Annotated in this window: 47 protein-coding genes (2 of these 47 only partly in view); 25 read left to right on the top strand and 22 right to left on the bottom strand. The window is 70.6% G+C overall.

The window, feature by feature from the left end:
* Window positions 1–845: the 5' portion of a carbohydrate ABC transporter permease gene (locus ACIBVN_RS34620; protein ID WP_397143707.1), read on the bottom strand. The gene continues 82 nt to the left of window position 1, outside the view; the window shows 845 of its 927 coding nt (coding positions 1–845); it begins with the start codon at window positions 843–845; the stop codon falls past the left edge of the window.
* Entirely contained in the window at window positions 842–2200 is a 1359-nt protein-coding gene (locus ACIBVN_RS34615; RefSeq protein WP_397143705.1) for an extracellular solute-binding protein, read from the bottom strand. Before ACIBVN_RS34615 ends, ACIBVN_RS34620 begins: the two co-directional genes overlap by 4 nt.
* Before the next feature lie 359 nt (window positions 2201–2559).
* Here ACIBVN_RS34615 and ACIBVN_RS34610 point away from each other — a divergent pair, with 359 nt between their 5' ends.
* Both ACIBVN_RS34610 and ACIBVN_RS34605 read left to right on the top strand, forming a co-directional pair.
* On the top strand, window positions 2560–4965 hold the full coding sequence (locus ACIBVN_RS34610) for a glycoside hydrolase family 3 N-terminal domain-containing protein (protein ID WP_397143703.1): 2406 nt from the start codon (window positions 2560–2562) through the stop codon (window positions 4963–4965).
* Window positions 4949–5983, top strand: coding sequence for a LacI family DNA-binding transcriptional regulator (locus tag ACIBVN_RS34605; RefSeq protein WP_397143701.1), 1035 nt, complete (start codon window positions 4949–4951; stop codon window positions 5981–5983). Before ACIBVN_RS34610 ends, ACIBVN_RS34605 begins: the two co-directional genes overlap by 17 nt.
* 104 nt (window positions 5984–6087) lie before the next feature.
* On the opposite strand, the gene ACIBVN_RS34600 is transcribed toward ACIBVN_RS34605, so the two are convergent.
* Complete coding sequence (locus ACIBVN_RS34600; RefSeq protein ID WP_397143699.1) at window positions 6088–6690, bottom strand: carboxymuconolactone decarboxylase family protein; 603 nt, start codon at window positions 6688–6690, stop codon at window positions 6088–6090.
* A gap of 205 nt (window positions 6691–6895) precedes the next feature.
* Here ACIBVN_RS34600 and ACIBVN_RS34595 point away from each other — a divergent pair, with 205 nt between their 5' ends.
* The 3 genes from ACIBVN_RS34595 to ACIBVN_RS34585 are packed head-to-tail and all read left to right on the top strand — an operon-like array spanning window position 6896 to window position 8733.
* Window positions 6896–7273, top strand: coding sequence for a YbaB/EbfC family nucleoid-associated protein (locus ACIBVN_RS34595; RefSeq protein ID WP_397143697.1), 378 nt, complete (start codon window positions 6896–6898; stop codon window positions 7271–7273).
* A gap of 36 nt (window positions 7274–7309) precedes the next feature.
* Window positions 7310–7651, top strand: a complete 342-nt coding sequence (locus ACIBVN_RS34590) for a hypothetical protein (RefSeq protein WP_397143695.1) — start codon at window positions 7310–7312, stop codon at window positions 7649–7651.
* The gene (locus ACIBVN_RS34585; protein WP_397143693.1) at window positions 7648–8733 is read left to right on the top strand and encodes a hypothetical protein; all 1086 of its coding nucleotides are present in this window, start codon (window positions 7648–7650) and stop codon (window positions 8731–8733) included. The genes ACIBVN_RS34590 and ACIBVN_RS34585 overlap by 4 nt, the downstream gene beginning before the upstream one ends.
* Window positions 8734–8766: 33 nt before the next feature.
* Here ACIBVN_RS34585 and ACIBVN_RS34580 read toward each other — a convergent pair whose 3' ends face one another.
* The 5 genes from ACIBVN_RS34580 to ACIBVN_RS34560 all read right to left on the bottom strand — a co-directional run bounded on the left by ACIBVN_RS34580 (window position 8767) and on the right by ACIBVN_RS34560 (window position 12205).
* On the bottom strand, window positions 8767–8919 hold the full coding sequence (locus ACIBVN_RS34580) for a hypothetical protein (RefSeq protein ID WP_397143691.1): 153 nt from the start codon (window positions 8917–8919) through the stop codon (window positions 8767–8769).
* A gap of 77 nt (window positions 8920–8996) precedes the next feature.
* Window positions 8997–9653, bottom strand: coding sequence for a response regulator (locus tag ACIBVN_RS34575; RefSeq protein ID WP_397143689.1), 657 nt, complete (start codon window positions 9651–9653; stop codon window positions 8997–8999).
* On the bottom strand, window positions 9650–10786 hold the full coding sequence (locus ACIBVN_RS34570; RefSeq protein ID WP_397143687.1) for a sensor histidine kinase: 1137 nt from the start codon (window positions 10784–10786) through the stop codon (window positions 9650–9652). The genes ACIBVN_RS34575 and ACIBVN_RS34570 overlap by 4 nt, the downstream gene beginning before the upstream one ends.
* Before the next feature lie 164 nt (window positions 10787–10950).
* Window positions 10951–11367 carry a hypothetical protein gene (locus ACIBVN_RS34565; protein WP_397143685.1) on the bottom strand — a complete coding sequence of 139 codons (417 nt, stop codon included), beginning with the start codon at window positions 11365–11367 and terminating at the stop codon, window positions 10951–10953.
* Window positions 11368–11491: 124 nt separating this feature from the next.
* Window positions 11492–12205, bottom strand: coding sequence for a helix-turn-helix domain-containing protein (locus ACIBVN_RS34560; RefSeq protein WP_397143683.1), 714 nt, complete (start codon window positions 12203–12205; stop codon window positions 11492–11494).
* Between the two features lie 202 nt (window positions 12206–12407).
* On the opposite strand from ACIBVN_RS34560, the gene ACIBVN_RS34555 reads away from it, so the two are divergent.
* The 9 genes from ACIBVN_RS34555 (at window position 12408) to ACIBVN_RS34515 (ending at window position 23809) form a co-directional block, all read left to right on the top strand.
* Window positions 12408–12674 (top strand): hypothetical protein, encoded by a 267-nt coding sequence (locus tag ACIBVN_RS34555; RefSeq protein WP_397143681.1) that lies wholly within the window; start codon window positions 12408–12410, stop codon window positions 12672–12674.
* Between the two features lie 13 nt (window positions 12675–12687).
* Complete coding sequence (locus ACIBVN_RS34550; RefSeq protein ID WP_397143679.1) at window positions 12688–14952, top strand: TOMM precursor leader peptide-binding protein; 2265 nt, start codon at window positions 12688–12690, stop codon at window positions 14950–14952.
* A 27-nt stretch (window positions 14953–14979) separates the two neighbouring features.
* Window positions 14980–16449: a SagB family peptide dehydrogenase gene (locus tag ACIBVN_RS34545; RefSeq protein WP_397143677.1), complete on the top strand. Its 1470-nt coding sequence runs from the start codon at window positions 14980–14982 to the stop codon at window positions 16447–16449.
* Between the two features lie 307 nt (window positions 16450–16756).
* A complete protein-coding gene (locus ACIBVN_RS34540; RefSeq protein ID WP_397143675.1) occupies window positions 16757–18985 on the top strand; it encodes a sensor histidine kinase in 2229 nt (742 codons plus the stop codon).
* A gap of 90 nt (window positions 18986–19075) precedes the next feature.
* Entirely contained in the window at window positions 19076–19681 is a 606-nt protein-coding gene (locus ACIBVN_RS34535; protein ID WP_349453661.1) for a response regulator transcription factor, read from the top strand.
* Window positions 19682–19732: 51 nt separating this feature from the next.
* Window positions 19733–20293: a DUF5987 family protein gene (locus ACIBVN_RS34530; RefSeq protein WP_397143673.1), complete on the top strand. Its 561-nt coding sequence runs from the start codon at window positions 19733–19735 to the stop codon at window positions 20291–20293.
* Window positions 20290–21948 (top strand): GMC family oxidoreductase N-terminal domain-containing protein, encoded by a 1659-nt coding sequence (locus tag ACIBVN_RS34525; protein WP_397143671.1) that lies wholly within the window; start codon window positions 20290–20292, stop codon window positions 21946–21948. Before ACIBVN_RS34530 ends, ACIBVN_RS34525 begins: the two co-directional genes overlap by 4 nt.
* Window positions 21945–22979 carry a carboxymuconolactone decarboxylase family protein gene (locus tag ACIBVN_RS34520; protein ID WP_397143669.1) on the top strand — a complete coding sequence of 345 codons (1035 nt, stop codon included), beginning with the start codon at window positions 21945–21947 and terminating at the stop codon, window positions 22977–22979. The genes ACIBVN_RS34525 and ACIBVN_RS34520 overlap by 4 nt, the downstream gene beginning before the upstream one ends.
* 26 nt (window positions 22980–23005) lie before the next feature.
* A complete protein-coding gene (locus tag ACIBVN_RS34515) occupies window positions 23006–23809 on the top strand; it encodes a TIGR03084 family metal-binding protein (RefSeq protein WP_397143667.1) in 804 nt (267 codons plus the stop codon).
* A 66-nt stretch (window positions 23810–23875) separates the two neighbouring features.
* Here the strand turns inward: ACIBVN_RS34515 and ACIBVN_RS34510 are convergent, their stop codons facing one another.
* Window positions 23876–25510 carry a (2,3-dihydroxybenzoyl)adenylate synthase gene (locus ACIBVN_RS34510; RefSeq protein ID WP_397143665.1) on the bottom strand — a complete coding sequence of 545 codons (1635 nt, stop codon included), beginning with the start codon at window positions 25508–25510 and terminating at the stop codon, window positions 23876–23878.
* 245 nt (window positions 25511–25755) lie between these two features.
* Between ACIBVN_RS34510 and ACIBVN_RS34505 the strand changes: the two genes are divergently transcribed.
* Genes ACIBVN_RS34505 through ACIBVN_RS34485 form a run of 5 tightly spaced genes read left to right on the top strand, consistent with a single transcriptional unit; the run spans window position 25756 to window position 34833 of the window.
* A complete protein-coding gene (locus ACIBVN_RS34505) occupies window positions 25756–31263 on the top strand; it encodes a beta-ketoacyl synthase N-terminal-like domain-containing protein (RefSeq protein ID WP_397143783.1) in 5508 nt (1835 codons plus the stop codon).
* Window positions 31264–31288: 25 nt separating this feature from the next.
* Window positions 31289–32545: a glycosyltransferase gene (locus ACIBVN_RS34500; protein ID WP_397143663.1), complete on the top strand. Its 1257-nt coding sequence runs from the start codon at window positions 31289–31291 to the stop codon at window positions 32543–32545.
* Window positions 32523–33230 (top strand): class I SAM-dependent methyltransferase, encoded by a 708-nt coding sequence (locus tag ACIBVN_RS34495; protein ID WP_397143661.1) that lies wholly within the window; start codon window positions 32523–32525, stop codon window positions 33228–33230. Before ACIBVN_RS34500 ends, ACIBVN_RS34495 begins: the two co-directional genes overlap by 23 nt.
* A 4-nt stretch (window positions 33231–33234) precedes the next feature.
* On the top strand, window positions 33235–34098 hold the full coding sequence (locus ACIBVN_RS34490) for a carbohydrate deacetylase (protein ID WP_397143659.1): 864 nt from the start codon (window positions 33235–33237) through the stop codon (window positions 34096–34098).
* A gap of 21 nt (window positions 34099–34119) precedes the next feature.
* The gene (locus ACIBVN_RS34485) at window positions 34120–34833 is read left to right on the top strand and encodes a class I SAM-dependent methyltransferase (protein WP_397143657.1); all 714 of its coding nucleotides are present in this window, start codon (window positions 34120–34122) and stop codon (window positions 34831–34833) included.
* Window positions 34834–34879: 46 nt separating this feature from the next.
* Here the strand turns inward: ACIBVN_RS34485 and ACIBVN_RS34480 are convergent, their stop codons facing one another.
* From ACIBVN_RS34480 to ACIBVN_RS34470, 3 genes are all read right to left on the bottom strand, one after another.
* The gene (locus ACIBVN_RS34480) at window positions 34880–35578 is read right to left on the bottom strand and encodes a class I SAM-dependent methyltransferase (protein ID WP_397143655.1); all 699 of its coding nucleotides are present in this window, start codon (window positions 35576–35578) and stop codon (window positions 34880–34882) included.
* Window positions 35579–35705: 127 nt separating this feature from the next.
* Window positions 35706–37127 carry an MFS transporter gene (locus ACIBVN_RS34475; protein ID WP_397143653.1) on the bottom strand — a complete coding sequence of 474 codons (1422 nt, stop codon included), beginning with the start codon at window positions 37125–37127 and terminating at the stop codon, window positions 35706–35708.
* A gap of 18 nt (window positions 37128–37145) precedes the next feature.
* A complete protein-coding gene (locus tag ACIBVN_RS34470; RefSeq protein ID WP_397143651.1) occupies window positions 37146–38393 on the bottom strand; it encodes a cytochrome P450 in 1248 nt (415 codons plus the stop codon).
* A gap of 244 nt (window positions 38394–38637) precedes the next feature.
* Here ACIBVN_RS34470 and ACIBVN_RS34465 point away from each other — a divergent pair, with 244 nt between their 5' ends.
* On the top strand, window positions 38638–39510 hold the full coding sequence (locus ACIBVN_RS34465; protein WP_397143649.1) for an alpha/beta fold hydrolase: 873 nt from the start codon (window positions 38638–38640) through the stop codon (window positions 39508–39510).
* A gap of 72 nt (window positions 39511–39582) precedes the next feature.
* On the opposite strand, the gene ACIBVN_RS34460 is transcribed toward ACIBVN_RS34465, so the two are convergent.
* The 5 genes from ACIBVN_RS34460 to ACIBVN_RS34440 all read right to left on the bottom strand — a co-directional run bounded on the left by ACIBVN_RS34460 (window position 39583) and on the right by ACIBVN_RS34440 (window position 44769).
* Window positions 39583–39846, bottom strand: coding sequence for a DUF1905 domain-containing protein (locus tag ACIBVN_RS34460; RefSeq protein ID WP_397143647.1), 264 nt, complete (start codon window positions 39844–39846; stop codon window positions 39583–39585).
* 48 nt (window positions 39847–39894) lie between these two features.
* The gene (locus ACIBVN_RS34455) at window positions 39895–41385 is read right to left on the bottom strand and encodes an MFS transporter (protein ID WP_397143645.1); all 1491 of its coding nucleotides are present in this window, start codon (window positions 41383–41385) and stop codon (window positions 39895–39897) included.
* A 174-nt stretch (window positions 41386–41559) separates the two neighbouring features.
* Window positions 41560–41979 carry an SgcJ/EcaC family oxidoreductase gene (locus ACIBVN_RS34450; RefSeq protein WP_397143643.1) on the bottom strand — a complete coding sequence of 140 codons (420 nt, stop codon included), beginning with the start codon at window positions 41977–41979 and terminating at the stop codon, window positions 41560–41562.
* A gap of 70 nt (window positions 41980–42049) precedes the next feature.
* Window positions 42050–43324 (bottom strand): FAD-binding protein, encoded by a 1275-nt coding sequence (locus ACIBVN_RS34445; protein WP_397143641.1) that lies wholly within the window; start codon window positions 43322–43324, stop codon window positions 42050–42052.
* A 65-nt stretch (window positions 43325–43389) separates the two neighbouring features.
* Window positions 43390–44769 (bottom strand): FAD-dependent oxidoreductase, encoded by a 1380-nt coding sequence (locus tag ACIBVN_RS34440; RefSeq protein ID WP_397143639.1) that lies wholly within the window; start codon window positions 44767–44769, stop codon window positions 43390–43392.
* A 233-nt stretch (window positions 44770–45002) separates the two neighbouring features.
* Between ACIBVN_RS34440 and ACIBVN_RS34435 the strand changes: the two genes are divergently transcribed.
* Both ACIBVN_RS34435 and ACIBVN_RS34430 read left to right on the top strand, forming a co-directional pair.
* Window positions 45003–46166, top strand: coding sequence for an epoxide hydrolase family protein (locus ACIBVN_RS34435; RefSeq protein ID WP_397143637.1), 1164 nt, complete (start codon window positions 45003–45005; stop codon window positions 46164–46166).
* 14 nt (window positions 46167–46180) lie between these two features.
* Complete coding sequence (locus ACIBVN_RS34430; RefSeq protein WP_397143635.1) at window positions 46181–47194, top strand: methyltransferase; 1014 nt, start codon at window positions 46181–46183, stop codon at window positions 47192–47194.
* Between the two features lie 228 nt (window positions 47195–47422).
* Here the strand turns inward: ACIBVN_RS34430 and ACIBVN_RS34425 are convergent, their stop codons facing one another.
* From ACIBVN_RS34425 to ACIBVN_RS34415, 3 genes are all read right to left on the bottom strand, one after another.
* Window positions 47423–48691: an MFS transporter gene (locus ACIBVN_RS34425; RefSeq protein ID WP_397143633.1), complete on the bottom strand. Its 1269-nt coding sequence runs from the start codon at window positions 48689–48691 to the stop codon at window positions 47423–47425.
* Window positions 48679–49884, bottom strand: coding sequence for a SagB/ThcOx family dehydrogenase (locus ACIBVN_RS34420; protein WP_397143631.1), 1206 nt, complete (start codon window positions 49882–49884; stop codon window positions 48679–48681). Before ACIBVN_RS34420 ends, ACIBVN_RS34425 begins: the two co-directional genes overlap by 13 nt.
* A 332-nt stretch (window positions 49885–50216) precedes the next feature.
* Window positions 50217–50585: a YciI family protein gene (locus tag ACIBVN_RS34415; protein WP_397143629.1), complete on the bottom strand. Its 369-nt coding sequence runs from the start codon at window positions 50583–50585 to the stop codon at window positions 50217–50219.
* 220 nt (window positions 50586–50805) lie between these two features.
* Between ACIBVN_RS34415 and ACIBVN_RS34410 the strand changes: the two genes are divergently transcribed.
* The 3 genes from ACIBVN_RS34410 to ACIBVN_RS34400 all read left to right on the top strand — a co-directional run bounded on the left by ACIBVN_RS34410 (window position 50806) and on the right by ACIBVN_RS34400 (window position 55301).
* Complete coding sequence (locus ACIBVN_RS34410) at window positions 50806–52113, top strand: cytochrome P450 (protein ID WP_397143627.1); 1308 nt, start codon at window positions 50806–50808, stop codon at window positions 52111–52113.
* A gap of 39 nt (window positions 52114–52152) precedes the next feature.
* On the top strand, window positions 52153–54192 hold the full coding sequence (locus ACIBVN_RS34405) for an ArnT family glycosyltransferase (RefSeq protein ID WP_397143625.1): 2040 nt from the start codon (window positions 52153–52155) through the stop codon (window positions 54190–54192).
* A 122-nt stretch (window positions 54193–54314) separates the two neighbouring features.
* A complete protein-coding gene (locus tag ACIBVN_RS34400; protein WP_397143623.1) occupies window positions 54315–55301 on the top strand; it encodes a LuxR C-terminal-related transcriptional regulator in 987 nt (328 codons plus the stop codon).
* Between the two features lie 10 nt (window positions 55302–55311).
* Here ACIBVN_RS34400 and ACIBVN_RS34395 read toward each other — a convergent pair whose 3' ends face one another.
* Complete coding sequence (locus tag ACIBVN_RS34395) at window positions 55312–56064, bottom strand: alpha/beta fold hydrolase (RefSeq protein ID WP_397143621.1); 753 nt, start codon at window positions 56062–56064, stop codon at window positions 55312–55314.
* A 51-nt stretch (window positions 56065–56115) separates the two neighbouring features.
* A protein-coding gene (locus ACIBVN_RS34390) for a 4'-phosphopantetheinyl transferase family protein (RefSeq protein WP_397143619.1) crosses the window boundary here: on the bottom strand, window positions 56116–56431 show its end. Its footprint extends 434 nt past the window's final position; the window shows 316 of its 750 coding nt (coding positions 435–750); the start codon falls outside the window, past its right edge — the gene reads right to left on this strand; the stop codon is at window positions 56116–56118.

Below are 56431 nucleotides of genomic sequence, written 5' to 3'. Positions count from 1 at the left end.
ACGAGGATGACGGCGATCGCGCTGGCCGGGCCCATCAGGTTGGCCTGGAATCCCCTCTTGTACATCTCCAGCGCCAGCACCCGGGTGGCGTCCCCGGGACCGCCCGCGGTGAGCACGAAGATCAGGTCGAAGAAGACCAGCGAGCCCACGACCATCAGGGTCGAGGAGGTGATGATCGTGTACTTGAGCTGGGGCAGCGTGATGCTGAAGAACATGCGGACCCGGCCGGCGCCGTCGATCTCGGCGGCCTCGTACATCGAGCGCGGGATCTGGCGCACGCCGCCCTGGTAGATCAGCGAGTGGAACGGGATGAACTGCCACGACACCACGAAGATCACGACGCCGAAGGCGAGGACCGGTTCGCCGAGCCAGTCCTGCACGAGGATCGGGATCCCCAGCCCGGCGCCGAGCCCGAAGTTCGGGTCGAGCAGCGCCTTGAACGTGATCGCGATCGCGGCCGAGCTGAGCAGCAGCGGGATGAAGTACAGCACCGCGAGGAAAGCGCGGTAGCGCTGGAAACCGGCCAGGAACGTGCCGAGCAGGATGCTCGCCGGCGTCTGCACCGCCCACGACAGCGCGATGATCAGGAACGTCACCCACAGCGCGTGCGGGAGGCCGGGGTCGGTGAGCACGGCGCGCCAGCTGTCGAAGCCGCTCATGCGGATCTCGCCGAGCCCGTCCCAGGAGGTGAAGCTGAGCACGAAGACCCCGATGAGCGGGATCACGGCGAACGCGACGAAGAACAGCAGGGCCGGCACGGCCAGCCAGGCCAGGCCACGTCCCTGGCCGCCCGGCGCGGCGGTCAGGGACGCGCTCCCCCTGGCGGGGATGGGCGGGGCGGTCACTTGCCGATGACCTCGTTGAGGTTCGTGGCGAACTGCTGCGGCGAGATCGACAGCTGGAACAGCTTGGCGATGTTGTCCAGCAGGACCTCGGCCGCGGTCGGGCTGAGCGCCTGGTCCCAGGACTGCTGGAAGGACTTGGCGTTGCTGGCGGTGTCGTAGACGAACTTCTGCCACGGCGCGTCCGCGCCCGAGCCGAACTGAGCGTCCACGCCCTTGACGATCGGCACCTGGGTGATGCCGACCCAGTCCTTGGACTGCGCGTCGGAGTTCATCTCGGTGAGGAGGAACTTCTTGGCGATCTCCTTCTGCTCCGCCGTCGCCTTGGAGGAGATCGACATGTACTGGGCCGGGTTGCCCACGGTGTCGCTGGGGTCGCCCTTGCCGCCCTCCACCGGCGGGAAGTTCATGTAGCCCAGGCTGCCGCCGGTGACGAAGTCGCCGCCGTCGGTCTTCATCGACCCGTACGTCCAGCCGCCGTGCACCATCATCGCGGCCTTGCCGGTGTAGAGCAGCGCCTGGTCGGCGTTGGAGTCGGCGGTGATCGACGAGAAGCCCTTGACGAAGCCGTTCGCCTTGATCAGCTCCTGCATCTTGGTCAGGCCGTCGATGGCGGCGGGGTTGTTCCAGGCGTTCTTCTCGCCGTCGTACACCGCCTGGAACACCTCGGGGCCGCCGATGCGGTCGAAGAGGAACTCCAGCCACATCATGTTGGTCCAGCGTGACTGGCCGCCGAGCGAGAACGGCGCGATGCCCGCGGCGTTGAACTTCTTGACCAGGTCCATGATGTCGCCCCACTCCTGCGGGGGCTGCGCGCCGACCTTCTCGAACAGCTTCTTGTTGTAGTAGAAGACGATCGGCGTCACGGCCTCGACCGGCACCGCGTAGATCTTGCCGTCGACCGTGGCCGCGCCGAAGGAGGACGGGAAGAGCCGGTCCTTGTAGGCCGCGTTCTGGTCGAACCAGGAGGTGAGGTCGTCGACCTGGCCCGCCTGCACGTAGCTGCGCAGGCCGCCGCCGCCCCAGCCCCAGATGATGGTGGGAGCCTCGCCCGCGCCGATCGCGGTCTTGATCTTGGTCTTGAAGGCGTCGTTCTGGAAGGTCGTCGTCGCGAGCTGGGCGCTCGGGTTGGCCTTGTTGAAGCGCTCGACCGCGCGGGTGCGCACGCCTTCGTTCGGCTGTCCGGTGAGGTACCAGTACGTGGCTTTGCCCGCACCGCCGCCGCCACTGGTGCTGCCGCCGCCGCCACCGGCGCCCGCCTGGGTGGGCCCGGAGCTGCCGCAGGCGGCCAGGGCGGCTCCCAGGGGAAGGCCCATGGAGAGGGTGAGGAAGGTGCGGCGAGAGGTTGTCCTGTCCACGCTGATCTCCGTAGTTGAACGCCGAGGGGGTTGGCCGCGCGGCTCGTTGATCGTGGGTGTGGTGGCGGGCGACCGTGGAGGCGGTCGCTGCATTTCGCTTCTGTTGAGTTAACTTGTCGAAACATTTGCGACATACCGCGTGGTCCGTCAATCTAGGTTTCGGCTATGTGCCTGTCAAGACCGTCATATGTGGGAATCTGCCCATCCGAGCAGGGCGTGTGTAAGGTACTCAGGCACGGCGCTCATCTGGTCATCTGATGCCGAGGAGGTCCCGCTCGCAGGTCGCTCGCAGCTCGCTCACGACGTCGAAACATTTCGAAAATCTCACGGTGGACATTCGCCTTGAAGGAGAGCAGCAGATGACGGCTCTAGATCGCACGCCCGCGTTCGACGGCGTGCTCCGTCCGTGGCAGGACCCGGCGCTCCCCGTGTCCGACCGCGTCGACGCCCTCCTTGCGGAGCTGACCCTGGAGGAGAAGGTCGGCCAGCTCGGCAGCCGGTGGATCGGCAACGACATGCAGCACGAGCCGCTCGAGGACGCCGAGACGCTGAACGTGGCGCCGATGCAGGACGTGTTCGCGGCCTCGGGCACGGTCCCCTTCGACGAGGCGATCAGGCACGGGCTCGGGCACCTGACCCGGGTGCACGGCAGCGGTCCCGTGACCGCGGTGGAGGGCGCCGCCGAGGTCGTCAGGCTGCAGCGGGCGGTGGTCGAGCAGTCCAGGTTCGGGATCCCGGCCATCGTGCACGAGGAGTGCCTGACCGGGTTCACGACGTACGGGGCGACCGTCTATCCCGCGGCCATCGCGTGGGGGGCGACGTTCGACCCCGAACTGGTGGAGCGGATGGCGGCCGCGATCGGGCGCGACATGGCCGCCGTGGGCGTGCACCAGGGCCTGTCACCGGTCCTGGACGTGGTGCGCGACTACCGGTGGGGGCGGGTCGAGGAGACGATGGGCGAGGACCCGTACCTCGTCTCGATGCTCGGCGCCGCCTACGTCCGCGGCCTGGAGAGCGCCGGGATCATCGCCACGCTCAAGCACTTCGCCGGATACTCCGCCTCGCGGGCGGCCCGCAACCACGGCCCCGTCCCGATGGGGCGGCGCGAGCTGCTGGACATGATCCTGCCGACGTTCGAGACGGCCATCGCGCTGGGCGGGGCGCGCTCGGTGATGAACTCCTACTCCGACGTGGACGGCGTGCCCGCCGGGGCGGACCCCTGGCTGCTGACCGAGGTGCTGCGCGAGGACTGGGGCTTCACCGGCACGGTCGTGTCGGACTACTGGTCCGTCCCGTTCCTGGCGACCATGCACCGCGTCGCCGCCGGCACCGACGAGGCCGGCGTGCTGGCGCTGGGCGCGGGGATCGACGTCGAGCTGCCCGACACGCTCGGCTTCGGCCGGCACCTGGTCGAGCGGGTACGCGGCGGCGAGCTCCCCGAGTCGTTGATCGACCGCGCGGTGCGCCGCCTGCTCACCCAGAAGGTGCAGCTGGGGCTGCTCGACCCGGACTGGACGCCCGAGAAGTCCGTTTCCGGGGCCGCCGCCGTGGACCTCGACTCGCCGGGCAACCGGGCGCTGGCGCGCGAGCTGGCCGAGCGGTCGATCGTGCTGCTCGACGCCGGTGACGCGCTGCCGCTGCGGCCGGGATTGCGACGGGTCGCGGTCGTCGGGCCGTGCGCCGACGACCCCCGTACCTTCATGGGCTGCTACGCCTTCCCCAACCACGTGCTGCCCCGCCACCCCGGGCTCGGGCTCGGCGTCGAGGCGCCCAGCCTCCTCGACGCGCTGCGGGCCGAGCTGCCGGACACCGAGATCGTCCACGAGCGGGGCTGCGAGGTGCAGGGCGACGACCGCTCCGGCTTCGCGGCCGCGGCCGCCGCGGCGCGCGACGCGGACCTGTGCGTGGTCGCCGTGGGCGACCTCGCCGGGTTGTTCGGGCACGGGACCTCGGGGGAGGGCTGTGATGCCGACGACCTGCGGCTGCCCGGCGTGCAGGACGCCCTGCTGGCCGAGCTCGCCGCCACGGGCACGCCGGTCGTCGTGGTCGTGGTCTCCGGCCGCCCGTACGCGCTGGGCGCGGCCCACGCCGGGGCCGCCGCGCTCGTCCAGGCGTTCATGCCCGGCGAGGAGGGCGGCGCGGCCATCGCCGGCGTGCTGTCCGGGCGGGTCCAGCCATCGGGCAAGCTGCCGGTGCAGATCCCGCGCGGGCACGGCGGGCAGCCGGGCACCTATCTGCAGCCGCCGCTGGGCGCCGACAGCCAGGGCATCAGCAACCTCGACCCGACCCCGCTGTTCCCGTTCGGTCACGGCACCTCCTACACCACCTTCGAGGTCGGCGACCTGCGGATCAGCGACGCCGAGGTGCACACGGACGGCGAGTTCGCCGTGTCGGTCCGCGTGCGCAACACCGGCGGGCGGGCCGGCGAGGAGGTCGTCCAGCTCTACCTGCACGACGTCGTCGCGCAGGTCACCCGGCCGGTCCGGCAGCTGACCGGGTTCGCCAGGGTGCGGCTGGAGCCAGGGACCAGCGCCCGCGTCACCTTCCGGGTGCACGCCGACCGTACGGCCTTCACCGGACGCGATCTGAGGCGCATCGTGGAGCCCGGGGACATCGAGGTGCTCGTCGGCACGTCGGCGGCCGACCTGCCGTGCCAGGGCCTGGTGCGGCTGACCGGCCCGGTCCGGGTCGTCGGCCACGACCGGCGCCTCGTCACCCCCGTATCGGTCGACCAGCAGGAGGGAAGCGATGCCGGCCAGTTCTAGACGTGCCACGCTGGCCACGGTCGCGGCCTCGGCGGGCGTGTCGGTGGCGACCGTGTCCAAGGTGCTCAACGGCCGCAGCGACGTGGCGCCGGCCACGCGCTCCCTGGTGGAGTCGCTGCTGCGCGAGCACGACTACATCGCGCCGTCGCCGCGCAGGGGCGAGCCCGTCGCGACGGACACGGTCGAGGTGCAGTTCGACAACGACTTCAACGCCTACTCCACGGAGATCATCCAGGGTGTGGTCACGGCCGGGGCCGAGCTCGGCGCCGGGGTGGTCGTCAGCGTCAGGAAGAAGATCGACCACCCGGCCGCGTGGGCCCGCGACCTGGTCGCCGCCGGGCGGCGGGCCCTGATCGCCGTCACGTGCGAGCGGCTGAACGCCAGGCAGCTGAACGCTCTGTCCCGCGTCCAGCTGCCGCTGGTCGTGATCGACCCGCTCAACCTGCCGTACGCCGAGCTGACCAGCATCGGCTCGACCAACTTCGCCGGCGGGCTGGCCGCCACCCAGCACCTGCTCTCCCTCGGGCACCGGCGCATCGCCTACATCGGCGGCCCGGCCAGCGCGACCTGCAATCAGGCACGCCTGCACGGCTACCGCGCCGCAATGGAGGCTGAGGGGGCGCCGCCGCTGCCCGGTTACACGCGGTTCGGGCGCTTCCGCTACCAGGACGGCCTCGAGCACGGCGCGGCCGTGCTCGACCTGCCGGAGCCCCCGACGGCGATCTTCGCCGGCTGTGACGAGGTGGCGCTGGGTGTCATGGAGGCCGCGAGGGGACGGGGCCTGCGCATTCCGCAGGATCTGAGCATCGTGGGCTTCGACGACACCCAGATCGCCCGGATGGCCTCCCCGCCGCTGACCACCGTTCGCCAGCCGCTGCGCGAGATGGGCGGCGTGGCGCTGCGTACGGCGCTGCGCCTGGCGGCGGGCGAGAAGATCGACTCCCACCACGTCGAACTGGCCACCGAGCTGATCGTCCGCGCCTCCACGGCGGACGTGGCCTGCGCGAAGCACTCCTGAGAGCCGGGCGCCACCCGCCGCCGGGATGACGCGGAGGCCTGGCCGGGCTCAGGGGCGGCCGGGATCCGGGCCTGGCTCAGGGGCGGCCGGGATCCGGGCCTGGCTCAGGGCCGGCCGGGGTCCTGGCCGAAGACCGGTGGCTCGCCCGACGGCAGCGGTGTGCGGAACGTGGCGAGCGACAGCGCCAGCGTGTCGTAGTAGCCGGCCAGGACGACCAGTTCGTACAGGCGCGCCCTGCCGAGGGCGGCCTCGGCGCGGGCGTAGAGGTCGTCGTCGAGGCCGCGGCGCAGGACGAGGGCTCGGCAGACGGCGCGCACGGTCTGTTCGGCCTCGTCGAACGTCGCGACGTCCGACTCCGAGCGCAGCGCGGACAGCTCATCCTCGGTCAGGCCCGCGTTCCTGCCCACGCGCTCGTGCGCGTACCACTCGAAGTCGCTGCGGCGCGCGACCGCCACCTCCAGGATCGCGATCTCGCGCCACCGGGCCGGCAGGTCCGTCGCGTACCGGATCGCCGCGCCCAGCCGCTGCAGGGGGCCGCCGACGCCGGGCGCGGTGAGCATCGCGTTGAACGGACCCTCCAGGCGTCTCTCCGGATCCGTCAACCGGAACGGGCCCGCGGCCCGCGGTCCGCCGGCTATCTCGTCGTAGACGGCACGCTGTTCCGCGGTCAGGGAAGGCGGGGCATACCAGGGGATTCGTCCGTGCACGGGGCTCTCACCAGCTCTGCGTCGTACTCGCTCCGTCTGGCTGCGGCACCCGAGGCCCCCGATGTGCCCGGCCATGAGGCGGTGGGGCGGAACGCCGGTGAAGCGCAGACGAAATTTCGTGATCAAAGTATGGCGACACACGGTTTCTGCTTGGATACTCGTGACCGAAATGGCCCAAACTTGACCGAAACGGAGGGCGTCACGCATGGCAGCGCCGGATCAGCCCGACTTCCTGGACCAGTTCGCCGAGATGCGGGAGTCGGCCGAGGCGGCGAAGGGCCTCGTCAAGGTGGAGGTCGACGGCACCAGCGACCTGGTGGGGCTCATGATCGATCCGAGAGCGATGCGGCTGCCCTCGCACGAGCTGGCCGACGCGATCAGGGATGCGTTCGGACGGGCCCGCGCCGCCGCGCAGGAGCGGGCCACCCAAGCCATCCCCGAGGCGTTGCGGCAGGAGACGCCTGACCTGGGCGCCCTGCTGCAGGGCATGAAGGCCGACGCGCACAGCGGCATGAACGAGATCCTCGTCGTCGCGAACGAGCTCACCATGAGGCTGGACCGCCTGATGAAGCCCAACCAGTGAGTGCGAAGCCGTGACCTCCAGAGTGGTGGTGCGAAGATGAGCGATGTCAACCGGGAGATCCAGACCGTTTACGGCACCCGGCTCGCCTCGGCGAGCTGGTTGTCCGACGCAGCCGACGGTCTTGAACGCGCCCTTAAGGGCTCGCTCGGCCGGGCCGGCCAAGCGGCGGGGTCCGGCGACCCCGACCGGCCGGGGGGCCAGTTCGACGTCGAGTTCGCGGGATTGACGGAGCTGGCGCAGGACGCGTTCGGGGCCACGGTGCGGCGTCTGCGTGACCGCGCGGCCAAAACGACGCTGTCGGAGCGGAACTACTCGCATGCCGAACAGGCCAACGAGGAGTCGGTCGACCGCGTACGCGCCGCCCTGGAGGGGAAATGAGCTGGGAACTGCCCCCCGCGCTGCAGCAGGTGCACGGCCTCGTCGCGGCCGACGCCCCCTGGCCGCGATCGGACGAGATGCCGCGGCTCGACGGGGCGGGCTCCTGGCTGGATCTCGCGTCCGCCTCGCAGGGTGGCCGGTCGCAGGCTGATTCGGCCGTCGCGCACGTACGGGCGGCCGGCAACATCGGCGCCGACGTCAACGTCTTCGAGGACTCCTACACGGGCGACGCCCAGCGGATGGACGACGGGGCCCGGGCCGGCGCGCTGGTGGCCACCGGGACGACCGCCGTCGTGGTGTTCAAGACCGTGTGGAAGTATGTCGTCTTCATCTGCCTCGTCGCGCTGCTGATCTCCCTCATCCAAGGATTCCGTCTGGGTCCGGCGCTGGGAGCGCTGTTCGGCAGGCAGCGCGTCCTGGGGACGCGCAAGGCGCTCAGAATCGCGCTGGCCCAGGTGGAGCGGAACATCGGTGCCGGCGCGGTCAACTCACTCCGGGCCGCGAAGCATCTGCTGCAGCATGTAGCGATCTTCACGGCGGTGCCGACGGCCCCGGCGGTCGTCAACGCCGTTTCGCTCCAGCCCTCCGACGACAACGCGCATGCGCGTGCGGACGCCGAGAGCGTCCTGTGGAAGACCCCTGAGGGCCGGGCCGCGCTGGCGTACGCCAAGGAACACGGGATCACCACCCTGTACCAGAGCAAGGTCGGCCTCGGGTGGTCCGAGTACAACCCCGCCCTCAACGTCATCAGCATCGGCGGCGCCAAAGACGCGAGCCCCGAGGCCCTCGCGGGAGAGTTCGTCCGCCAGGTCCACATGGCCAAGGACCGATGGGGTCCGAACCCCGTGACCATGGACCTCGCCGATTACGACCGCGCGCGGAACGCGGAGGAGCAGGCCGCCAGCCAGGCGGCGTACCGCATGGGGAGCCAGCTCGGCCACGAGCAGGACGCTCGCTACCACTACCGCAATTACGGCTCCGGCTACATGGACCACCGCAAAGAGCACGACTGGGGACTGGCGCAGATGCTCCTCAACGGGCCTTTCAGACTCTTCAACGACGGCCCGCTCGACTTCACGTGACCGTGTTCCAGCCGTCCGCCGCTCCAGGCCGAGTCACGCGACCCAGCTGACCGTCGGCACCGACATCACGCCGGGCAACGCGCGCTCCTTCGCGCCCCCGTGCCCGCGCTGCTGCACCTCGCCGGCTACGCGCTCGGCATGGGCGCGGGCACGCAGGCGGTGACCCAGCTCCTCTCGTTGTGTCATGGGGGCCGCGCCCGGCGGCGTCACCAGGGCGCTGTTGCACGGCGTGAAGGCCCAGAGCGCGGCCTGCCGTCAGGGCGTCAGCCGCCCGGCTGGACCAGGCCGCTCTCGTAGGCCAGGATGACCAGCTGGACGCGGTCGCGCACCGCCACCTTGGCGATGGCCCTGGTGATGTGGGTCTTGGCGGTGAACGGGCTGATCGTGAGGCGTTCGGCGATCTCGTCGTTGGACAGGCCGAGCGCGACCAGCCGGACGACCTCCAGCTCCCTGGAGGTGAGGACGGTCAGCCGCTGCCGGGCGACGGGAGCGGGCCCCTGCCGGTGGGCGAACTGCTCCACCACCCGCCGGGTGACGCTGGGCGACAGCAGCGCGTCCCCCGCCGCGACGGCCGCGACCGCGCGCCGCAGCTCGCTCGGCTCGACCTCTTTGGTGAGGAAGCCGCTGGCTCCGGCGCGCAGCGCGTCGAAGACGTGCTCGTCGGTGTCGAACGTGGTGAGGATGATCACCCGGCAGCCGGGGTCGGCGACGATGTGGCGGGTGGCGGTGATGCCGTCCATTCCGGGCATCCGGATGTCCATGAGGACGACGTCGGGATGGGTGCCGGCGGCCAGCCGTACGGCCTCGTCGCCGGTGGCCGCCTCGCCGACGACGGCGACGTCCCTGGAGCGGGCCAGTAGGCTGCGGAAGCCGGCCCGTACCAGTGCCTGGTCGTCGGCGAGGAGCACTTTGATCGTCATACGGGCGAGCCTGCCACAGGGATCTCCGCCCGCACCGAGAAGCCGCCGGGCACCGGTCCCACGGTGAGCGTGCCCCCGAGAGCGCTCACCCGTTCGCGCATGCCGGCCAGCCCGTGCCTCTCGACGATCTCGCCGCCGCCCCGGCCGTCGTCCTTGACCTCGACGGTGACCGAGCTCGGCCCACAGTCGATCGTGACCTCGGCCCTGGCCGCTCCCGAATGCTTCAGCGTGTTGGTGAGGGCCTCCTGGACGATGCGATAGACGGCCACAGCCGGTGCGGCGGGAACGGCCGAGGGGTCGCCGCGCTCGTCGAGGACCACCTGCAGCCCGGCGGCGCGGGCGTCCGCGACGATCGTGCCCACGGAGGCGAGATCGGGCTGAGGGGCGGCGCCGCCGGCGTTGTCGCGCAGGACGCCGATGAGCGAGGCGAGGTCGGCCATCGCGCGGTTCCTGACGTCCTTGGCCACGCGCAGCGCGGCGGCGGCCTCGGCGGGGTCCTCCTCGAGGGCGTCGGTGGCGACGTTGAGCTGGACGCCGACGACCGCCAGGGTGTGCGCGACGATGTCGTGCACCTCGCGCGAGACCTGGAGCCGTTCCTCGGCGGCGCGGGCGCGGCCGTCGGTCTCGCGCAGCTGTCCGCGCCATCTCATGACGGCGGCGCACACCAGGCCCGCGCCGATGAGCATCGCCAGCACGAGCCCCTCACCGGCGATGTGGACGACGAACCGGACCACGTTCCGTTGCAGGACCCACCAGAAGTCGACGGCGGCGTAGACGAGCTGGGCGACACCGATGAGCGCCACCCACCGTACGCGCGGCGTGCAGGCGGCGCTGAAGTAGGCGGCCGAGGCCGGCCATATCCAGCCGCCCTGGAAGTGGCTGTTGAAGCGGTAGACGAAGATCGCGGCGATCGACAGGAGCAGCACGGTCATCGGCCAGCGGCGCCTGAACAGCAGGAGCGCGCCGAGGAACAGCGCGAGAGGGATCAGGCCCGCCCACGGCGACTCGCGGACCTCGGCGGCCATGACACCGGTGACGACGCCGACGACGGTGATGACGGCGAGGGCCAGATCGAGCAGCCTGGCGGAGTGACGGACCGGAGCGGGCGCGCGCTGCGGGGAGGGAACGGCCATACGGGACCTTTTCTTCGGTGTGCGGCCCCTGTCTGCGGGGCGATGGCGCAAGAGTAGACGCGCTGGCACACGCACCACGTCGTCCGTCGCTCGTCACCTGCTCCTGCACCGTTCGCGCTACGCGCTACTCCAATCGGTGTAGCGCGCAGCGCGAACGGGCCGGATCAGACGTGGGTGACCAGGAGGGTCACTCCCATTTCACCGCCGCAGTCGACGAAAACAGGGCCGACACCGTTGCCGATCCTGGAGTCGAGCCGCGCCTTGGCGACGAATCCCTTGGGGTTGTCGTCGATGATGCGGATGTCCTTCAGCACCGGCTTTCCGGTCACTCCGGCGAACACGGCCTTGAGCTTCTCGCCGCCGCCGCAGTTGCCGGTGATCGTCACCTCCTGGCCTCGCTCGGTGGTGGGGTTGGGGCCGACCTGGACCACGGCCCTGGCACCCTTCGGCGGCTTCGGCGCGGCCGTCGCGACGGCCGTGGTGCCGGCCTGGTCGCTGGCGGACGCGCCGCCCGCGCCCAGCCCGAGCATCCCGGCAGCCAAGCTCACGCCGGCGATCGCAGTGATCAACCTCTTCTTCATGCGGACTCCCTTTCAAGCGGTCGTGGTGCGACGCTAGGCCGGGCCACGTCGAGTCCGCGTCGTCCGTGGCTCGTCACTTGCACCTGCACCACGCGGGCTACGCCCTACATCGAAAGCAGTACGCCTAAAGGCAGAGGCCGATCGCCTCCGACGACTCCCGGTCCAGGAGGGCGGGGAGGATCGGGGGGTCCACCGCTCGCATCGGCCGCAGGCGCAGGACGATGTCCGCCGGTGATTCCGGCCGGGTGGTGATCGGGCCGTGCACCGCGATCGACTCGGCGCCGTTGCGCGGGAAAGACCGGGCCAGCACATAGCAGACCGTGGGCGCGACGCCGCTGAGTTCGAACGGCCCGGCCTGCGGGACCAACGTGGGCAGCGCGGGCAGCCCCTTGGGAACCTGGTGCGGGAAGACCCCGACGAACATGGGGTCATTCCGCGCGTCGGGCGGAACCGTGATGACGCCCCGGATGACCGCCGGTCCGCCGCGCGTCAGCGGCGCCGGCCGGAAGCCCCCGCTCTGGCGATACTCAATGGGCGCCATGCCTACCATGCTCTTGAACCTCGAGCTGAACGTCCCCACCGCGGAATAACCCACGATGTGGCAAATCTCCGTCACGCTGTACGACGTTTCCAGTAGGAGCCGCTTCGCTTCGTGCAGCCGGAGAGCTGAAAGGAAGCGCCCTGGCGAAACCCCGGTGACCCGTTGAAAGATGCGAGAGAAATGGAACTTGCTGAACATGGCGACGCGCGCCATGTCGTCGATCGTTACCTCTTCACTCAGATTTTCATGGAGCATTGCGATGACGGCCTTAATGGATTCCTCAATCGCTTTGTCCATCTCAGCCCCCGTCCTGCTGTGTTCACGGGCGGATGATCGTGGAAATGGAGTGTAGTATCTCCTTTTGTCCCGATATATAGAACTGAGCACGACCCTGGTGTGAAATATTCATATACGCATTAGTGAATCGGTAACTTTCCCCGCCGTGCCGGCTACCCCACAATCCTGGATGACATGGTCGATCGAATCCGAGGAGACGGACATGGCCGCGGTCAACACACAGGCGAAGAAGATCAAGGAAGAGGACTGGCGGTTCGCTGAGCTGGTCATGCGCACGTGGGTCGAGCCGCAGCTCGCCGACCGCTATCTCCAGGACCCGGTGGGCACGCTGGCCGGGTTCGGCATTGTCATCAGCAGCGAGGAAGAGGCGCCGGAGCTCCGGATGGGTTTACTGAACGAGGTCTGTCTCGAGGTCGAAGACCTTGACCGCCCGAGCGACCACGTCCCGGCCATGCCGTCGTTCGGGTGAACGCGGCCACTCGATGAAATCCACCCGCCTCGGAGCCCCGCGCATCAGCTTCAAACGCCACGTGCGTGTCGAGCTGGTTCCCGGGGGATCCGTCTACCTTGTCTCGCCCAACGGGACGTTCGCCCTGTCGGGCACGCATGCGCGAGCGGTCGCGACGCTGCTCGACGGCACCAGGACGCTGGCCGAGGTGCGGGAGGCGCTCGCGCCTGCCTGCTCTTCTGAAGAGCTCGGTCAGATGCTCGGCCGGCTTTCGAAGGCGAACCTCGTCGGATTCCGTAACTCCTCGGAAACGCGGGACACGGAGGCCGCGGCCTACTGGGACCTGGCCGGGTTCGACGCGGACCGCGTCGATCTCGGCCGGGCGTCCGTGGACATCGTGCCGGTCGGCACGGTCGACGCGGAGCAGGTCGAGGAAGCGTGCCGGGCCATGGGGATGAGCAGGGGAGACGGCGAGGGCGGGGTGGATCTCTCACTGGTCTTCTGCGACGACTACCTCGACCACGAGCTGGACGGGATCAACAGGCGGCACCGGGCTCTGGGGCGAGCCTGGTTGCCCGCCATCACGTCCGGCGCCGTTCACTGGATCGGCCCGGTCTTCGACCCGAAGGCGGGACCGTGCTGGTCCTGCCTGGCCGGCCGCCTGCGCGAGCACCGACAGGGCGAGAGCTGCGTGCGCCGCGAGCTGGGCGGGAGGGAGTCCACCCGCCCGCCGCTGGCCTCGCTCCCCGCGACGCGCGCGATCGGGATCCAGCTGGCGATCCTGCAAGCAGCCAAGTGGCTGGCGGGGAACCGCGGCGACGCGTCCGAGGTCCTGTGGACCATGGACACCACCACGCTGGAGGTCCGGCGGCACGTGGTGGAGCGCCGGCCGCAGTGTCCTTCGTGCGGGGATCCGGAGATGGTGGCTGCTCGGGCCAGGGCGCCGATCGTCGTACGGCCCCGGCCCAAGGCCACCTCGTCGGGCAACGGTCACAGGTCGCTGTCCGCGGAGCAGGTGTGGCAGCGCTACGGCCACCTGGCGGATCCCGTCACCGGCATCACAGGGGAGCTCCGGCGCGACCCGCGCGCGCCTTCGTTCCTGCACTGTTACCTCGCGGGGCACAACCGGGCGCTGCGATCGGACCGCCTCGACGTGGCGAGGGCGGGGCTGCGGGCGCGCAGCGGCGGAAAAGGGGCCAGCGACATCGAGGCCAAGGTGGGCGCCCTCGGCGAAGCGGTGGAGCGGTATTGCGCCTCCCGTTTCGGGGACGAGGAAACGGTGCTCGACACCTTTCGAGGTCTCGGCCCGCAGGCCGTGCATCCCAATGACTGCCAGCTCTTCCACCCTCGCCAGTTCGACGGGCGCGAGCGTTGGAACGCTGCACAGATGGTGTTCCACCACGTGCCGGCGCCCTTCGACGAGACGGCGGTCATGGAATGGACGCCGGTGTGGTCTCTCACCACAGAACGGCACCGGCTCCTCCCCACCGACCTGCTCTATTTCAGCGCCGACCCGGCTCGCGCACCGGTGCGGGCCGACTCCAACGGCAACGCCGCGGGCTCGAGCCTGGAGGACGCGATCGTCCAGGGGTTCCTGGAGCTCGTGGAGCGGGACGCGGTGGCCCTGTGGTGGTACAACCGCACGCGCCAGCCGGAGGTCGACCTGGCCTCGTTCGACGACGCGTGGATCATGGATCTCCGCGAACGGTACGCCGAGGCGGGCCGGCGTCTGTGGGTGCTCGATCTCACCAGCGACCTGGGGATCCCGGCGATGGCGGCGATCTCCAAGCGCACGGACAAACCGGCGGAGGACATCATGCTGGGGTTCGGAGCTCACTTCGATCCGCATGTCGCGCTCCGGCGGGCACTCACCGAGCTCGGCCAGCTCCTGCCCGCCGTGACCGGCGTCAGGGCCGACGGCACCGGCTACGGTCTGGCCGATCCGCATCTCCTCAGCTGGTGGCGGACGGCGACCACGGCGGCGCACCCCTACCTGCTGCCCGATTCCCCGCGCCCGCCACGGCGCAGGGCCGATTACGGCTACGTGCCACGCGCCGATCTGCGCGACGACATCGGCCACATCCGCGGCCTGGTCAGCCGGATGGGCTCCGAGCTCCTCGTGCTGGACCAGACGCGGCCCGACATCGGCATGCCTGTCGTTAAGATCATCGTTCCGGGTCTCCGGCACTTCTGGGCCAGATTCGCCGAAGGCCGGCTCTATGACGTGCCGGTCCGGCTGGGGCGGCTAGAACAGGCGACCTCGTACGACGAGCTCAACCCGATCCCGCTGTTTCTTTGACGACATTGTAGCGAGGAGAAGATAGACATGTCCGGGCCCGTGGAGGCGGCGTGGTACGCGCTGTGGTCCTTCAGAGAAGACGTCTACCTGGAGTTTCAGGAGGACGGGCTGATTCTGCGCAGCCGGTGGGAGGACGTCACCATGCCCGTGCCGGGGCCGCAGGTGGCCGAGGCGCTGCGGCGCATGTGCCTGGGGCCGATATCCCTGGAAAACGTGATCACGCGGGAAGCCGACGGCGAGGAGCTGAGCCGAATCCTCGAGGTGGTCCACCACCTCGTGGTCCGGTCCTTCGGCCCGGACCCGGAGCAGGCGTTGATCTCGGTGGTTCCCGTCTCCCCGCGAGCTGTCTTCCACCGGACTCCGCTGCCGGCGGAAACGCCGTTGCGGTTGTCCCGGTTCGTGTCGATCTTGCCGGGCAAGCGCGCCTGGCGGATGGAATCCCCGCTCTCCCTGCACCGGGTGCTCCTGCACCAAGCCGGAGCCATGGCGCTGGTCGGCGCCCTGGGCCGGCCGGTGCTTGTGTCCGCGTTGTCCCCGGGCGAGCGCCATCTCGCCGCGTGCCTGGTCGCGACCGGCATGGCCGTCCCGGCGTCGAACGCGTCAGCGCAGCCGGAGTTCGAGGAGGATCACGATCCCGTCCTGGTCGGCTGGAACCCGCTCGACCTCATGTTCCACAGCAGGACCACGCTCGGACGTCATGACCATGACTTCGGTGCGACCTATCGGCTGGGCAACCGGGCGGTCGAGCCGGTCGTCAAACCGGCCGCCGGCGACAAGCACATCGATCTGCCGAAACCCCGATGGCAGGAGATGATCGCGAACGACCCGCCGCTCAGCGCCGTTCTGGAGGCGGCCAATGGCGGGGTCCCCGACACCGGGCGCGTACCGTCCATCAAGGATCTCGGCGAACTGCTCTACCGGACAGTCCGGGTGCGATCCCTGACCGGCGCGCCGGACGGAACGACTGCCGTCGCCACCAGCGATCGGCCCTACCGAAGTGCCGGCGACTGTTACGGCATCGAGGTCTACGTCACGGTGGACGACTGCACGGGGCTCCCCAGCGGGGTCTACCACTACGATCCACTGGCCCACCGGTTGAACCGGATCGCGGACAGCGGCGACGAGCTTCTCGAGAACGGCCGCCTGGAGGCCAATCTGGCCGAGGTCCCGCCGGTTCTCCTCACCCTGACCGCGCGATTCCGCCGTTTGTCGTGGAAATACAATGGCCTGAGCTACGCCCTCGTGCTCAAGGACGTCGGAGCGCTCACCCAGACTCTGTCACTGGTGAGCACGGCGATGGGGCTGCCCACGTGCGCGCTGGACTGCGACGACGTGGACGCGTCATCACGCGTTCTGGGCCTGGACTGGAAGATCGAGTCAGGCGTGGCCGGGCTGGTGGTGGGCAGGTCCGGCGGCGCCCGCCCGGAGTGCGAGGAGGAAAGGCATCCGATGAATGATGCGGGATGGACAGAGGATGCCAATGGTTTGATGCGCTGAGCTCTCGGCCCTAAATCAGGCTACTCGAGTTGATTGACCTGATATAGCCTGTCTGGCGACTAGGGGGGATAGTTCGCCGGGGGCGGAGGGGTGGATGGCGAAGAATCTCGTGACGTGGGCGCGGGATGTGCGATTGCATCGGATCTTCTCTTCGGTCTCCTGGGCGCGGCGAAATGGCGGCGCCACGCTGCCGGCGCCGCGCCTGGCCCTGATGGTCACCGCCGGAGTTCTCCTCGGGGCCGCCCTGAATGCGATCTTGAATACGCTCAATGGCATTGGCCGGGAATCGGCGGAGATTGCGGGCGTTGTGGCTTTCGGCGCCTGCATGGCGGTGGCGTTCGGGCTGCAGATCGCCCATTCTTTCGGGCGGCCGTGGCGCTGGCCGCTGATCTCCCGGATCACCTCGATGACGGCGCTGGCGGCCGTTGTGCTCGCCCCGGCCCTGTGGATCGGCCCGCAGGCCGCCGCCATAGTCCCGCTCCTGGCGGCGTCCATTCTGCTTGTCGTCCCGGTCCCTTACCGGTGGCTGCTGTACGGCCTGGCGTGCGTCGTCAACCCCGTACTCTACTTTGTACAGGGGCTGGGCATAGTCAATATCATCTTCGTTTTCGTGTTCACCCTGGTGCAGGGTCTTGTTTTCTACGGACTCAGTTTCCTGGCCGAACTCGCGGAGGAGCTGGAAGGCGGTCGCAGCTCATTAGGCCGGATTGCGGCGGCCGGCGAGCGGGTGCGCATCGCCAGAGACCTGCATGACGTGGTCGGACACGATTTGCTGGCGTTCACGCTGAAGAGCGAATTGGCGCACCGCCTGTTGCCGGCCTCGCCGGAACGGGCCGAGGGGGTCATGTCGGAGGCCCTGTGGATCGCCCGCCGGGCGACCGCGGCACTGCGGACGATCCCGATGGGCTGCCAGAAGCTGTCGTTGGCCGGAGAGGTCAGGTCGATCGAGTCCACGCTGTCGGTGGCGCAGATCGAGGTCCGCATGAGCGTCTCGTGCCGCGACCTTCCCGAAATCGCCGATTCGGTGCTGGCCATTGTGCTGCGCGAGGCGATCACCAATGTGTTACGCCACAGCAAGGCGCGGCAGTGCGAGGTCGACGGCGGCGTGCGCGACGGTCTCGCGTGGCTGAGCGTGGCAAATGACGGGGTCAATTCCGACGCGGTCTCATCGGACGGCAGCGGGCTGGAGAACCTGTCGTCGCGGCTGGCCGCGGTCGGCGGACGGCTCACCGTGACCCGGGAGGACGGCTGGTTCCGCCTGCTCGCCGAGATCCGGTTGTCCGACGTGCCGGCCGGGGCGCCGGCTCCGCCATCTGACGCCGGTGGCGGGAAACCCGCTGAACTCCTCCGCCAGAGCTCGGTCCGCTGGGCGCCTGGAACGGTCAATCTCCTGACATTAGCGGTTTTGCTGGGCTATATCCCTATTCTGATCACGAACATTCTCTGGCGTAATCCCGCGGGCTTCACCTGGGGCGTCGGGATCTGCCTCGCCGTTCTTCTGATCACCCAGTTGGCGCACACGTTCTTCGGTCCGAGGGTATGGCCGACGCCCGTCCGCATGACGACGCTCTCGATCCAGGCGGTGGCGTCGTTCCTGCCCATGGTGTGGGTGGGCACGCTGTGGGGCTCGATGGGCGGCTTCCTCGCCGGGTCGATCCCGCTGGTCGTGCGGGGACGCCGGCGATGGGCGCTGTACGCGGCGGTCGGGGGAGTCGTCCTGGCCCTCGATGTGGCCGGCGGGGACGAGACGACGCTGCTGGGCTATCTGGTGATCTCGACCCTGCAGACCGGGCTGGTGATCTACGGGCTGACGTCGCTGTCGGCGCTGGTCGCCGAGCTGCACGCGACCAGGAAGGAGATCGTGCGCCTCGCCGTGGAGCAGGAACGGCTGGGCGTGGCGCGCAAGGTGAACGAGCTGCTGGACCGCGACCTGTCCACGATCATGTGGAACTGCGGCGTGGCCCGCGGTCTCACGCTGACCGAGCCGGAACGCGCCCAGGAGCACATCATGGAGGTCCTGGTGGCGGCGCGCCGCCTGGTGGCCGAGGTGCGCTCCACGGCGAGCGGGTACCGGCACGTGTCGCTGGCGGCGGAGGTCGATTCGACCCGCGCGGCGCTGTCGGCGGCGGGCATCGAGGCTCAGGTGGACATCGCCTGCGCCCGGCTCGCGGAGGAGGCGGACGTGGTGCTGGCCATGGTGCTCCGTGACGCGATCACCGGCATGGTGCGGCGGAGCGGCGTGCGCCGCTGCGTCGTCACCGTCACCCGCGAGAACGGCTACGTACGGCTGCGCGTCTCGCACGACCGGGCCACGGCCACCCCCCGCGAGGAGGGCCGTCTGAGACTGCGCCTCTCGCGCGATCGCACTAGTCTGTCGGAGAGCGACGAGGACAGGCTGGAGCAGGTCCGGGCGCGCTTGGATGCCGTCAACGGCGACCTGCGGACGGAGACGACGGGGGAGTGGTTCCACCTCACTGCTGAGCTGCCTTCGGATGTCATGGCGGGCCCGCGCCCGGTGGGTGAGGGGGCCGCATGAGCTGTCACCAGTCGCGGCGAGACGTGACATCCCAGATGGAGGGCGACGGGCACGAGAGCGAGCCGGCCCACGGATGATTGGTGGTTGCACATGCTGAAGCTGCTTCTCGCCGAAGACGTTCGGATCGTGCGGGGAGCTCTCGTGGCGCTCCTGGAGATCGAACACGACCTCACCGTGGTGGCGGAGGTGGAGAGCGGCGACCGGATCGTGCCGGTCGCGCTCGAGAAACGCCCCGATGTGGCGATCATCGACATCGACCTGCCGGTGATGGACGGTCTCACGGCGGCGCAGGAGCTCCATCAGCGCCTGCCGACCTGCCGCAGCCTGATCCTGACCGGGCTCGGCCGGCCGGGCACCCTCCGGCGGGCGCTGGCCGCGTCGGTGTCCGGGTTCCTCCTCAAGGACACGCCGGCCGACCGGCTGGCCACCGCGGTCAGAGAGGTCGCCGCCGGGGGACGGGTCATCGACCCGCAGCTGGCCCTGACCGCCTGGGACGTGGGCGAGAACCCGCTGACACAACGCGAGATCCAGGTCTTACGCCTCGCCGCGAAAGGCGCGGAGCCGCCGGAGATAGCGGCCAGCCTGCACGTGTCCCCCGGGACCGTACGAAACTACCTTTCGAAGATCGTGGTCAAGCTCAACGCCCGCAACCGGGTGGACGCCATCCGCATCGCCACCGAAGCCGGCTGGTGCTGACCGGGCTCGCAAGGAGATGCGGGCCGATCCTGGTGCTCGGACCATGGAGGCATGGATTCGGACCGAGCTCATGAGCGCACGCTCACCTTGGAGGCGTTCGCCGACACGATCGTTCCCGGCGAGAAGCGGTTTCCCGGCGACGTCGCCGTCGCGGGGGCCTCGCAGGGCGGCGGCGCCGTCGCGGCGGGCGCGCTGCCGCTGCTGCAGTGGGACGCGACCGGGCTGAGCGGCGCGCTCGACGACTACGTCAGGGACCTCAACGCGCACACGCGGCGCTACGCCGCCGAACACCGGCTGTCGCTGGATCCGGCCCTTCCCCCGTTCGCCGCCCTGCCGTTCGAGCGGCGCACCGAGCTGGTGACGCTCTTGACGTCGCCCGGCCATCCCGAGCAGGAGCTGTGGATCCTGCTCGCGCTCTTCTGCTACATGTCCTACGACGCGGCCCCGCACCTGCACACGGCCGAGGCGATCGCGGGCGGCCATCCCGGGCTCACCTCGATGGGCATCACACCCCCTGATCCCGACGGTCTGTGGCGCTACCCCAAGAACTCCTACGGCCGGCAGCTGGCCCGCCTGCACCCGGACACGACCGCGTCAGGGAGCCTGCGATGACCAGCGTGGAACGCACCGACGTGCTCGTCGTCGGCAGCGGCTTCGGCGGCGCCATCGCCGCCTACCACCTCGCCGCCGGCGGCGCCGGTGTGGTCGTCCTCGAACGCGGGCCGTGGCTGGAGACAGCCGAGTTCGAGCACGACTACAAGCTCGGTTCGTCGTACACGAGGATCTTCGACTTCACCGTGGGCGACGGCATGAACGTGCTCGGCGGCAACTGCGTCGGCGGCGGCAGCGTCATCTACTTCGCCGCCATGCCGCGCGCGCCCCGGTTCGTCTTCGAACGGCAGGGCGGGATCGGCAGGAGGATGTGGCCGGCGAGCATCAGCCGGGACACGCTGGACCCGTGGTACGACCGCGTCGCGGAGTCGATCCCGGTCAGCACGCAGGGGTGGGAGGACGTCTCCTATCCCGGCGGCCTGTGGGCCGCGGCCTGCGACCACGCCGGCCGCACCGCGAACCCGGTGCCGGTCGCGATCGACAACGACACGTGCGTCAAGTGCAACTGGATGATGGCCGGGTGCAGGTTCGGGGCCAAGCGCTCCCTGCTGACCAACTACCTTCCCGCGGCCGTCGCGCACGGGGCGAGCGTGCGGCCGCTGCACGAGGTGCAGCGCATCACGCGCAACGACGACGGCGGCTACCGCGTGCACTACGACGTCATCGACGGCGAGGACTACCGCGTCCGCGGCGAGTCGGGCGCGATCGACGCCAAGATCGTCGTACTCGGCGCCGGCGCCGGCGCCACCCCGGTCATCCTGCAGCGCAGCGAACCGGGGCTCGGCCCGATGCCCCACGCGGTCGGGCGGTACTTCTCGGGCAACGGGGAGCGGCTGGTCACCGCCGTCATGAACGAGGATCGGGTGCGCGACGTGCTCGGGCTGGAGCGCGAGGACGGGACGGCGTACGAGGCGTTCCACATCGGCAAGGGGCCCTGCGTGGCCAACTGGGATCGGCTGGACGGCTCTCTGCCCGAGTTCAGCCGCTATTCGCTGGAACAGCTCTATTTCCCCCCGGGCCTCGGCACGATCCTGGCTCAGGTGCCCGGCGGCCTGGCGCCGGCCCCGGGACCGTCGTGGTTCGGGGTGTCGAAGAAGGAGATGCTCAAGCGCTGGAAGTCCTGGCTGATCATCTTCGAGATGATCGAGGACAACAACGAGGGCGTCTTCGGGCCGCCTCCGCCCACCGGCAACGCGGTGCGGATCAGCCAGCAGATGCTGGGGCGCGGAACGTTGCGCTACGACCCGTCGCCCAGCACGCTGCGGGCCTGGGCGCAGGCGGACGCCGAGGTCAAGGAGATCCTCGAACGCGACGGGCTCGGCCATGCCGAGGCCTGGTCCAACGACGTGGTCGGCGCGTACACGGTGCATCCGCTGGCGTCGTGCCGGATCGGGGACGACCCGGCCACGTCGGCTCTCGACGACCGCCACGAGCTGCGCGGCCACCCGGGGATCTTCGTCACCGACGGTTCCGCGGTGCCCGGCGCGCTGACGGTCAACCCGGCGATGACGATCGCGGCGCTCGCCGAGCGCGCGGTCCCCGGCATCGTCGAGGCCGCGCGAGAGCGGGGCGTCCAGGTGCGTTACGGGGCGCCCGCCCCCGACGGCGGCACCAGCGGGCGGCGCGGCGTCATGCACCTCACGGGCAGACCATGACGGGACTGCTCGCCCGCGTTGTCCGGCGCAGGGCGCTGGAGCAGGTGAACCACGTCGCCCCCGTCCCGCCGGGCGCCGCGCGCGGGCTGGTCGCGGACGTCTACGCCCAGGTCGAGCGCGACTTCGGGATGCTCGCGCCGCCGATCGCGCTGCACTCGCCCGCACCCGAGGTGCTGGCGGCCGCGTGGGCGATCCTGCGCGAGTCACTGGTGGCCTCCGGAGCCGTGAGCCGCACGGTCAAGGAGGCGGTGGCGGCCGCGGTGTCGAGGCGGAACGCCTGCCCCTACTGTCTCGATGTGCACGCCACGATGGCGTACGGGCTCATGACCGGGCGGGACGCCGCAGCCGTGGCCGCGGGCAGGACCGGGGAGATCGCCGACGCCGGGATCCGCCGTGCCGTGGCGTGGGCCGTGGGCGGGCCCGACGACGTGCCGGTGCCGGTCGAGCAGGCCCCGGAACTCTGGGGCACGGCCGTGACCTTTCACTATCTCAACCGCATGGTCAACGTGTTCCTGCCGGGCGGTCTGTTCCCTTCCGCGGCCGTGCCGCGCCGGCTGATCGGCCTGCTCACGCGGCCGCTCGTACGGGGAGTACGCGAGCAGGGAGCCTCGGCCCGCCTGCTCGCCCCCGCCGCGCTCCCGGACGACCTCGGCTGGGCCTCGGGGAACGCCGGCGTGCGGCAGGCGTTCGCGAGCGCGTCCGCCGTGCTGGAGGCGGCCGGGGCCACGGCGGTGCCCGATGACGTGCGCGAGCTGGTGCGCGGCGAGCTCGCGGCGCGCGGGGGACGGCCGCCGGGCCCGAGCCGCGGCTGGGCGCAGGAGGCCGCGGCGCGGTTGCGTCCCGCCGAGCGGGCCGCCGGCCGGCTGGCACTGCTGACGGCGATCGCCGCGTACCAGGTGGACGCGACGGTGATCGACGATTTCCGCCGGGACACGGCGGACGACCGCAAGCTCATCGAGCTCACCGCGTGGGCGAGTTTCACGGCCGCCCGGCAGTGGGCGTACGCGGCAGCACAACAAGCACACAGGTAGCCAGAGCAGAGAGGACTGACTGACGCATGAGCGAATTGCCGAACGTGATCGAGGACCTCACCGCGGAGAGCGCGGCGCTGGATCGTGTCCTGGCCGGTCTGGCCGCCCCGCAGTGGGCGGAGCAGACCCCCGCGCCCGGCTGGACGGTCGCCCATCAGGTGGGGCACCTGGCGTTCATGTTCCGGATCGCGGGGCTGGCGGCGTCCGACCCGGACGCGTTCCGGGCGATGACGGCGTCCATCAAGGGCGGTTTCAACCAGGCCGTCAACGCCGCGCTGGCGGAGTACGTCGTGCTGTCGCCCGCGGAACTGCTGGCGCGCTGGCGGGAGGAGCGCGCCGCCGGGATCCGCGCCCTGTCCGCGGTGCCGGCGGGACAGGTGGTCCCCTGGCTGGTGCGGCCGCTGCCGCCCGAGATCCTCGCCTCGGCCGGCATCATGGAGACGTTCGCCCACGGCCAGGACATCCTCGACGCGCTCGAGCTCCCGCGCGAGTCTGCGGACCGCCTCAAGTATCTCGTCCTGTTCGCGGTGCTGACGTGGGACTTCGGTTACCAGGCGCGTGGGCTGACGCCGCCGGACGTGCAGTTCAGGTACGAGCTGACCGCGCCGTCGGGCGAGCTGTGGGCGTACGGCCCGGACAGCGCCGAGCAGCGGATCACCGGCGCGGCGCTCGACTTCTGCCTGCTGGTGACGCGGCGCCGGCACCGCGACGACTGCGACGTCACCGCGGTGGGGCCCGACGCCGACGGGTGGCTGGACATCGCTCAGGCCTACCGCGGGCCCGCCGGCCCGGGCCGACGCCCCGGCCAGTTCGCGAGGGTGCCGGCGTGACGAACCGCCAATGAGCGGCGCCCGCCGACCGTGACGGTCGGCGGGCGCCGCTCATTTCGCCTTGGGTCAGACGGGCAGCCGCCGCTTGACGTCTTCCCGCAGGGCCGCCTTGTCGAGCTTGCCGACGTTGGTCACCGGCAAGGAGTCGACGAGGACCACCTTCTCGGGGAACTTGAACCTGGCCACCCCCGCCTCCAGCAGCACCGCCCGGACCTCCTCCAGGGTCACGTGCTCGCCGGGGGCCGGAACGACGTACAGGCATATGGTCTCGCCCAGCTCCTGGTCGGGCATCGCCACCGCGGCGGCCTGCCGGACGCCGGGGACCCGATGGGCGAAGTTCTCGACCTCCTCGGCGTTGATCTTCTCGCCGCCCCGGTTGATGACGTCCTTGTCCCGGCCCGTCACCACCAGGTTGCCGTCCGGGGTCCGGCGCACGACGTCGCCGGTGCGATACCAGCCGTCCCCGGCGAACGAGCGGCTGTTGAGGTCGGGTGAGCGGTAGTAGCCCCTGATCGTGTAGGGGCCGCGGGCCAGCAGCATCCCCGGCTCTCCTGGCGGCACCGGCCGCCCGTCCTCGTCCACGATGAGGATCTCGTCGCCGGGGGAGATCGGGCGTCCCTGCGTCCTGGTGATGACGTCCTGCGGATCGTCGAGACGGGTCAGGCACAGCAGGCCCTCTCCCATCCCGAACACCTGCTGCAGCGTGCAGCCCAGCATGGGGCCGATCTCCTCGGCGACGCCGTCGGCCAGCCTGGAGGCGCCCACCTGCAGCAGCCGCAGCGAACTCAGGTCCGCGCCCGGATCCGCGGCGCGATGCTCCAGCCAGCGCTGCACGATCGCCGGCACCACGGACGTGGCGGTGACCCGCTCCCGCTCGATCAGCGGCAGCGCCTGCTCAGGAGCGGGGGAGCGGGCGATCACGACCCTGCCGCCGGACAGGAGCGCGCCGAGGACGCCTGGCCCGGTGTTGACGAACCCGTGGCCGAGCGGGAGCACGGCGAGGTACGTCGTGTCCGGACCGAACGCGCAGATCTCGGCGGCGCGTTTGATCATGTACGTGAGGTCGTTGTGGGTGCGCGGGATGAGCTTGGGCACGCCTGTGCTCCCACCGGAGAGCAGCAGCGTCGCGACGGCGTCCCCGTCCGGCGCGGCCGAGTCGAGCTCCTTCGCGGTCGCGTCCGGATCCTCGGCGGGCTCGCACAACGCTCCGAAGCCGATGGCCCCCGGCCCGGCCTCGGCGTCCACCACGACGACGTGTTCGCAGCTGGGGACGGCTGCCGCGATTTCCAGCGCCATCGCCCGGTGGTCGAAGCCCTTGACCGTGCCGGGCACGACGAGCAGCCGGGCCTCGGCATGGGCGACCACGCCGAGCACCTCGTTCCGGCGATGCTGGGGCAGCAGCCACACCGGCACCGCGCCGAGTCGCAGGCACGCCACGGTCAGGACGACGAACTCCCAGCGGTTCGGCAGCTGTATCGCGACCCGGTCGTCGGGACGCAGCCCGAGCGCGCGCATCCGGGCGGCGAGGCCGTCGGCCCTGGCCATGAGCTCCCGGTAGGTCATCCGGGTCGTGCCGTCGACGAGGCACGTGGCGTCCGGATGCTCCCGCGCGGCCCGCGCCAGGTGCGTGCCCAGCGACAGCCCCTCCCAATAGGAAAGGGCCGTGTAGCGGGCCGCCGCGGCTTCCGGCCACGGAACCATGCCCGATCTGGTCGGGTGTACTGCTGCCGACATGACGCTCCCGGAAATAACGGCTCGCACTCTCCGCCTGGAGCATAGGAAGCGCTGTCTGAATCCGTCATCTCGGTTATTGCGTGGCCCGAGCGGCACGACTGGAGATGTCCCGGAGATTCGCGCCTGCCGAAAATAGCCTCACCAGGATTGTCATTCTCCCATGATTTCCGCGGTATCCGTTGAAGAGGAGAGATCACTTGAGTGAGCACGCAGTGTCCGGCGAGCCCATTGCCATTATCGGAATGAGTTGCAGGTTCGCGCCGGACCTCAACTCTCCCGAGCGGCTCTGGGAATTTCTCGCCGCCGGCAGGAGCGCAGTCGGTGATATGCCGGACAAACGCTGGAAGCCGTACGCGGCGAGCAGCCCGCAGGCGACAATGATCATCCGAGAGGCGACCCGCCGCGGCTCGTTCCTCGATGACATCGAAGGGTTCGACGCCGACTTCTTCGGGATCTCGCCCAAAGAGGCCGACTTCCTCGACCCGCAGCAGCGCTTCATGCTCGAGCTCTCCTGGGAGGCCCTGGCGAACGCCGGCATCGCGCCGCTCTCGCTGACCGGCACCGACGCGAGCGTCTACGTCGCCGCCAACTCCAACGACTACGGCCGCCGCCTGCTCGAGGACATACCGCGGACCGGCGCCTACGCGGTGAACGGAACCACGTTCTACGGCATCGCGAACCGGGTCTCGTACTTCCTCGGGCTGCGCGGGCCGAGCATGGCCGTCGACACGGCGTGCGCGGGCTCCCTGACCGCGCTGCACGTCGCCGGCCAGGCCCTGCGGTCGGGGGAGACGTCGCTCGCGATCGTCGGCGGCGTCAACATCATCGCCACGCCCGCGCTCAACGTCGCCCTGGAAGGCGCGGGCGCGATGTCCCCCGACGGCCGCAGCAAGGCGTTCGACAGGGACGCCGACGGCTACGGCAGGGGCGAGGGCGCGGGAGTCGTCGTCATCAAGCGCCTGGCTGACGCGCGCCGCGACGGCGACCCCGTGCGGGCGGTCATCCTCGGCAGCGGGGTCTTCCAGGACGGACGCTCCGACGGCATGATGGCGCCGAACGCCGAGGCGCAGGAGCACATGCTCCGCGAGATCTACGCCCGCATCGGGGTGGCGCCGCAGGACGTCGACTACGTGGAGGCCCACGGCACGGGCACCCCGGCCGGTGACGGCATGGAGATCAAGGCGCTCTCCAGGGTGCTCGGCGCGGGGCGGCCGCACGGACGTCCCTGCCTGATCGGCTCGGCCAAACCGAACATCGGCCACGTCGAGGGCGGGTCGGGCATCGCCGGGGTCATCAAGACGGTCCTCGCCCTCGAGCACGAGCAGCTGCCGCCGAGCCTGCACAACGTGCCCAACCCGGCCCTCGCCGACTCCGGTCTGCGCCTGGTCGGCGCGGCCACGGCGTGGCCCAGGAGCGAGCGCGCCAGGATCGCCGGCGTCTCCAGCTACGGCGTGGGCGGCACGATCGCCCACCTCGTCCTCGAGGAAGGCGACCAGCCCGCCGCACCGCCGAAGGCGGATGACCTCACGGCGCCGACGGAGGCCGATGACCTCAAGGCGCCGTCAAGGGCCGGCGACCTGACAGCACTGGCGGGTGTCGATTGGCGTGCGGTGCCGGCGAGCGTCGATGGGCGCACCGCGTCGGCGGGCCTCAACGGGCACGGTGAGCCGCTGAGGGACCGCGAACCCGCCGCGTCGGTGAGGGGCGACGAGCCGGGCGCGCCGGCGCGGGAACCCGTGGCCGAGACTGCGTCGCACGAGCCCCAGGTCTTTCCCCTTTCGGCCATGTCGGAGTCCGGGCTGCGCGCGCTGGCGGGCTCCGTCGCGGACTGGCTGACCGGCGAGCGGGACGCGCCGCTGGCCTCGGTCGGGCACACGCTGTCCCGGCGCCGCTCCCACCTGGCGCAACGCGCGGTGGTGATCGCCGACTCGGCCGCGCAGCTGACCGAGCGCCTGCGTGCCTTCGCCGACGAGGGAACCGCCCCCGGCGTGCTGTCCGCCCGGGTTCCCTCCGGCCGGGAGAACTCCTTGGTCTGGGTGTTCTCCGGCCACGGCGCCCAGTGGCCGGGCATGGGCAGGCGACTGCTCGCCACCGACCCGGTGTTCGCGGCCACGATCGACTCCCTGGCGGACGTCTTCCGCGACGAGCTGGGCTGGACGCCCCGCGAGGCGATCGACGGCGGCGGCCCCTGGACGGCGGCCCACATCCAGGCGCTGACCTTCGCGATCCAGGCCGGACTGGCCGCGGTCTGGCGCCGGTTCGGTGTCGAGCCCGACGCGGTCATCGGGCATTCCGTCGGAGAGATCGCCGCCGCGGTGGCCGCGGGCGCGCTCGACCTGGAACAGGCCGCCCGATTCGCCTGCCGGAGAGCGGCCGCGCTGCAGCGCCTGGAAGGGCAGGGCGCCATGGTGATGGCAAGCCTGTCCTTCGACGAGACCGCCCGCCGTCTGGCCGGACAGACCGGCCTCGAGGCGGCCATTTCCGCCAGCCCGCATTCGACGGTCGTCTCGGGCGACAAGGACGCCGTGGACCGCCTGGTCGAGCGCTGGGCCGAGGAGGGCGTGGAGCTGCGGAAGGTCGACACCGAGATCGCGTTCCACAGCCGGCACGTGGACCGCGTCCTGGCCGAGGTCGAAGCCGCGGCGGCGGAGCTCACCCCCGTGCCGCCGCGCGTCCGCCTCTACAGCACAGCCATGGCCGACCCGCGATCGACGGTCGCGCGCGACAGCGCGTACTGGGCCGCCAACCTGCGCAATCCGGTCCGCTTCTCCGAGGCGGTCCAGGCGGCGATCCTGGACGGTCACCGGCTGTTCCTCGAGATCTCGTCGCACCCCATCGTGACCCACTCGATCATGGAGACGTGCCAGTCCCTCGACGTGGACGACGCGGTGCAGGCCGTCACGTTGCGCAGGAACACCGATGAGGCCGAGACGATCCTCGGCAACCTCGCCAAGCTGCACTGCGACGGCGCCCAGATCGACTGGTCACGGCACCACGCCCATGGCGAACTGCTCGACCTGCCCGCCGCGGCCTGGCAGCACCGCCCGTACTGGATCTTCCAGGAGTCCACGGCGAGCGCCGGGCTCGGGCAGGGACACGAGCCGGACCGCCATCTGCTGCTGGGCGGCAGGATGACGGTCAGCGGCGCCTCCGCCAGGAAGGTCTGGCAGACCCACCTCGACATGTCCTGCCGGCCCTATCCGCAGAGCCACCGGCTCGACGGCGTGGAGGTCACCCCGGCGGCGTCCATCCTCAACACCTTCATGGCCGCGGCAGGCGAGGACGGCGGCGTGCCGCCCGCGCTCGCCGACATCGGGCTGCGCACCGCGCTCGCGGTCGAGCCGCCGCGCGTGGTCCAGATCGTCCGGGAAGGCAGGTCGTTGTCGCTGGCCACCCGGCTCGCCGACGCCGGCGACGACGGCGACGAGTGGATCACGCACACCACCGCGGCCATCGACTCCAGCGGCGTGCTGCCCTCCGGCACGCTGGATCACGCGAGCATCCGCGCGCGCCTGCCGCTGAGCATCCCCGCCAGGATCGACACGATGTTCGAGCGGATGGGGGTGGAGGGTTACGCCTTCCCGTGGGAGCTCGACGAGTTGCGCGGCGACGACCAGGAGCAGATCGCTCTCATGGTCATCGAGCCCGCCCCGGCCACCCGCGCGAGCAGCTGGGCGCACGTGCTGGACGGGGCGCTGACGATCAGCGCCGCGGTCGTGTCGCCAGGGGACGCCGACGTGTTGTGGATGTCACGTTCGATCGGCAGAGTGGCCTTCCACGGCGAGCCGCCCGCGCGGATCATCGTGCACAGCAAACGCGCGCCCGCCTCCCCCGAGGACACCGTGGACGTGATCGTCGCGAACGAGGACGGCGAGATCGTCTGCGAGGTCACCGGCCTGCGGTTCGCGCCGGTCGACCATCTGGGCACCGCCGTTCTGCCGCGAGACCTCGTCCACGAGGTGGCGTGGCGGAGCCTGACCCCCGCCGGGAGCGCGTCCGTCGAGCAGGTCGTGCTCGTCGGCGGCGACGACGCGGCCGCCGTGCTCGCCGCCCAGCTCGAAAGCGCGGGCACGCCCTGCGTCGTGGTGTCGCCCGGCGGCACGGACGACTCCTGGGCGGCGGAGCTGGACCGCGACCTGTTCACCCGGCCCGGCGCGGTCGTCGTCGTTCCCCCGCTGGGCGGGCCCGGCGACCTGGAAGCGGCGACGGAACGCGCGACCTGGACGCTGATCCGCACCGCGCAGCGCCTGGCGGAGATCGGCAGGAACGGCGGCGGCGCGCCGCAGCGGCTCTGGTGCGTCACTCGCGGCGTGCGGGACGCCCACGATGGGCGCTCCCTCTCGCACGGCCCGCTGTGGGGCGTGTCCCGCATCATCGCCGGCGAGCACCCCGACCTGTGGGGCGGGGCCGTGGACATCCCCGACGTGCGGGACGACACCGGCTCCCGGCTGCTCGACCTCATGCGCGGCGCCGCGGGTGACGAAGACGTCATCTCGCTGACCGGCCACGGACCGGAGGCCGCGCGGCTGAGCCCGATCGAGCGCAGCGCCGACGGCCGGCCACTGCGGTGCTCACCGTCGGGAACCGTCCTCATCACCGGCGGGCTCGGCGCGCTTGGGCTGGAGGTCGCCCGATGGCTGGCCGAACGCGGGGCCCGCAGGCTGCTCCTCGTGAGCAGGAGCGGGCTGCCGCCTCGCGCCGAATGGGACTCGATCGGCGACCCCGAGGTCCGCCGCCAGATCGACGGCATCCTGGCACTCGAGGCGCTGGGGGTCACGGTCGCCGTCGTCCGGCTCGACATCACCGACCCCGTCCAGGTCGAAGCGGTGCTCGCGCCCGGCGCGCTCGGGCTGCCGCCGATCACCGGCGTCGTGCACACCGCCGGCGTGGTCAACGACGCGATGGTCGACAAAGTAGATCGCGACGGGCTGCGCGACGTGCTCGCGCCCAAGGTCGACGGCGCGCTGGCGCTGCACCGGCTCTTCCCGCCCGGCCGGCTCGACTTCTTCGTGCTGTTCTCCTCGTGCGGGCAGTTCGCCCGCCTCACCGGGCAGGCGAGCTACGCGGCGGCCAACTCGTTCCTTGACGCCCTGGCCCGGCACCGCAACGCGGGCGGGCACACCGAGACGATCAGCCTCGGCTGGACCTCGTGGCGCGGCCTGGGATTGTCCAGGAACCTCTCGGCCACCATGCTCGAGGCCAACTCGCGCGGCCTGGAAGCCGTCACGGCGTCCGAGGCCTTCAGGGCGTGGGCGTTCGGCGACCGGTTCCAGTCCTCCTACCAGGCGATACTCCGGGTGCTGCCGACTCCGTCGAACACGCCGCGGCTGCCGATGTTCAGGGAGCTGACCGCCCCCGACGGCAGCGACGTCGCCGCGGCGGCCGACGGCATCGCCGTCGACGTGGCCGCGCTCTCCGACGACGAGGCCCGCGACCTGGTCACGGAGGACGTGCGTGCCCAGGTGGCGGCCGAGCTCAACCTGAACCCCGCGGACGTGGACCTCAAGCGCCCGCTCATCGAGATCGGCGTCGACTCGGTGCTGGCCGTGCCGCTGCGCATGCGGCTGCAACGCCGGTACGGGGTCGAGCTCGCGCCGACGATCCTCTGGGCGAAGCCGAACGTCGTCGCGCTGGCCGAATACATGATCGAGAACCTTCGCGCCCGCCAGGAGGCGGACGAGGCGGAGGCGGCGGCCGAACCGCTGGCCGCGCTCGTCTGATGCGAGGTCCTGGGAAGGGAGCACCGTGAAGAACCTCACCGAGCCCGTTGCCCTGGCGGATGTCCAGCCGTCCGCGCCGGTCGTCGAGATCGTCGTGCCCATCTACAACGAGGAGAAGGTCCTTGAGACGAGCATCCGCCGTCTCAACGCCTATCTGACCGCCAGCTTCCCCTACTCGTTCCTGATCACCATCGCCGACAACGGCAGCACGGACAGCAGCTGGGAGCGGGCCACGTCGCTGGCGGCGGAGCTCGCCAACGTCAACGCCATCCGGATCGAGATGAAGGGCCGCGGGCTGGCCCTGCGCCGCGCGTGGACGCAGAGCCGGGCGGAGATCGTCGCCTACACCGACGTCGACCTGTCGATCGACATCGTCGCGTTCCTGCCGCTGGTCGCCCCGCTGCTGTCCGGCCACAGCGACCTCTCGATCGGCACCCGGCACGCCAACGGCTCGCAGGTCGACCGGACCGTGAAGCGCGCCGTGCTGTCCAGGACGTACAACTACCTCCTGCGGGCCACGCTGGGCGCCCGCTTCACCGACGCTCAGTGCGGCTTCAAGGCGGGCCGCCGCGAGGTGGTCCAGGCGCTGCTCACGGCCGTCGACGACAACAAGTGGTTCTTCGACACCGAGCTGCTGCTCGTCGCCCAGCGCAACGGCCTGCGCATCCACGAGGTGCCCGTCGACTGCCTGGACGACCCGGACAGCTCCGTCGATCTGTGGCGCACCTCGTACGAGGATCTGCTCGGCCTCGTCCGCGTGGCCCGCAAGGCCATCGCGGACGCCCTGCACGTGCAGGTGCCCCTGTCCCACTACCGCACCGCCGGCTCCGCGGGCGGGCCGTGGCGCCTGGCGCGGCTCGCGGTCGTCGGCGTCCTCAGCACGATCACCTACCTCCTGCTCTTCCTCATCCTGCGCGCCGTCACGCCGGCCATGGCCGCCAACGCGATCGCGCTGCTCGGCACCGCCGTCCTCGGCACGGCGGTCAACCGGCGCTTCCCCCTCGGCATCAGAGGCATCCAGTACGCGACGCACCATCAGCTCGAAGCGGCGGGCGACTTCCTCATCCGGGTGGTGCTGAGCAGCGCGGTCATCCTCGCCTTCCAGGTCTTCGCGCCGGCCGTGGCGGCGACGATCGAGGCCCTCGCCGTCTGCGCGGTCGTCGCCGTCGCCCCGTTGCTCAGGTTCCTGCTGATCCGCCCGTGGCGCGGCGCCCGGAAACGCCCGCAAGAGCGGCCAGAGGAGCGGGGGGTGAGGCAGCGTGAGCACACGCCGTCCCGATGAGCGGGAGTACGTCCACGAACGGCTCGGTGACCGTTTCGAGGAAGCGCTGTCGCTCTACGACACCGCCCGCCGGGTCGAGACGCTCATCGACGAGTTCCTGACCGACGAGATGGTGCGCGGCAAAGAGGCTCTCGACGTCGGCTGCGGGCTCGGCTACTTCAGCCGCCGCCTGCACGAGCGGGGGGCCGTCGTCACCGCCACCGACCTCGGCGCCGGCCTCGTGGAGCAGACCCGGCGCAGGGTCGGCTGCCGCGGCGAGGTGGCCGACGCGCTGCGGCTCGCGGACCACTTCGGGCCCGGCCGCTTCGACGTGGTGGTCTCCTCGGAGTGCATCGAGCACACGCCCGACCCCGCCGGGGCCCTGCGCCAGATGGCGCGGGTGCTCAAGCCGGGCGGCCACCTGGTGGTCAGCACGCCGAACCTGCTCTGGCGCCCGGCCGTCATGCTCGCGACCCGCCTCGGCCTGCGGCCGTTCGACGGCTTCGAGAACTTCAGCACCTGGCGCTCGCTCCGCGCGCCCCTGGAGGAAAGCGGCATCACCGTGCTCCGGGAGAAGGGACTGCACCTGTTCCCGTTCCAGTTGGGGGCGCACGGCCTGTCGCGCCGTTGTGACGCACGCCTGCAGTCGCTGCGGTCGCTGATGATCAACCTGTGCCTCCTCGGGCGGAAACGAGCCGGCACGTGATCCCATGACCAGACTCCTGATCATCAACGCGGACGACTACGGGCTGACCGAGGGGATCGCCCGCGGCATCCTGCGTGCCCACCGGCACGGCGTGGTGACCAGCACGTCCGTCCTCGCGGTCGGGCCGTGCGTGCGGCGCACGGCCCGCTGGCTCGCCGACGAGCCCGCGCTCGGCACCGGTGCGCATCTGGCTCTGATCGGGGTCGATCCGCCGGTGCTGACCAGCAGGGAGATCCCCACGCTCACGACGGGGCGCGGCGGCTTCCCGCGGGACTGGCGGTCCTTCCTGGCCAGGGCGTCGGCGGGACGGATCGATCCCGCCGACGTCGAGCGGGAGTTCTCCGCCCAGCTCGAGCGCCTCACCGGCGAGTGCGGCCTGCGGCTGACCCACCTGGACACCCATCAGCATCTCCATCTGTGGCCGCCGGTCTCCCGCGTGTTCGTCGCTCTCGCGCGCCGCTGGCGCGTCAGTGCCGTACGGCTGCCGTCCAGCCGGGCCCGCGGGCCGAAGGGAGCGGGGATCCGCCACCTGAGCAGCCGGCTGGCGCGGCGGACCGGCGCGGCGGGCCTGCTCAACCCCGAGGCGTACGCCGGACTCGACGAGGCGGGCCGCCTCACGCTGCCCCGGCTCATGACGACGATCGACCGGCTGGCCGCTTCGGGCGCCGCCACCGTCGAGATCAACTGTCACCCCGGCGAGGGTTGCGACGACGCCGCCCGCGCCCGCTATTCGTGGGGCTTTCACCGGGCCGGCGAGCTCGCGGCGCTGACCAGCCGGGAGCTGCGAGACAGGATCGCCAGGCACGGATTCCGCACCGGCACCTACGCCGACCTGCCGGACCCGGCAGGCCGGCCGTCGCCCGCATAAGGGGCTCGGAGGAGGAGTCACATGTCTGCCTGGCTCGACGCGTGGAACGGCGACCAGAGCCTGTACGTCAACGACCGCCACAGGCGATGCCACTACAGCGCGATGGCGGAGGAGATCGTCGCCTTGCTGCCGCCCGGCGCCGGACGCGTCCTCGACTACGGCCCCGGTGAGGCGCTGTCCGCCGGCCGCGTCGCCGAGGTCTGCCGGGAAGTGATCCTCTGCGAGGCGGCGGACACCATGCGGGCCGCTCTGGCCGCCCGGTTCGCCCGCCACCCGGGTGTGACGGTGATCGGCCAGGACGGGCTGGCCCGGCTCGCCGACCGGTCCGTCGACCTCATCGTGGTGCACTCGGTGGTGCAGTACCTCACCGCGGACGAGCTGAACGCCCTGCTGCGCGCGGCGCACCGCCTGCTGGCGCCCGGCGGCCGGTTGGTGCTCAGCGACCTGGTGCCTCCGGGGGCGGGCCTGCTGTCGGACGCCGTGGAGCTGCTCCGGTTCGCCTTCAGGGCGGGCTTTCTGGTGGCCGCGGTGGCCTCCCTGGCGCGCACGGCGTTCTCACCGTACTCGCGGGCCCGCCGCCGGCGTGGCCTCACCCGGCTCGACGAACGCCGGCTGACGATCCTGGCGGGCCAGGCGCGCCTCACGGGCAGACGCCTGCCGGCCAACCTCGGCAACAACCGGGCCCGGTGGGCTTTCCTCGCCCACCGGGCCGATGTCGCCGCCGCCGGCGAGTAGCCGCCGGCTGTCATGTGCGTCGCCGGCGGCAAGTAGCCGCCGGCTGTCATGCGCCTCGATGCGCCCGCAGGATCAGTGAGACCCCGTTGAGCGACCTCACCGGGAGGTAGCGCTCGGCGGCCACGATCGCGGTGAGGCAGGCGTTGATCCAGGCGGGCGGCGCGACGACGTCACTGCCGGTCGCCCGCCGCCGGTGCCATGCGGCGACGGGCCGCAGCAGCACGTTCCAGCTCCACATCTCGTCGATGACGAGACCGGCGTCCTGGACGCACCGGGCCAGCCCTTCGCGGCTGTACCTGCGGAAGTGCTGCGCGACCTCGTCGTGCGCCGACCACAGGCGCATGTCGGCGGGGACGGTGATCAGGGCCGTGCCCCCCGGGCGGAGGACACGGAAGATCTCCGCCGCCGCGAGGTGATCCTCCTCGATGTGCTCGAGGATCTCGAACGCGGTGACCAGATCGAACGTGCCCTCCGGCCAGGGGAGGTCGCGCGCGTCGGCGTGCACGGCGTTGAGCCCGCGGGCGCGCGCGATGTCCACGGCGGTCTCCGAGACGTCGCCCACCACGGTGTCCCAGCCCTGCTCGACCAGGACCTGGGAGTTCCCGCCGCCGGCGGCCCCGATGTCCAGGGCTCGTCCCGGCGGGCCCAGGCGGCGGAGCTCGCGAGCGAGAATGTTGCGCTTCTCCCTGAACCACCAGTGACGTTCCTCGATGTCCGCCATGCGGTGGATCTCGGCCGATCTCACAGGCACCTCCGGAGGAAGCCGGGTCCTTTTGACCCGGCTCGAAAACGTGCTCGTCGCGGCATGACCTGGGCCTCAACGCGGCGAAGAACATTCCGGCTGCTGGTCGAGCGGTGTCTGCCTGTGGAAGTCAATGTGACACCGTGTCCTGCTGCCGCGAGCGCGAGAGCACGGCCAGCGTCAGGACGAGACCGGTGGCCGCGAAGATCACACAGGCGCCGAACGCCGCCTGGTAGCCCGCCGTCATCCCGGCGGGGTCGGTTCCGGTCGCGTTGACGGCGATCACCGTCGAGACGATCGCGACACCGATCGCTCCGCCGATCTGGAGGGCCGCCGTGTTGATCCCGGAGGCGAGCCCCGCGTCCCGCTCGTCGACCCGGGACAGCGCCGCAGCCGCGGAGGCGACGGTGCCCGCGCCGAGGCCCGTACCGAAGATCAGCAGAGCGACGAAGAGGTCCCTGAAGTACTGGCCGTCCGCCGGCGCCTGGGTCAGCAGGAACGTGCCCGCGCCCATCAGCACCGCGCAGATCGCGGCGACCGGCCGGTAGCCCACCCGGGTGACGAAGGCCTGTCCGGCGTAGGCGCCGACGAACGCCATGCCGGGCATGACGGCCTGCTTGAGGCCGAACTCCAGCGGCGAGTAACCCAGCGCCTGCTGCGCGTACTGGGAGATGGTGACCGACATGCCGAAGGCGGCCATGCCCATGAGCGCCGTCACCAGGTTGCCGCCGGTCAGCGTACGGCTCCGGAAGATGCGCAGGGGCACCAGCGGCGCCGGGGATCGCCTCTCGAGGAGCACGAAGAGGCCGGCCAGTGCCGCGGCCAGCGCGAACAGCCCCACCGTCTTCCCGCTTGCCCAGCCGGCGGCCGGCGCCTCCACGACGGCGTAGACGACCAGGGCCAGCGCCGCGGTGCTGGCCACGGCGCCGGCCACGTCATACGTGTGCCGTGCGCGCCGCTCGCGGCTCTCGGGCAGGAGCAGCGGGCTCAGCAGCAGCATCACGAGCGCCACGGGGGCGTTGACGAAGAAGACCCACTGCCAGCCCAGGCCGGCGGTGAGAGTGCCCCCGATGACCAGGCCGGCCGTGGCGCCGATCCCGGCGATGCCGGACCAGCCGGCGAGCGCCTTGTTGCGCTGCGCGCCCTCGGGGAACGTGGTCGTCAGGATGGACAGCGCCGCGGGCGCCATCAGCGCGGCGGACACGCCGTGCAAGGCCCGGGCGGCCAGCATGACCTCCGTGCTCCACGCGAGGCCGGACAGCAGCGAGACGCCCAGGAACAACGCCGTGCCCCACATGAACATCCGCCGGCGTCCCAGCAGGTCGGCGGCGCGGCCGCCGAGAAGCAGGAGCCCGCCGAAGGTCAGCAGGTTCGCGCTCAGCACCCACTGTGCCTGGGCGGTCGTCATCCCGAGGTCTGCCGCTATCGACGGCAGCGCCAATATGACGATCTGGGAGTCGAGGATCACCATGAAGTTGGCCGTGCACAGCAGCACGAGCGCCGTCCACCTGGGTGCGCCGACCTTGCGGTCGACGGTGTCAGTCAGAACCATCTGCTCTCTCCAACGGGCTCACGAGGCGAGGCGGTCCAGGTCCGCCGGAGGGGTCAGCCGGACGGGCAGCGCGCGGTGGCCGTTCATGATGAACGTGCCCTGCGGCTCCAGGTCCTCGGGGGCGACGGCGAGCTCGATCCGGGGGAACCGCTCGAACAGCGCGGGCAGCGCGATCATCGCCTCCAGCCGGGCCAGCGGCGCGCCCAGGCAGTAGTGGAGGCCGTGGCCGAACGACAGGTGCGTCTTGTCCGCGCGGGTGACGTCGAACTCGCCGGCGGTGTCGCCGTGGACCTCCGGATCCCGCCCGATGCCGGCGAAGCCCATGAGGACCGGGTCGCCCTTCCTGACGACGACGCCGCCGATCTCGACGTCCTCCGTGGCGAAGCGGAACGGGAGCATCGCGGCGGGGGAGTCCACCCGGATCGTCTCCTCGAAGACGTCGTCCCAGCTCGCCTCGCCGGACTCGACGAGGGCACGCTGCTCGGGGTGGGTGAGGAGGTGGCGTACGGCGTGGCTGAGGACGTTCATCAACGTCTCCGAGCCCGCGCCGAGCATGAGGTGGAGCGTGCCGGCCATCTCCTCGTCGGACAGCTGCGAACGGTCGTCACCGTCGGGCTTGACCAGCAGGCTGGTCAGGTCGTCGCCGGGCTCGCGTCGTTTGTGCTCGGCGAGCTCGAGCATCGCCCGGTGCCACTGCTCGACGTTCGCCTCGGCCTCTTCGGGGGTGATGGAGGTGCTGACGTTGACCTCGCCGCCGCGCAACGCGTCGGCCCGGGCCTCCTCCGGAACGCCGAACAGGTCACAGACCACCCGTGCGGGCAGCGGGTAGGCGAACCTCGCCTTCAGGTCCACGACCTCGCCCGGCGGGACTTGCGCCAGGTCGTCGAGGAGCTCCTGGGTGATCTTCTCGATGAGCGGCCGGGTCTCCTTGACGCGGTGGGCGGTGAACCCCCTGGCGATCACCTTGCGCAGCCGCTTGTGGTCGTCGCCGTCCCTGGTGGTCATGTTGTCCATGACCACCCACGTGATCATCGGCCAGTCCGGGGGGATTTCTCCGTTCGCCGCCTTGGGCCAGCTCCTCGGGTCCTTGGTGAAGCGGCTGTCGGACAGCACCTGCCTGGCCACGTCGTGGCCGGTCACCGCCCAGGCCACGATGCCGCCGGGGAGTTCCACTTGAGAGATCGGGCCGTTCGCGCGGACGCGGGCCGCCTCGGCATGAACGTCCAGGCCGGCGGTGTCCAGGACCACCGGGCAGCGAGCTTCCATCGGGTGCCTCCAAAAGACGAGAATCGCCGGAAGATGTCATTCAGGCGGTTATCTCGCATGGTATTGCGCGGCGCTTTTCCGGCAACCTTCTAAATTGCGCTCGCCAGGGCGCGGCAAAAGAGGGTGCGCCGGCCTCTCCAAGAACGCCGGATCCGGCGGCCACGGCAATTCAGAAGAAAGACCTGGCCGCCCGGCCGGTAGCGTAGGAGAATCCCCAATCGCGCTTAGGCAAAGGAGCGTGCTGATGGTAGAAGCGGCACAGGCGGCCGTCGACCACGGAATGGCGCCAGAGGATCTCCGGCTGGAGAACGACTACGCCGGGCCGCGCGACCTGGCGGTCGAGACCGTGGTCTCCGCCGACGGCACCCGCATCGCGTTCGAGAAGTCGGGGAGCGGGCCGCCCGTCGTGGTCATCGGCGGCGGGCTGAACGACAAGGCGATGTTCGCTCCCTTCGCGCACATCCTGTCCGGGCACTTCACCGTGTACAACACCGACCGCCGCGGTCACGGCGACAGCGACTACGGGGACCCGGAGACGTACACGATCGAGCGGGAGGTCGAGGACCTCGCCGCCCTGGTCGATCACATCGGCGAGCCGCCGGCGCTCTTCGCCAACTGCACCGGGGGAATGGTCGCCATCCACGCCGCCGCCATGGGGCTGCCGCTGGCGAAGCTGGGGCTGTACGAGCCGCCCTACGACTCGCCCAAGGCCACCGACGAGCAGCTGGCCACGCTGAAGCGGCTCGTCGCCGAGGGCCGCAGGGAGGAGGCGGTCACCCACTTCGGGATGAGCATCGTCGGGTTCATCACCGAGGAGACCTTGGAGAAGGTCAAGGGGCACCCGGCCTGGCAGGCGTTCCTGTCCATGGCCCCGTCGGCGGTCTATGACACGATCATCAGCCAGCAGCACAACGCGATCCCCTTCGCCCTGCTGCCGCAGGTCACGACGCCCACGCTGCTCGTGAGCGGGCGCAAGAGCTCGGTGGCGATCCAGGAGGCGTGCGTGACGCTCTCCGAGCGGCTTCCCGACGCCCGCCTCATCCGCCTGCCGGACGAGGGGCACCTCTACGACCAGAAAAAGGTGGCTCCCCTCATGGTGGAGTTCTTCGGCTCCTAAACGCGAGGCGACAACCGAGAGGCCCGTCACCGGTTTACCGTGACGGGCCTCTCGGCGTGAACCGCGCCTTTGTCAGAGGCGTTCCTTCAAATGCACTTCGACGTTGTCGCCCGCCTGCTTCTTCAGCTTGGTGAAGAGGCGCTTGTTGATGGGCAGCCGGTGCGTGCCGTCACCCCACGGCATGAACGCCGTCTGGAATTCGTGCCCGTCCATGGTGCCGGCCACCTTGACCGAACGGCGGGTGCCGAACACCTCGACGGACTCGGGCCATGTGATGAAGGTCCATCCGTCCGACTGCTGGATCGGCACCGTGAACGTCAAGTCGACGCTGGCCATGTCTCACTCCTTACCTTCTGCTTGTCACCTGCCCCTCGCGGGGGCCGTTCAGCCGACCTGCTCGACCGTCTCCGCCACCGGGTCCCGCAGCTTGGTGGCCACGCGCTCCAGGAGCACGAAGATGAGCACCCCGCCGAGGACCATGAGCACGGCTCCGACGCGCAGCGCGGTGCTGTAGCCCGCGGTGGTCGCGACGTCAGCGGCGACACCGTGCTGGATCTGGTCGCCGGCGCTGCGCAGCGCGAGCGTCACCAGGGCGGACAGGCCGAGCGCGCTGCCGACCTGGAGCGAGGTGTTCTGCACGCCGGAGGCCAGACCGGAGTCCTGGACGGTCACCCCGTGCAGCGCCGCGTTCGTCGCGGCCGGCATCGCGGCGCCCGCGAACACGCCGAAGACCACCATGCCCGGCAGGATCCCGCCGAAGTACGTGCTCTCGACGGTGATCATACTCGTCAGGGCGAGCCCCACGCCTGCTCCGATGTAGCCGATCCCGGCCACGGCCTTGACGCCGGCGCGCGGCACGAACGCGGTGCCCAGACCGATGCCGACCCCGATCCCGATGCCGAGAGGGAGCCAGGCGAAGCCGGTCTGCAGCGGCGAGTAGTCCAGGATGTGCTGCTCGAACAGGGTCATCATGAAGGTGTAGGAGATGAACGCCGCCATGAAGAGCAACGCCACGCCGTTGATCACGGTCCTCGTCCGGTTGGCGAAGAAGCTCAGCGGGATGAGCGGGTCCTTCGCGCGCCGTTCGATGATGAGCATCGTGAGGATCAGCCCGGCTCCGGCGACCAGCGGGAGCACGACCGGCGCGGATCCCCAGGGGCTCTCGGCCGCTTTCAGCAGGCCGTACACGATGGCGAACAGGCCCGCGGTGGACGTGAGCGCGCCCGCCAGATCGAGCTTGGCGTTCTTGCCGCGCACCATCCGGCTCTCGGAGACCATGCGGGGGAGAACCAGGAGGACGACGAGGGCGATCGGGAGGTTGATGAAGAAGATCCAGCGCCAGGTCACCACGTCGGTGAGAACGCCGGAGATCACGTAACCCGAGGTCCCCGCGAAGGCGATGATGCCGCCCCACGCTCCCAGCGCCTTCGTGCGCTCCTTGGGGTCGGTGAACAGCAGGGCGATCATGCCGAGCGAGGCCGGGGCGGCGATCGACTCGGCGATGCCCTGCCCGATCCTGCCCACGATCATCATGGGCTGGTTCACCGCCGCGCCGCACAGGGCCGACGAGACCGCGAACAGTCCCACGCCGATCAGCAGCAGCCGCCTGCGGCCGAAGATGTCGGCGGACCGGCCGCCGAACAGCAACAGCCCGCCGGACATCAGCACGTAGCCGTTGACCACCCAGGCCAGCCCGGACTCCGAGAAGCCGAGCGAGTCCTGGATGTGTGGCAGGGCCACGTTCACGACGGTCATGTCCAGCAAGATCATGAACTGTAAGCCGCAGAGCAGGACGAGCGCCCGCCATCGCCGCGGATCGGCGTGCTGCTGGGGCTCCTCGCTCTCTGGGGCCTTGTTGGTATGCACATCGGCCATGATCATCTCCTTTCGGTGTTCATGGTCGCTTTGGAGATTCCATCCGCACGCTGTCACAGTACGAAATCGGGGCGTCGCTTGATGAAGTGATACGCGCACGATGTCGGTGTGAATTTCTCACTAACACGACATGTCAGACGTTTCTCCGCGTTCAGTAATCCGGCGGGCTGCGGCTCAGTTACGAGGCGTGTTCTGATAGGCGGCCAGGCGCCATTCGCCGTCCTGTTTGACGGCCAGCCACGTGGCCCGGATGGCGCGCTCTTCCGGGACGTCCGTTTCGCCCGGACCCAGGACGCCGCCCTGCGTAAGCAGCACGGCGACCTGATCGCCCAGGAACCGCAGGTCGATCGGGGTGCCGGTGACCCTTGTGCCCTTGTAGGCGGTTTCGAACGCCGCGGCCATGAATGTGCGGATCTCATTCCTGCCCTTGCGGAACACGCCGGGCAGGATCATGGTGCCGTCCTCGGTGAAGACGCCGGCGAAAGCGGACGCGTCGTGCTCCGCCCATGCCGCGACGATGCGTGCGGTGAGCCCGGCGACCGCCGCCTTGTCCGCGTCCGTGATCGCCGGGGCTGTCTGGTCGATGATGGACATTGATTCAGTCCTTTTCGCTGGTTTTCGGGGCAATTCGCCTGGGATTGGTGCGGAATCAGGCGTCATATGATTAACCCGCCGGAGAATGCGCGGGATTGTGCGGATAGCAGGTGCCCCCCGCTCGTTCGACGGCTGCCCGCAGGACGTCATTGGCGTGCCGCATCCGGCTGAGCGCGGCGGGGTCGTCCGGCGGGGCCGTACGGGGGATGGAGAGGACCACGGTCACCGGGTCACGCGGCCTCGGGACGTTCGGCGCGGCGATGGACGCGGTGGGGATCGGATAGATGAGCAGCTGCCCGCCGGCGCCGAGGTCGGCGGGGTCGAGATCGCGCAGCGCGCCGGACAGCAGCGCTTCAGCGTGACTGCCGGGCAGGAGGAGCGTGGAGCGCGGATGCGGATGGTGCCACGATCCGTCGGCGCGCAGCCGTGCTTCCACCGGCGCGGCACGGTGCAGGAAGTCCCGGTAGGGGCAGGTGTCGATCTGCTCTCCGGCACGGTCATGGCCGAGGTCGCCGATCAGGGTCCGGTCGCCGGGCACCGCCAAAGGCTCGAAGGCGGACGGCTCGGACGCGCAGTGCTCGGAGCCGGGAGGCCCGAAGGTCACCGTGCTGAGCATGAAGCGCCATCCCGCCGCGCCCGCATGGGCCGCGTGCCCTTCGACGTGGTCGAAGCGGCGATCGCCGACCACCCGCCGCTGGTCGGCGAGGAAGGCGCCGAGTTCGCGGTAGGGGAGCCGGTGGCGACGTGCCGTCGTGGGCGCCGGGGCGAGCGCGAGCGTGGCGCGCGCGATGATGCCGTGCCGGCCCTGGCTTCCCCGTACGGCGTCGAAGAGCTCGGGGTGCTCCGTCCGCGAGCACGTGACCAGCGCGCCGGCCGGCGTGACGACGTCGAGGTCGTGCACGTTGTCGGCCACGCAGCCGTGCCGGTGGCTGGCGCCGCTGATCCCGCCGGCCGCCAGCACGCCGCCGACGGACATCTCGAGGTAGTCGGGCAGTACGGGGGGCGCCGCGCCGGCCGGCAGGGTCACGTCCAGGACCGAGCTCCAGCGTGCCCCGGCCTCGACGCTGACCCGGTCTCGCTCCAGCGCTCCGACCGTGGCCAGCGTGGTCATGTCGATCACGACCCCACCCGGGGCGAGCGCCTGGCCGTCGACGGAGTGCCCCGTGCCCCGGGGCGCCACGGCCAGGCCGTGGTCGCGGCAGTACCGCACCATGGCCGCGACATCCCGCGCGCCGCGCGGGTAGAGCACCGCGGCCGGTCGCCGGTGCACCTGGCGCCCGAAGTCCGTGGACGCCGCGGTCAGATCACGTTCCCGGGTGCTGAGGACGCCGTCGAACGCGGGCATGACGGCCGGACTCCGCCCCGCGGCGGCTGCGGGGCGGAGTCCGGCCAAGGGTGCTTCCGCCATGGTCAGTCGCCGGTGTGGGACGCGGGCGCCAGCTCCGGCTCGGCCGGGGACGCCGGCTTCCTCCGCCTGAACACGCGTGACACCACACCGGGGCGCATCAGGCTCTGGGGAGGGGCGACGAGCCCGGCGGCCCGCAGGAACGCGACGCTCAACTCGGCGTCGTGCACCGCGGCGGCCTGGAGCCTGGGCACGTAGGCGTTGCCGAGCCTGGCCTTGAGCGTTCTGCGGCCCACCACCCCGGGGAACCCCAGATCCGCGCTCGCGGCCATCTCCCACGGCGCGTCGATGACAGCGGCGAGATCGGCGAAGTACCGGCGGGGATCCGGCGGCAGGCCGGCGGCGAGATGCCGGTCCAGCACGGTCGACTCGATCGCGGCCACCGTCATGCCCTGGCCGTACACGGGGTTGAAGACGCACGCGGCGTCGCCGATGACCAGGAGGCCGCGCGGGAACCGCGCCATGCGCTCGTAGTGCCGCCGGATGCTCGCCGGGAACCGGAACATCATCGGCTTGCCCATCGGCGCCGCGTCGCGGAGGGCCTCGTAGATCTCGGGAACGGGGAGGGACCTGGCGTAGGCGAGGAACCCCTCGTGGTCGGTCGGCGGGCGATCGCCAAGCAGGCCGGTGAGCGACAGCGCGTACCGGTCGGGCAGGCGCGCGAAGATCGCGCCGCGGGGCATGGCGGGAGTGGCGACCGGGAGGAGGGCGATGTCATCGCCGATCGGGTCGAAGGTGAGCGGCCCGTGGAAATCGCAGGTGGTGTACGTCAGGTCCATCCGGACCTGCTCCACCTCGACCTCCGGGTAACCGAGCTCGGCCAGCCACCGCGGGGTCCTCGTGCCCCGCCCCGTGGCGTCGACGACCAGGTCCGCGTGGAGCGTCTCGATCGCCGGGTCCCCTGACCGGCTCTGCACCCGGGCTCCGGTGACGCGGCCGGCGCGCCGGTCGGCGACGAGAGCGAGGATGTCGGTGTTCTCGCGGATGACGACGTTGCCGATCGCGTTGATCCGGCGGCGGATCCGGTCCTCCAGCAGCGGCCGCCCGGCCGCCACGCAGACCAGCCCGGTCCTCGCCTTGCTGATCATGTCGCCGTTGAAATACCAGCTGAGGCTGGTGCCGAAATCCCCGATCGGCACGCCGATGGCGCCGAGCTCCTCCGTGAAACCCGGAAACAGCTCGTCGAGTATCTGCTGCCCCCGCGCCAGGAGGGCATGAATATGGTGGCCCTGCGGAATCGCCCGGCGCGGTCCGGCGACGCCGGTGACGTAATCGCGCTCCACTATCGTCACGGTGTCGTAATAGCGGGACAATATGCGCGCGGAAAGCAGACCGGCGATGCTTCCGCCGAGGACCAACGCGTGGTTGCTGGCATTGCCGTCCATGGCCGGGTCCTTCCGGTCGACAGGTGACTCTGCTGCCGACAGTAACGATCGCGCGGGGCCGTGCGGCTACTTCGGAAATGCGATGTCCGCGGCTCCTTCTTCCCTGGTGCGCATTATTTCGGGGCGCGGACCGGAGCCTTGTTCCGGTTTACCGCGCTGCCTATTCTGACCACGATGGGACACGCGGCGGAATTTCGCTGCCCAATCAATTTGAATCCTCGTAGGAGCCACGGATGGAACCCTTCCGTATCGACATCCCACAGGCGGACCTGGACGACCTTCGAAACAGGCTCGCCAACACGCGCTGGCCTGCCGAACCGCTCGACGCGGACTGGTCCCGAGGCGTGCCGCCGGCCTACCTGAAGGAGCTCGCCGAGTACTGGCGCACGACCTTCGACTGGCGCGCCGCCGAAGCCAGGCTCAACGCGTTCCCCCAGTTCACCACCACGATCGACGGCGCCAACATCCACTTCATGCACATCCGCTCGCCGGAGGCGGACGCGACCCCGATGATCATGACGCACGGCTGGCCCGGGTCGCCCGCCGAGTTCCTCGACGTCATCGGCCCGCTTACCGACCCCCGTGCCCATGGCGGCGACCCCGGCGACGCCTACCACCTCGTCATCCCGGCACTTCCCGGATTCGGGTTCTCCGGGCCTCCGTCCGAGCCCGGCTGGACGTTCCCGCGCGTCGCCCAGGCGTGGGGAGAGCTGATGGACCGGCTGGGCTATCAGCGCTACGTCGTCCAGGGCGAGGACATCGGGGCCTGGATCTCGCTGCTGCTCGGCCACATCCGGCCGGCGAACGTCATCGCGGTGCACGTCAACTTCCTCATCACCCCGCCGTCGGGCGACCCGGCTGAGCTGGCCGGCCTCGCCGAGGCCGACTTCGCGCGGCTGGGCCTGCTCACCCGCTACGCCAACGAGCTGTCCGGATACATGAAGCTGCAGGCGACCCGGCCGCAGACCCTGGCCTACAGCCTGACCGACTCGCCCGTCGGCCAGCTCGCGTGGATCGCCGAGAAGTTCAAGGACTGGACCGACTCGGAGAAGGTCCCCGAGGACGCCGTCGACCGCGACCAGCTGCTGACGAACGTGGCCATCTACTGGTTCACGTCCAGCGGCGCCTCCTCCGCGCACTTCTACTTCGACAACGCGGACCTGCTGCCGACCGCGCCGACGCCCCCGCCGACGCCGCCGCCCCTGCCCGTGCCGCTCGGCGTGGCCGTGTATCCGCGCGACCCCGCCCTGCCGGTGCGGAAGCTGGCCGACCCGCTCTACCCCGACATCATCCACTGGGCCGAGTACGACCGGGGCGGGCACTTCGCCGCCATGGAGGAGCCCGACCTCTTCGTGAGCGACCTGCGGGCGTTCAAATCCGCCCTGCCGTCCGGATAGGAAGGGGAGACCATATGTCCGAGCCCGGGAACAGGCCGCCAGGACTGCGGGCGATGGCGGATCTCGCGACGCCCATGGCGATCCGCGTCGCGGCGACACTCGGAGTCGCCGACCAGATCGCGTCCGGGCGCCGGACGGCTCGCGAAGCCGCCGACGCCCTCGGCGTGCACGCGGGGGCGCTCGACCGCCTGCTCCGCCACCTGGTCGCCATCGGATTGCTCGACAGGGACGACGCGGGCGCATACACGCTGACCGGCTTCGGCGAGCAGCTGCGCGACGACCACCCGGCGGGCAAGCGGAAGTGGCTGACCACCGACGGGGCCGTCGGCAAGGGAGACCTGAGCTTCGTCGACCTGTCGTACTCCATCCGCACCGGCCAGCCGGCCTATGCCGTCCGCCACGGCGTCCCCTTCTGGGAGGACCTGGGCGCGGACCCCGCCCTGTCCGCGTCGTTCGACGCGTTGATGAGCCATCACATCGAAATGGACAACGCCGGGATCCCCGACGCCTACGACTGGGCGGGCCTCGGGCACGTCGTGGACGTGGGCGGCGGGAGCGGCGCGCTGCTCGCCGTGCTGCTGGCGGCCTACCCCGAGCTGCGTGGGACCATCGTCGACCTGCCCGGCCCGGCTGCGAGCGCCCGCCAGGCGCTGCGGGACAAGGGGCTGTCGCACCGGGCGGAGGTGGTCACGGGCAGCTTCTTCGACCCGCTGCCCACCGGAGCCGGGGGGTACGTGTTGTCGGCGATCATCCACGACTGGGACGACGACGCGGCCGTCAAGATCCTGCGGCGGTGCGCGGACGCGGCGGGCGAGCGCGGTGTCGTGCTCGTCATCGAGGCCGTCGGCGCGGACGGCGCGTCCCCGAACACCGCCATGGACCTGCGCATGCTGGTCTACACCGGCGGGAAGGAACGCGGGCTCGCCGAGCTGGGCGCGCTGGCGGCGCAGGCGGGGCTCGTGGTGCGCGGCGCGCATCCGGTGGGTGCGCGTTCGTTCATCTCGATCGTCGAGCTGGGCAGAGAATGACCACCTGATCGCGGTGACGCGAAGGGTCGCCGGGCGGGGCACGTGCTGCTCCGCCCGGCGATTCGTGTTTCCGCGGGTGGGCGGCGGGGTCCGGTGCCGCGGGCACGGCGATATGCACCGGAGGCAAGGCCGGCGTAGTGACAGGCGTTCCGAGCGACAGGGACCTGGCCGCCGGCACGCCGTGACGCCGCCCACCAGATGGCGGGCGGCGTCACGGAACGGGCGGTCTCAGTCGGCGGCGGGCGTGGCGCGGGAGCGCCAGGCCACCAGCAGCGAGACGAGCAGCAACGACAGGCCGATGCCCCAGGCGATCGACAGGACCGAGTAGCCGAACGCCGTGACGACCACGCCGGCCAGCAGGGCGCCGATCGCGGAGGCCAGCTGCATGGCGAAGTCGGACGTGCCCTGCGCCATCGTGCGCAGGGGGCCCGTCACGGACACCGTCAGCAGCACGGAACCGCCGAGGTACCCGAACGACCACCCCAGGCCGAGCAGGAGCAGCCCCGCGGCCACGCCCACAGCATTGTGCGCGGGCGAGAGCGCCAGCGTGGCGGCGGCCAGGACCTGGACGACGAGGCCGATCAGCAGGATCGGCCGCGGCCCGAACTTGTCCGCGAGGTACCCGATCAGGTGGCCCGGCAGGTACATCGCCGCGGTGTGGATGCTGATCGCGATGCCGATGACGCCCAGCGAGGCGGCGCCGTGCTGCATGTGGATCGCCGCCATGTTCATGAGGGAGATCATGGCGGCATGGACGAGCGCCAGCACCAGGATGGCGCGGAAGACGTTCGGGTGGCGCAGCACGGTCGCGAGCATGACGCGGAGCGGCTGCCGCGGCGCGGGCGGCTCCTTGTCGAGCGCGCGGGCCAGAGCCAGCGGGTCCGGCCGCAGCATGAAGAGGATCATGCACGCGCTGATGGCGAGCACGACCGCGATCGCCAGATAGGGTCCCGAGAGCCCGGGCAGCCAGTTGCCGCCGATCCCCTCGAGCACTCCCATCAGCGACGGGCCGAGCACAGCCGCGATGGTCGAGCCCCAGCTCAACGCGCCCATGGACCGGCCCGCCCGGTCGGTTGAGGCCAGGTCCGTGGCCGCGAACCTGACCTGCAGGCCGCCCGCCAGGGACGCCCCGATCGCGACCGCGCCCGCGAGGATCGCCGTGAAGCTCGACACCACGGCGCCGAACACGACGAGCACGGCACCGACGGCGCCGGTGAAATAACCGGTCGCGATCCCGATCCGCCTGCCACGCGCGACGGCGAGGACGGCCAGCGGAACGCTGAAGACCACGCCGCCGCAGTAGATCATCGCCTGCGCCAGCCCGGCCTTACCTGGAGAGCCGGTCACCTCGTCGGCGATGAGCGAGACCAGGGGACCGGTCATGGCGAACGCGAGTGAGAACACCGCCTGCACGGTGATCAGGGACACGATGATCCGGCGTTGGATGCGCCGGACCTGAAGGTCGGCGCTGGTGTGCTCCGCTGTCACGCTCCCCATGTGTCACCGCCCGGCTCGGTCGCCCGCGCGAGCGATTCGCCGACGCGCCGTTCCAGGTCATCGTGCCCGTCCTCGATGGGGAAACCGTCGGTCCGCCGGTCCGGCACGCCGGCGGCGAGCACGTACATGGCCGTCTCGGAGACGCCGTCGATGCCGAGCATCGACTCCACTTCCGAGTCGGAGAACGCGTCGTTCTGCGCCGGTCCGAGCCCGACCGCGGTCGAGCACAGGGCGAAGGTCTGCGCCAGATGGCCCGTGTTCAGCAGGACGGTGCGCAGCATCCGCGCGCTGCGGTACTTGTACATCGCGCGCGGCAGGTTCACGGTCAGGAAGCAGACGAAGCCGGCGGTCGTGATCATCTTCTGGGAGAAGAGCACGCGGTCCATCAGCTGCTCGTCGACTCCGGCGGAGACGATCTCCAGGCTGTGGTCCTCGGGCGAATAGTGGTAGACCCCCGGCGGGATCTGCTCCACGTTCCGCACGACCACGTAGCACTCGGACTCGTGCCGGGCGCCGCCGCACGGGCTGGTGCGCAGCATGAGGTTGCCGAGCATGCCGGCGTCGTAGAAATACATCGGCGCGAACGTGTAGTGCAGGACCGTGGACAGGCTCCGCAGCGGGACCGGTTCGTCCTTGTAGGTACGGTGCGTCCGGCGGGACACCAGGACCTCGCCGAAGTCACGGCGCAGCGGAAGGAACGCCCTGGTCAGGTGGATGCGTTTCGCGTCGGGATTACGCGCGAAGATCGCCGGAGGCGGTCCGTCGGCGGCGATCTCGGCGCGGATCTCCTCGCGCCGCGCCGCCATGCCCGCGTCGGCGACGGCGCCGTCGACGCTGACGTAGGCCGTGTCCTTGGTGCCGAAGTGGAAGAAGGTCGCCGGCTCGCCCCATGGCTGCCAGGCGTCCATGACCTGATCTTCGATGGTGACTTCGTCCCTGGTACGGAGCAGTCCGGCTTCGGTCAGAGCCTTGATCGCGTCCCTGACCGAGGAGGCGTCGTAGTGATCGAGGCGGTCCGGCACCGTCTCCGGATCGGTCCAGTCGCCGAACTGCTCGAGGATGTCGATGCTGGGCCCGTCTACTGCGACGCCGTTCCTTTCGCCGGTCTCGGACGCGGCGTCGAGATAGTTGTCCAGGACCAGTTCGCCGTCGATCCAATAACCGACCAGTGAGCGTGCCCGGCGCAGTTCCATTGAACGACTCCTCAATGTGATGGAAATGTTGAAGGGGCGGGTCGAGACGACCCGCCCCGTCAACTACTTATTCAGCTGCGCAGCAAAACGGGGTACGGCGCAACTCGGGATTCAGGCCGTTCAGCTGGCCTTGCAGCCCAGCATCTTCTTGGCCTTGAGGGGGGTCTGCCGAACCTTCACCGAGATCTTCATTTCTGTCTCCTTCTTGTCGGATGCCAAGAACGGTTTGTCACGTGGGCGGCGAAACTCTTGGAGTTCCGGTTTCCGCTTTGTGCGCTCCGTTCTGTGTCCAGAATGACAAGTCGCGGCGGGGCGGCACTACTTTTAAATTGCTACTCCACGAGGGCCCTGACTTCCGTGGCGCCGTCGCGCGCGTCCGGGAACCTGGCGGCGATCTCGACGGCCCGGTCGATGTTCTCGCAGTCGACGACGAAGTAGCCGGCGAGACGTTCCGGAGAATCGTGGAAAGGACCGTCGACGGTGGTCAGCGAATCGCCCTGCAGGCGTACCGTCCTGGCGAGTGCCGGGTCGTCGAGCGGCTGTCCGATCACGAGCTCGCCGGACTCCGAGATCTCCTTCATGAGCAACCCGAACTCGTTCATGCGCGCGTCTCGTTCATCCTGCGTCAGTCCCTCCTGGTGCATGAACGTCGGGTGCCCCCAGGTCGTGGGATTGCTGTAGATGAAGATCGCGTATTTCATCGTCTCTCCTCGGTCGTCGAGCCGGACCCTTTCGTCATCCGAGTCTGGGTGACTCCCGACCTCGGGGAATAGTGCGCCGGCCACGGACTGGGCGTGAAGTTCTCACACCGCTTCCCCGAGGCGGGCAACTCCGGAGATGCCGCGTGGGCGGGAGCGGTGAACGCTGTTAGGACCCCCGCCGACGACGTCGGTGGCGAGATCTGCACTGAAGGAGCACGTCATGATGGGCACCGCCACGCCGCCGGACGCCTGGGACGACCATCCGGCGGAAGGGACTGCCGCGTTTCTCGACATCGACCTCGCAGCGGCGTTGCGTCACCCGGACCTCGAAGCGCTGGCGGCCCGGCTGCACGCCGCCGGACCCGTGGTGCGGGTGCCCTATCCCGCGGGCGGTGAGATCTGGGTCGTCACCGACCCGCAGCTGGCGCGGGAGGTTCTGGCCGACCCGCGGCTGGCCAAGGACGCGGCGCTCGCGCCGCCGCACTGGACCGAGGTCTTCAGCGTGCTCGGCACCCGGTCGAACCCTCATCCCGGATTGATCGCCGTCGAGGGTGAACGCCACAGGAGGCTACGCGGCGTGCACGCGCCCGCGTTCACGCGGCGGCGGATCCAGGCTCTGGAGCCGGCCATCCAAGCCACGTGTGACCAGCACTTCGACCGGCTCGCGGCCGTCGACCGGCCGATCGCCGACGCCGTCACCGAGTTCTGCTACCCCTTTCCGCTGTCGGTGATCTGCGATGTGCTGGGCGTGCCCGAGGAGCTGCGCCCGGATCTCGCGCAGGCGAGCGAGGACATGGCCTACGGCGCCGACCACGCAGTCCGGCGCGCCGGCCGCCGGCTCATCTACCGGCGCGTCGAGGAGGCGGTGGCGAGCAAGGCCGTCAATCCCGCCGACGATCTGATCACTGCTCTGCTCGCCGTACGCGATGACGATTCCGCCCGGCTCACCTCCGAGGAGCTGCCCGCCGCGATCACTGGTCTGATCTTCGCCGGGCACGAGACCACGGCCGGTCTGCTGGCCGCGCTGTTGCTGAAGGTGCTGGTCGACCCGGACGCCAAGGACGCGGCGAGGACCGACGCCGGCGCCGCCGCCCTCGTCGAGCAGACCCTGCGGAGCTACCCGCCCTCGCCGAACACCACGTGGCGCTTCGCCGCCGAACCACTCACCATCGGCGGTTTCCACGTGCCCGCCGGAGCCGCGGTGCTCGTCAGCATCGTGGCGGTGAACCACTGCCCGGCCGCCGGCCACGACAGGGGGCGGCGGGAACGCGTGGAGCACCTCAGCTTCAGCTTCGGCCCGCACTACTGCATCGGCGCCGAGCTGGCCAGGGCGGAGGCCCGGATCGCGGTGCGCACGTTCGTGGAGCGCTTCCCACGGGCCCGGCTCGGCGTCGCGGAGTCGGAACTGATCTGGGACAGCAGCCTCTTGCTGCGGCGCATGCGGTCACTGCCGATAAGGGTCTCGACCGCCGCCCCAAGGACTCCGGCAGCGGCGGCAGCGGCGGCGTCGCCGTCGGTCACGGACTAACGGGCCGCCGGTCACCGACCTAACGGGAAGGAAATTCGCATGTCCTCTGCCACGCAGAGCCCACCGCTGACCGCCCCGCCGACGCCGAGGACCTCGGCTCCGGGCGCCACGAGGAAGCACGTGTGGGCCCTTCTGGGCATCTGCGCGCTCGCGGCGCTGCTGTACGGATGGGCCCTCGACTCGGGCAACTACGCGAACGCCTACTATTCGGCCGCTGTCAAGTCGATGACCGGGAGTTTCACGAACTTCCTCTTCGCCGCCGGCGACCCGGCAGGCGTGGTCACCGCGGCCAAGCCGCCACTGGCGTTCTGGCCGCAGGTGCTCATGGTGTGGCTGTTCGGCTTCCACAGCTGGTCGATCATGCTGCCCCAGGTGATCGAAGGGGTCGCCGCGGTGTTCCTGCTGCACCGCACGGTACGTCTCTGGGCGGGGGAGAACGTCGCGCTGCTCGCGTCGCTGATCCTGGCGCTCACCCCGGTGACGGTCGCCATCAACCGCAGCAACAACACCGACACGCTGCTGGTGCTGCTGCTCGTGGCGGCCGCGTACGCGTGCACCCGCGCCGTCCACACCGGCAACGGACGATGGCTGTACCTCAGCGCCTTCTACGTCGGCTGCGGGTTCATGACGAAGCTGATGGCGGCGTGGGTGGTCGTCCCCGCCATCGCGGTGGTGTACCTCGTGTGCGGCACCGCCACGGTCAGGCGCCGGGTGGCGGATCTGCTGGGCGCGGGCGCCGTGCTGGCCGTCACGTCGTTCTGGTGGCCGGTGCTGTTCGACCTGTGGTCCGGCCGCAAGCCGTTCATGGGGGCCACTCTGAACGGCGGCGCGCTGGAGAACATCTTCGGATACAACGGCTTCGGCAAGATCTTCAACTTCGGCCAGCAGTACGGCGGATCCGGGCTCAACGTCCAGCTGGCGGCCGTGGGGATGTCCGGCGGCGAGCCGGTCATCACCCGGATGTTCGCCCTCGAGGCAGGCGGCCAGATCTCGTGGCTGCTCCCGTTGAGCCTGCTCGTCCTGGCTGTCGTGGGAGCGGCCGGATACCGCAGGCTCTGGCACGCGATCCCGGGGGACCGGCTGCGGCGTGCGGGCTGGCTCCTGTGGGGGACCTGGCTGCTGGTGACGATCGCCGTCTTCAGCTTCACCGAAGGCATCTTCCACCCGTACTACACGACCAGCCTGGCACCCGCGATCGGCGCGATCTCGGCGGCCGGCCTTGTGGGCCTGTGGCGCGAGTACCGCGACGGCGCCGGTCGCGTGTGGGTCCTGCTCCCGGCGGCGGTCGCCGTGACCGCGGCCTGGGCGGTCGTGCTGATCTCACGGGACGCCTCGTGGCACGGCTGGACGCGCTGGGTCGTGCTCGTCACCGCCGCGCTCGCCGTGCTCGGCCTCGTCGCCGGCAGGCAGGCGGCGGGCGGGCACGCGACGGTGGGCCGCTGGGCCTTGCTCGCCGGCGTGGTGTCGATGCTCCTCACCCCGGCGGTGTGGTCTGCGGGCACCGCGATCGAGCACAAGACCAACGGCGGGTTCCCCTCAGCCGGTCCGCCCAACGAGGCCCTGAACGCGCTGACCAGGGGCGAGCTGCCACCCAGTGTGCGGATTCCGGGCCTGGAGGACCTCCAGTCCCGGCCGCCACGCGGTGGCGGATTCGCCGGCACCACGCTCTCCGCCGAGAACCGGAAGCTGCTGGACTACGCCGTACGGAACTCCGGGAACGCGGAGATCGCGCTCGCCATCGAGGGCGGCGGGCTCGCGGCGTCGTCGTTCATCATCGACAGCGACGCGGTGGTCGTCAGCATGGGCGGATACCTGGGCGCCGACAACGCGCCCTCCGTCGGACAGCTCCGCCAGTGGGTCACGCAGGGCAAGCTGAGGTTCGTGCTCTCGGCCGCGCCGGGCGGACCCCGGATGGGCGGCATCGCGGGCATGGGCGGCGAGCGGCAGAAGGAGCGCGTGGCCTGGGTCGAGGGCAACTGCAGCGTCGTCGACCCGGCTGCCTACGGCGGGACCCCGCCGCAGGAGCGCCTCCTGCCGCTCCCCAGCTTCGGCGACGCGGCGCTGTACCGGTGCGGCTGATGCAGCCGTCACGAACGTGACCGGGCGGGCGTGGAGCCGCAGTGCCGCGCCCGCTCGGTCGGCAACGTGGCCGCCCGCCGCCAGCGCGACTGCGCGGCGGGGCCGCGCGTGTGAGGTGAAGGATGCGTTTGGAGGCCGTGGGCATCTCCCCGGAGGCAGAGGAGATCTACCGGTTCTTCCTCCGCCGGGAAGGCGATGAAGTCGGATCGATCCGGCAGGCGCTGGACCTGGACCCCGACTCGGTCGAGGCCGCGGTCGAGTCCCTCGGCGAGCTCGGGCTGCTCGACCTCAAGGACCGCCACCACGTGGTGGCCGAGGACCCGCGGATCGCGATCGAGCGGCTAGTCGAGCAGCGGATCGAGGAGCTGAACCAGGAGATCCGCCGGGTCATGGCGGCCCGCGACGCGATCAGCTCCCTCGTCGAGGACCGCCGGCGCGGCACGGAGCGGGACACGACCCTGGCGATCGAGCGCATCGAGGGAGTCGACAGGGTCAGGCGGCAGATCGACGATCTCGCGTTCTTCTCCTACACCGAGGTGCTGTGCCTGCACCCAGGGGGCGGCCTGTCGAAGGCCGCCATCGAGACGGCCAGGCTGGCGGACACGCGGCTGCTCCGGCGTGGCCTGACGGTGAAGAGCATCTATCACCCGCAGGCGTTGGACGTGCCTCACCTGGTGTCCTACCTGGGGGAGTTCACCCAGCTCGGCGGTCAGGTCCGCATCACGGAGGAGCGGATGGACCGCATGGTGGTCTTCGACCGGAGCGTGGCGGTCGTGCCGGTCGATCCCAAGGAGAGCTCCAGGGGGGCGCTGCTCGTCCGCGAGCCCGGCCTGGTCTCGCAGCTCGTCATCTATTTCGACGGCTTGTGGGAGGCCGCGGACGAGTTCGGGGGACGCCACGGGGAGATCGACGACGGCCCCGGCCTGTCTGACCTGGAGCGGAGCGTTCTCACTGCCCTGGCTTCGGCGGACAAGGACGAGATAGCGGCCAGGGACCTGGGCATCTCGGTCCGGACCTACCGGCGGTACGTCGCCGACCTCATGTCCCGCCTCGGGGCGGTGAACAGGTTTCAGGCCGCCCTTCGTGCCAAGGAGGAGAACTGGATCTAGCGGCCGGCGCTCACTCGCCCGCCGCCGTCTCGGCGCTGACGGCTCCCACCGTGCGGTCCACGTCGAGGAGCAGCTCGGCGAGCTCGCCGGGAACGGAGAGCATCGGCCAGCGGCCCGTGCGCAGTGTGCGGAACGTCCATCCCGGCTCGTCACGCAGGCGGTCGATGTCCTCGCCGACGCTTCCCGCGAAGTGGTCCATCTCGCACATCACGTACGTCGCCGGGTGACGCGCCGACGGCCGCCCGAGGGTCGCCGGGTCGGAGAGCGAACGCCCAGGATGACCGACGAAGCGCTTGGTCAGCCACCGCGCGTCCCCGGGGGACAGATCCTGCCCGTCGGCGACGGCCGCGATGGGCGGCGGGGGCAGCAGACCGTCGTTGTCGGCGATGAGCCGCAGCTCCTCCGCGCGCACGCCGGCGGGGAACGCGTCGAGCATCGACCTGCCGTCGTGGGCGAGAAACGCCTCCACGTACACGGTGTGGGCCACCCGTTCAGGCGCCCGATCGACCACGCTGCCGGCGACGATGCCGCCGTAGTCGTGGGCGACCAGGATCACGTCGTTCAGGTCCTCCTCGATGAGGACGGACAGCACGTCATCGGCGTGGTCGGCAAGGGTGACGTCCCTAGCGCCGGTGTCCGGCGCCGACAGGCCGGACAGCGTGAGGGCGCGGGCCCGGTGGCCCGCAGCCCTCAGCTGCCGCGCGATCCGGTGCCAGATCCACGCTCCGGCCCACAGGCCGGGAACAAGTACGTAGCTCCTCATGGCGCGCCTCTTGGAAACTCGCGGTGGTTGTATTTCCGGCACTCATTCGCATCATGCTGCAACGGTGAATTCTTCGGCGTACGAAGAGCAGAGACGGGTCGCATCCGACTCGGACACGCGCACCGACCGGCTCTCGTCGAGGAGCGCGATGGCCCCGATGTAGCCGTACCCGGGGGCGAGCGTGTGCAGCCGCACCGAACGGGACGGCAAATCGAGCGGCCAGTCGAGTAATTCGGCCGGCTCCTCGGCGACCGAGACGATCACCTTGTCCGGTGGAATGCGCAGACCGTGGCCGGTCGCCTTGAGCGCCGCCTCCTTGCGCACCCACGCCCTGGCGAACCCGGCCCTGTGCTCCCGCATCGGTAAA

It is taken from the genome of Nonomuraea sp. NPDC049400, assembly GCF_044466425.1.
Classification (GTDB): domain Bacteria; phylum Actinomycetota; class Actinomycetes; order Streptosporangiales; family Streptosporangiaceae; genus Nonomuraea.
The sequence above is the reverse complement of the archived record's forward strand: the minus strand, read 5'-3'. Positions and strand labels throughout refer to the sequence as shown.

What these genes read in the sequence shown, in the direction of transcription:
- ACIBVN_RS34465 (WP_397143649.1), top strand. Translation starts at nt 38,638, where the DNA reads ATGGTAGAAGCGGCACAGGCGGCCGTCGACCACGGAATGGCGCCAGAG.
- ACIBVN_RS34555 (WP_397143681.1), top strand. Translation starts at nt 12,408, where the DNA reads ATGGCCGCGGTCAACACACAGGCGAAGAAGATCAAGGAAGAGGACTGG.
- ACIBVN_RS34455 (WP_397143645.1), bottom strand. Translation starts at nt 41,385, where the DNA reads ATGGCCGATGTGCATACCAACAAGGCCCCAGAGAGCGAGGAGCCCCAG.
- ACIBVN_RS34545 (WP_397143677.1), top strand. Translation starts at nt 14,980, where the DNA reads ATGTCCGGGCCCGTGGAGGCGGCGTGGTACGCGCTGTGGTCCTTCAGA.
- ACIBVN_RS34430 (WP_397143635.1), top strand. Translation starts at nt 46,181, where the DNA reads ATGTCCGAGCCCGGGAACAGGCCGCCAGGACTGCGGGCGATGGCGGAT.
- ACIBVN_RS34435 (WP_397143637.1), top strand. Translation starts at nt 45,003, where the DNA reads ATGGAACCCTTCCGTATCGACATCCCACAGGCGGACCTGGACGACCTT.
- ACIBVN_RS34395 (WP_397143621.1), bottom strand. Translation starts at nt 56,064, where the DNA reads ATGAGGAGCTACGTACTTGTTCCCGGCCTGTGGGCCGGAGCGTGGATC.
- ACIBVN_RS34420 (WP_397143631.1), bottom strand. Translation starts at nt 49,884, where the DNA reads ATGGAACTGCGCCGGGCACGCTCACTGGTCGGTTATTGGATCGACGGC.
- ACIBVN_RS34490 (WP_397143659.1), top strand. Translation starts at nt 33,235, where the DNA reads ATGACCAGACTCCTGATCATCAACGCGGACGACTACGGGCTGACCGAG.
- ACIBVN_RS34400 (WP_397143623.1), top strand. Translation starts at nt 54,315, where the DNA reads ATGCGTTTGGAGGCCGTGGGCATCTCCCCGGAGGCAGAGGAGATCTAC.
- ACIBVN_RS34410 (WP_397143627.1), top strand. Translation starts at nt 50,806, where the DNA reads ATGATGGGCACCGCCACGCCGCCGGACGCCTGGGACGACCATCCGGCG.
- ACIBVN_RS34475 (WP_397143653.1), bottom strand. Translation starts at nt 37,127, where the DNA reads ATGGTTCTGACTGACACCGTCGACCGCAAGGTCGGCGCACCCAGGTGG.
- ACIBVN_RS34580 (WP_397143691.1), bottom strand. Translation starts at nt 8,919, where the DNA reads ATGACACAACGAGAGGAGCTGGGTCACCGCCTGCGTGCCCGCGCCCAT.
- ACIBVN_RS34550 (WP_397143679.1), top strand. Translation starts at nt 12,688, where the DNA reads ATGAAATCCACCCGCCTCGGAGCCCCGCGCATCAGCTTCAAACGCCAC.
- ACIBVN_RS34565 (WP_397143685.1), bottom strand. Translation starts at nt 11,367, where the DNA reads ATGAAGAAGAGGTTGATCACTGCGATCGCCGGCGTGAGCTTGGCTGCC.
- ACIBVN_RS34590 (WP_397143695.1), top strand. Translation starts at nt 7,310, where the DNA reads ATGAGCGATGTCAACCGGGAGATCCAGACCGTTTACGGCACCCGGCTC.
- ACIBVN_RS34485 (WP_397143657.1), top strand. Translation starts at nt 34,120, where the DNA reads ATGTCTGCCTGGCTCGACGCGTGGAACGGCGACCAGAGCCTGTACGTC.
- ACIBVN_RS34450 (WP_397143643.1), bottom strand. Translation starts at nt 41,979, where the DNA reads ATGTCCATCATCGACCAGACAGCCCCGGCGATCACGGACGCGGACAAG.
- ACIBVN_RS34560 (WP_397143683.1), bottom strand. Translation starts at nt 12,205, where the DNA reads ATGGACAAAGCGATTGAGGAATCCATTAAGGCCGTCATCGCAATGCTC.
- ACIBVN_RS34405 (WP_397143625.1), top strand. Translation starts at nt 52,153, where the DNA reads ATGTCCTCTGCCACGCAGAGCCCACCGCTGACCGCCCCGCCGACGCCG.
- ACIBVN_RS34595 (WP_397143697.1), top strand. Translation starts at nt 6,896, where the DNA reads ATGGCAGCGCCGGATCAGCCCGACTTCCTGGACCAGTTCGCCGAGATG.
- ACIBVN_RS34585 (WP_397143693.1), top strand. Translation starts at nt 7,648, where the DNA reads ATGAGCTGGGAACTGCCCCCCGCGCTGCAGCAGGTGCACGGCCTCGTC.
- ACIBVN_RS34530 (WP_397143673.1), top strand. Translation starts at nt 19,733, where the DNA reads ATGGATTCGGACCGAGCTCATGAGCGCACGCTCACCTTGGAGGCGTTC.
- ACIBVN_RS34570 (WP_397143687.1), bottom strand. Translation starts at nt 10,786, where the DNA reads ATGGCCGTTCCCTCCCCGCAGCGCGCGCCCGCTCCGGTCCGTCACTCC.
- ACIBVN_RS34515 (WP_397143667.1), top strand. Translation starts at nt 23,006, where the DNA reads ATGAGCGAATTGCCGAACGTGATCGAGGACCTCACCGCGGAGAGCGCG.
- ACIBVN_RS34440 (WP_397143639.1), bottom strand. Translation starts at nt 44,769, where the DNA reads ATGGACGGCAATGCCAGCAACCACGCGTTGGTCCTCGGCGGAAGCATC.
- ACIBVN_RS34510 (WP_397143665.1), bottom strand. Translation starts at nt 25,510, where the DNA reads ATGGTTCCGTGGCCGGAAGCCGCGGCGGCCCGCTACACGGCCCTTTCC.
- ACIBVN_RS34425 (WP_397143633.1), bottom strand. Translation starts at nt 48,691, where the DNA reads ATGGGGAGCGTGACAGCGGAGCACACCAGCGCCGACCTTCAGGTCCGG.
- ACIBVN_RS34470 (WP_397143651.1), bottom strand. Translation starts at nt 38,393, where the DNA reads ATGGAAGCTCGCTGCCCGGTGGTCCTGGACACCGCCGGCCTGGACGTT.
- ACIBVN_RS34535 (WP_349453661.1), top strand. Translation starts at nt 19,076, where the DNA reads ATGCTGAAGCTGCTTCTCGCCGAAGACGTTCGGATCGTGCGGGGAGCT.
- ACIBVN_RS34605 (WP_397143701.1), top strand. Translation starts at nt 4,949, where the DNA reads ATGCCGGCCAGTTCTAGACGTGCCACGCTGGCCACGGTCGCGGCCTCG.
- ACIBVN_RS34610 (WP_397143703.1), top strand. Translation starts at nt 2,560, where the DNA reads ATGACGGCTCTAGATCGCACGCCCGCGTTCGACGGCGTGCTCCGTCCG.
- ACIBVN_RS34525 (WP_397143671.1), top strand. Translation starts at nt 20,290, where the DNA reads ATGACCAGCGTGGAACGCACCGACGTGCTCGTCGTCGGCAGCGGCTTC.
- ACIBVN_RS34575 (WP_397143689.1), bottom strand. Translation starts at nt 9,653, where the DNA reads ATGACGATCAAAGTGCTCCTCGCCGACGACCAGGCACTGGTACGGGCC.
- ACIBVN_RS34445 (WP_397143641.1), bottom strand. Translation starts at nt 43,324, where the DNA reads ATGCCCGCGTTCGACGGCGTCCTCAGCACCCGGGAACGTGATCTGACC.
- ACIBVN_RS34415 (WP_397143629.1), bottom strand. Translation starts at nt 50,585, where the DNA reads ATGAAATACGCGATCTTCATCTACAGCAATCCCACGACCTGGGGGCAC.
- ACIBVN_RS34520 (WP_397143669.1), top strand. Translation starts at nt 21,945, where the DNA reads ATGACGGGACTGCTCGCCCGCGTTGTCCGGCGCAGGGCGCTGGAGCAG.
- ACIBVN_RS34460 (WP_397143647.1), bottom strand. Translation starts at nt 39,846, where the DNA reads ATGGCCAGCGTCGACTTGACGTTCACGGTGCCGATCCAGCAGTCGGAC.